Here is a 57,671-nt window from a genome sequence, read left to right as displayed (position 1 = left end):
TTTTGTTTCAGCTGCGTCTGAGTGTATAAAAGGCAATGCGATTGTACCGATGAATAAAATGAGCAGAAAAACGGACCTAATCATTTTAGACATTATGTTCTCACCTCTCTCTACTGCCTATTATACTTACTATTTACGTTTGAAGAAGCAATTGGTTTCATTTAATTACAATTAAATAAATTTTTTTCTTTCGTTGCGTCATGGCTTGTTAGTATATGGATTATATATGGATATTCATGAGCGTAATAGTTGAAGTCGTCTTAGAAAGTTATAGAGATCAATGCTCGGGATTATGGGTTAGTGTTTATCAGGGTTCAAGTTCAAGTACAGGTGGCTGATGTGAGTGGTTCGGGATGGAAGCTCCAGTTGGGGGACGCTTTCCCATGGGCTCGGCTTGAGCCGCTTCCTACGCTAAGTGCAAAGATGTGCTCCTAACGCTTCGCTTTTACTCGCAAAAGCCGTACTTCGCAACGGCTCTCGCTCCGTCCAGGGTCTCAAGGCTTTCGCTGATCCATCGGGAGTCGCCCCCAACTTCCGCTTCCATCCTACGTTGTGAGTGCGGGTACTTGGATCACTTACTGTACATAGTAAGTGATTTATTGTTTTGTCTTCACTTATTTAAATTCACGTACTGAAGTTTAAAATCGATTACAACACTTACTTCAATTAGCAACAATGATTATCCCCACACACATTGCAAGGGATTGATGCGTAGCAAGGCGACTCCAGGAGGATAAGCGTGCGCTTTGTGACTTTGGACAGGTTCCTTAATTTCTGCATACGGCCAAGCACTAATCCTCTATACTAGCCTTATCTAAATAATTTATTCAGAACTACTTTGAAATTCCAGACACTAAAATAAACCGAAGATCCAGTGAAGGATCTTCGGTTTATAAGAAATTACATTAGTAGTTATTGTCAAAATTCAATGTAGGCAGAAATTAGAACTTGCGCTTACGAGCAGCTTCTGATTTCTTTTTACGTTTCACACTTGGCTTATCATAGAATTCGCGCTTTCTACTCTCTTGCATTGTACCACTCTTGGATACGGTCTTTTTGAAGCGGCGAAGAGCGTCTTCAAGTGATTCATTTTTGCGAACGACTGTTTTAGTCATATCTCTTGTCCCTCCCTCCAAACACACACTTCGAACATAGCACTTTGCTATGTACTAGAAAATTATAACGCATATTTTCTGATTGGTCAATAAAAACTATTAGAATATCATGAAAAACTCCAGATTTTTTTCTAGAGATAATCAATAGTCAGCAGATGATGACAGACCTTGCACGATGGAAACACCTGAACTTGCCCCGATGCGTGTAGCACCTGATTTGATCATGCGATCCACGTCTTCTGCGCTACGTACCCCACCACTCGCTTTTACCCCAATTGCCGGCCCCACAACAGAACGCATCAACTTTACGTCCTCAGGTGTTGCGCCGCCAGTGGAGAATCCAGTAGATGTTTTGACGTAATCTGCTCCTGCGAGTACAGCAAGTTCACATGCTGAACGCTTTTGAATATCATCAAGCAATGATGTTTCGATAATGACTTTAACAAGTGCTTGATCTTTTGACACTTCTACAACCGCTTCAATATCTTTTTGCACCTGTTCAAGTAACCCACTTTGAAGCGCACCGATATTGATGACCATATCTACTTCTGTTGCACCGTTAGCAATCGCGTCTTTCGCCTCGAAAGCTTTTACTTCAGGCGTGTTTGCACCTAGCGGGAAACCGATGACCGTACACACTTTTACTTCGGTACCTTGTAAAGCTTCTGCAGCTGTCTTAACCCACGTCGGATTAATGCACACTGAAGCAAATGAATACTTTTTCGCTTCTTCACATAAATCCAGTATTTGCTGTTTCGTAGCTTCTGCCTTTAACAACGTATGATCAATATAAGCGGCATAATTTGTAGTCAATGAAAGCGCTCCTTTTGCACATCGTTTTTTTCAGTATATCAAAGCTTTCATTTCGTTGCACGAAAAAGACCACCCATTACAGGTGATCTTTTTACATCGTTATTTTTTCTTCTGTAAGGACACGTACAGGTTGACCTTCATTGTAAGGATAGCCGGCTTTCATGATTTTCACTTTAATGATTTTTCCAATCATCGTTTCATCTGCTGGCATCACTACTTTTAAGTAATTATCTGTATAGCCCACATAGAGATTGTCGTCGCCATCTAGCTTATAGCGCTCTTCAGGAATGACTTCTAGTACTTCACCTTCAAAACGAGCGGCATAATTTTTCGCTAATTGGTCGTTCAATGTAATTAAGCGATGAACGCGCTCATTTTTCACGTTCTCGTCTACCTGATCTTCCATACGTGCAGCAGGCGTGCCTGTTCTCTTCGAATAAGGGAACACGTGGAGTTCAGAAAACTTATGGTCGCGAATAAAGTTATACGTTTCCATAAATTCTTCTTCCGTCTCCCCTGGGAAACCTACGATGACATCTGAAGTAATTGCAAGGTCAGGCAGTGCTTCATTCAAACGCTTTAAACGATCTGAGAAGAATTCCATCGTATATTTACGACGCATGCGTTTCAGTACAGTGTCCGAACCCGATTGAATCGGAATATGCAAGTGACGTACGACAATGTTGGAATTACGCAACACATCGATGACTTCATCTGTTAATTGGCTCGCTTCAATCGAACTGATACGAAGGCGTTTCAATCCTTTTACCTGCGTTTCCAAATCACGTAACAGACGGGCTAGATTATAGTCTTTTAAATCTTCACCGTAACCGCCTGTGTGAATACCTGTTAACACAATTTCCAGGTAACCCGCATCGACAAGTTGCTGTGCTTGATGGATAACTTCTTCCGGATCACGTGAGCGCATTAATCCTCTAGCCCACGGAATGATACAGAACGTACAGAAGTTATTACACCCTTCCTGAATTTTCAAGGAAGCCCGCGTACGGTCTGTAAACGAAGGCACGTCAAGTTCTTCATAGACTCGGTTTTTCATAATATTACGTACCGCGTTGATCGGCTGGCGCTCTTCACGGAACTGTTCGATCAATCCAAGCAATTTAGAACGATCTTGAGTACCTACGACAATATCCACACCGGGAATTGCCATAATTTCTGCCGGTGACGTTTGCGCGTAACACCCTGTTACACAAATGACCGCGTCCGGATTTTTCCGGATAGCGCGACGAATTACTTGCCGGCTCTTCTTATCACCGGTGTTTGTAACGGTACATGTATTAATAACATAGACATCAGAATTCTTATCAAACTCTACTCTTTCATAGCCTGCTTCTTGAAACAGTTGCCAAATAGCTTCTGTTTCGTAGTGATTCACTTTGCAGCCTAGTGTATGAAAAGCAACTGAAGACATAAGTTGTTCACTTCTTTCATTCAAATTCATAAGACATAGCGGACAATACATACAAAGGAGCTGTTTCCGTACGCAGGATTCTAGGTCCAAGCGACACCGGAAGGAAGCCGGCTTGTTGTAGTAAATCGGCTTCTTCACGCGCCAATCCGCCTTCCGGACCAAAAACAACTACTATCGATTGTCCATGATACACGTTTTTGAGACGGTCCGCAATCTTATGCGGCACATCACTTTTCGCATCTTCTTCATCCGCAAACATTTTGACATCAAAAGAATCCGTATACGTGATCAGTTGCTTGATGCTTTGGACAGATAAAATCTCTGGCACATGGTTACGATGACATTGCTCAGCAGCTTCCTTGGCAATTTTTTGCAAACGGTCTATGCGCTTGTCAACTTTTTTTGCATCCCATTTAACGATAGATCGGCTTGCAGCAAAAGGAATCAATTGGCTCATTCCGAGCTCAGTGCTCTTTTGTGTAATTAAGTCGAGCTTATCACCTTTAGGTAAACCGCAAACAATCGTTACGGAAATCGGCAATTCATTGTCTTTGTCTAGTTGTTTCTTTTGAGAAACGATCACCGCATCTTCACTCATGCTATCTATGATGGCAATAGAAGCAACGCCTTCATAAACCGTCACTACTTCCTGACCTGGCGTCATACGCATGACTTTGACAATATGCTTATAATCATCTCCGCTAATCTCAACTTGACCTTGCTCATCAAATGGATGATTTAGAAAATAGCGTTGCATGATTATTCACAACCTTTGCGCGCGATGATGACTACCCAGTCTTCCATAAGAACCGTTTCCAAAATCTCAAAACCTTGTGCGATTAGATCATTACGCACTTCATCGCGTTTGGCTCCAATGATCCCCGACGTAATGAATAAGCCACCTGGTTTGACAAGTTGGTAAGCATCTTGAGAAAACGACATGATAACGTCCGCTAAAATATTCGCAATAATCAAGTCCGGGGGTTCTTCGATGGAATCGAGAAGATTGCCTTTCAAGACCGTAATGCGATCATCCACATGGTTATACGTAACATTTTCCTCTGCAGCGCGAACAGCTACTTCATCTAGGTCAAGTGCGGTAATGTGTTTGGCACCAAGTAAAGCAGCACCAATCGCAAGCACGCCTGAACCGGTTCCTACATCGACAATCGTTTGGTTAGGTTCAAGATACTTCTCGAGAGCCTGCAAACAAAGGACTGTAGTAGGATGTGTACCCGTTCCAAAAGCCATACCGGGATCCAGTTCAATGATCAATTCATCCGTTTCCACTGGGGTATACTCTTCCCATGTAGGGACAATCGTGAACCGCTTCGATATTTTCACCGGATGGAAGTACTGTTTCCATGAGTTGGCCCAATCTTCTTCATCTACTTCTGTAATGCCAATAGTAAAGCGACCAGGATTTAATGAAAACTGACGAAGGCCTTCTATTTCCAGTTCAAGGTTTTCAACTGTTTCGTTGATGAAACTAGTGACAGGCAAATACGCTTTGATGATGACTCCTTCGTTCGGAAAATCATCTTTATCGAGTGCATATATTTCGCCAAATTGATCCACTCGCTCTTTATCAAATTCTTCAGAGTCCTCAATAACAACTCCGCTCGCTCCTGCTTCATGCAAGATATTTGCTACTGCCTCAGTCGCTTCATGCGTCGTGTGGACGGAAACTTCAGACCATTTCACAGTTAGTCATCCTTTCATTCACCTTTAAAAGTGCGTTTGATTTTATCGAAGAACGAGCTGGAATACTCATCTGGTGATTCCCCTTCGATTGATGCGAACTCACGCAATAATTCTTTTTGTCGCTCTGTCATCTTTTTCGGTGTTGTCACTTTGATAATGACATGTTGATCACCTGTACCGTGACCGTGTACGTTCGGAACTCCTTTGCCTCGAAGGCGGAAAGTTGTGCCGTTTTGTGTACCAGCCGGAATTTTTAACTTCACTTTGCCGTGTACTGTTTGAACTTCGAGCTCGTCTCCGAGTGATGCTTGTGGGAACGTCAAGTTCAATTCAAGGATAATGTCATCTTCTTCGCGAATGAAACGTTTATGTGGACGTACATTAAAGACGATATACAAGTCTCCAGGAGGTCCTCCGTTTATACCCGCTTCACCTTGACCGCCTACACGCAGACGTTGGCCTTGGTCTACACCGGCAGGAATGGTTACTTTAATAACTTTGTTTTTCGTTACGCGGCCTTTACCTCGGCATGTTTCACATTTTTCAGGAATGATTTTACCTGTTCCCTGACATGTAGGACATGTTCTGCGATTGACCACTTGACCGAATGGCGTGTTTTGAGCAAACGAAACCTCGCCCGATCCATTACATTCCGTACATGTTTTGACGCTTGTGCCTTTTTTAGCACCTGTACCGTCACATGTATCACATTCTTCTTCACGAGGAATATCAATTTCAGTTTCTTTACCAAAAATAGCATCCATGAAGTCGACTGTCATCGTGTATTGCAAGTCATTACCTTTTTGTGGAGCGTTTGGATCTCTTCTTCTTGCACTACCTCCGAAGAATGTGCTGAAAATATCTTCGAAACCGAAGCCATCTCCACCACCGCCACCGAATCCACCAAATCCAGCACCTGGTCCATTATGTCCGAATTGATCGTATTCGGCTTTCTTATTCTCGTCGCTTAATACTTCAAATGCTTCTGTTACCTCTTTGAATTTCATTTCCGCATCCGCTTCTTTGTTCAAGTCCGGATGGAACTTTTTAGAAAGTGTACGATATGCTTTGCGGATTTCTTCCTTCGTTGCAGATTTAGAAACGCCTAGCACATCATAGTAATCTCGTTTACTCATTCATTGCACCCCTCATCGCATTTTACCTGTTGTCCATTGTAACACGTTGAAATCGAATTTTGTTAAGTTAACAAACGAAAAAGTCAAAGCCGGAATTTCGGACTTTGACTTTTCCGTCAATAGCTATTTCAAATTACTTATTTAGTGTCTTTGTCATCTTCTACTTCTTCGAAATCTGCGTCCACTACACCATCATCTTCTTGGCCTGGTTGTGCATCACCTTGTGCAGCTTGTGCTTCTGCAGCAGCTTGCTCATATAGTTTTACAGATAGAGCTTGTACTAATTCGTCAAGTTTTTCTTTCTTCGTACGAATTTCTTCAAGATCTCCAGATTCATTAGCAGCTTTCAATTCTTCCAATGCCGCTTCAGCTTCTTTCACTTCCGCTTCATCCACTTTACCTTCTAGGTCTTTAAGTGTCTTTTCAGCCATGAATACTAGCTGATCTGCTTCGTTGCGAAGTTCCGCTTCTTCTTTACGCTTCTTATCATCTTCAGCGTGAGCTTCTGCGTCTTTAACCATTTGATCGATCTCTTCATCAGAAAGGCCTGAACTAGACTGGATCGTGATGTTCTGTTCTTTTTGTGTACCCATATCTTTCGCCTTAACGTTTACAATACCGTTTTTGTCGATATCGAATGTTACTTCGATTTGTGGAACGCCACGTGGTGCTGGTGGAATGTCCGTCAATTGGAAACGGCCTAATGTTTTATTGTCAGTCGCCATCGGACGCTCACCTTGCAATACGTGGATATCTACTGCTGGCTGGTTGTCTGCCGCTGTAGAGAACACTTGTGATTTGCTTGTCGGGATTGTCGTGTTGCGGTCGATTAGCTTAGTGAAAACAGAGCCCATCGTTTCGATACCTAGTGATAGAGGTGTTACGTCAAGAAGTACTACGTCTTTAACGTCTCCAGTAAGGATAGAACCTTGAACTGCTGCACCCATTGCTACTACTTCATCAGGGTTTACGCCTTTGAATGGCTCTTTACCTGTTACTTTTTTGATTGCTTCTTGTACTGCTGGAATACGTGTAGATCCACCAACTAAGATTACGCGATCGATTTCAGATGCAGAAAGATCTGCGTCTTTAAGCGCTTGGCGAGTCGGGATCATAGAACGTTCAACTAGGCTAGCAGTCAACTCATCGAATTTACCGCGAGTTAAAGTGATTTCCATGTGTAATGGTCCTGCTTCTCCAGCTGTAATGAACGGAAGTGAGATTGAAGTAGATGTTACACCTGACAAATCTTTCTTCGCTTTTTCAGCTGCATCTTTTAGACGTTGCATAGCCATTTTATCTTTAGAAAGATCAATGGAATTTTCTTTACGGAATTCTTGTACTAAGTAATCCATAATAATATCATCAAAGTCGTCTCCACCAAGTTTATTGTCACCTGCTGTTGAACGTACTTGGAATACTCCGTCACCTAGTTCAAGGATAGATACGTCAAACGTACCGCCACCTAGGTCATATACTAGAATGGTTTGATCTTCTTCTGTCTTATCCAAACCGTAAGCAAGTGCAGCTGCTGTTGGCTCGTTGATGATACGCTCTACTTCAAGACCCGCAATTGTACCAGCATCTTTTGTCGCTTGACGCTGTGCATCGTTAAAGTACGCAGGCACTGTAACAACAGCCTTCGTTACTTTTTCGCCTAAGTATTCTTCAGCGTAGCCCTTCATGTATTGAAGGATCATAGCTGAAACTTCTTGAGGAGAATATTCTTTGCCGTCAACTTCTACTTTAAAGTCCGTACCCATATGTCTTTTAACAGACATAATTGTGTTCGGGTTTGTGATCGATTGACGTTTAGCTACTTCTCCAACTTGTCTTTCGCCGTTTTTGAATGCGACAACGGATGGTGATGTTCTGTTACCTTCAGGATTCGGAATTACTTTCGCTTCTCCGCCTTCATATACTGCTACTACTGAGTTTGTTGTTCCTAAGTCAATACCAATAATTTTACTCATTTTTGATTTTCCTCCTATAATGTGAAAAAATTAGTTTTTATTCGTTTACTTTAACCATGGATGGTCGAAGTACACGCTCTTTAAGTTTATATCCTTTTTGCAGTTCTTCCAAAACAATTCCAGAATCTTTCTCTTCTTCATTGCCTGTCATCACTGCCTGATGGAAGTTCGGATCGAATTCTTGATCAAGTGCTTCAATTTCTTCAAGTCCGTCCGATTTTAACGCTTCTACTAATGAACGATAGACCATTTCCATCCCTGTTAAGAGGGCCTTCGTCTCTTCTTCTTTTGCTTCAACCGCAAGTGCACGTTCGAAGTTATCCAGTACAGGCAAAATATTCACCATTACGTTTTGTGCACGGTATGTTTGCAACGTTTGATAGTCGAGTGCAGCCCGTCTTTTGACGTTTTCCATATCCGCCAATACGCGTAATTTCTTACCCTCTTCTTCTTCAAGAGCTTTCGTTAATTCATCTATTTTTTTCTCGAGTTCTTGTTCTGTAGTGAGTACTTCCACGACTTCTTCAACCTCTGGCTGATCTGCCGCTTCAGTAAGCTCTTGCTCATCTTCGGAAAGATTTTCATCTAGATGCTCTTCGAACTTTTCGTTTTCTTTCACGTGTCTTGCCTCCCGTTCCCGTCTTGTCCGATAGTTAACCGATGTAGTGCAGAAGATAGATCACTGCTAAGTATGTCGAGCAATGTAATGACTCTTCCGTAATCCATCCGCTTCGGACCGATAATTGCGATGGAACCTTCCATATTCTCTCCTGCCGAGTAAGTGGAAGTGATCACGCTGTAGTCTTCCATTTCAATCACGTTGTTTTCTGAACCGATACGAACTTGTATACCTTGCTCGTTATTTTTGAAAAGCCCCATGGCAGGATTGCCTTTCTCTATCAATTCAAAAAATGATTGCATCTTTTGGAAATCGTGAAATTCCGGTTGTTTCCACATATTCAATTTCCCGCCGAAATACAATTGTTCTTCAGGCTCTACTACCATTGCTTGCTGCAGCGAGCTGAATAGTTGTTCGGCTTGGTGAATATGCTGTTCAAATACATGTTTCGCCTCGAGCTGCAATTTTTTCTGCAACTGTACAAGCGATGTGCCTATTAGGCGTTCATTTAAAATATTTACCGTCTTCTCAATTTCCGAAGCAGTGAGGCCAGGTGGTACATCGAACATCCGATTTTCCACGTGTCCATTATCTGTTACGATAATCGCCACTGCCCGTTGTTGATCCAGTGGAACAATAGAGAATTTCTTGACGGCATGCGTAGAAGTATCAGGTCCGAGTAGAATGGACGTATAATTCGTCAAATCCGATAAAATTGTTGCGGACTTCCGTATCAATTCCTCGGACTCTCCGACTTTTTCCTGAAACACTGTACGCAACTGCAAGCTGTCTTCAAGACCTAAGGCTTGTGGCTGTAATAAATGATCCACAAAGAACCTATAGCCTTTTTCTGAAGGCACTCTTCCAGATGATGTGTGAGTCTTTTCTAGATAACCCATATCTTCCAGATCCGCCATGTCATTCCGAATGGTTGCCGAACTAAATGGCGCTTCCGGTTTCTTTGACAGTTGTCTGGAACCAACAGGTTGAGCAGACTCAATAAAATCTTTCACTGTCAATTGTAGTATGAGCAATTGTCTGTTTGTCAACATGATCATCACTCCTGTTAGCACTCATTAACTGCGAGTGCTAATACTACTTTATAATTTATCAAATTCTATTTTATATGTCAACGAATCAAACTCAATCACCTAATAAAAATTCTTGAAACACTGTATTCCCTAGAAAAACACCTTTACGTGTAAGGCGTAGAAGATCTCCATCGATGTGAAGCAGCCCTTGTTGTTGCAGTTTATCAATCGGTTTACCGAATACTTCCTTGATCGATCGGTTGAACTTCTTCTCAAATTCCTGCATAGACACTCCTTCAACTATTCGCAAACCAAGAAACATTTCTTCTTCCATTGATTCCGCCAGTGTCACTTCATGAACGTCCTTACGAGGTAACTTGCCTTCTTCTAAGTGATCGATATAGTGCATCAACGGTCCTACGTTTGCATAGCGTTCTTTGCCGAGATAGCCGTGCGCACCTGCACCAATACCTGCATATTGGGAGTTTTCCCAATAAATTAAGTTATGAAACGAAGGATATCCAGGTTTTGCGAAGTTGCTGATTTCATATTGTTCCCTGCCTGCTGCATTCATGCGTTCAATGACCATCTCAAACATTTCAGCTTCGGCATCTTCTCCAGGCAATGGCAATTTCCCTTTAACCATTCGATTGTAAAACACCGTTTTCGGTTCAACAATTAATGAATAAGCGGAGTAATGCGGCAAATCAAGCGCCAATGCCCGATCAAGCGTCTCTTGCCATTCGCTTACTGTCTGCGTCGGTAAGCTGTACATTAAATCGATACTGATATTCTCGAAACCGACACTACGTGCAGCCGCAATGACACGTTCCACGTCTTCGTTGGAATGCGTGCGTCCGATTTGTTTCAGTAATCGTTCATTGAAGGTTTGAACGCCGATTGATAAACGATTGACACCTTTTTCTTTCAAAATAGATAGTTGTCCTTCCGACAGATCGTCAGGATTTGCTTCGGTTGTGAATTCTTTTAACGTTGTCACATCAATGTACTGTGAAACAATCGTCAGTAACCGGTCAAGTTGTTCGACGCTAAGCGCTGTTGGCGTGCCACCACCTAAGAATACCGTTTCCACTTCTTCAAATGAATGGCCGGCTTCTTTCATATAATAAAACTCTTTACCAATCGCTTCGATATATCGATCGACCGGCTGGTTTTTCAAAAACACTTTATTAAAATCACAGTAATGACAAATTTGCTGGCAAAACGGTATATGGATATACACTCCCCGCATGCTGTCACATCCTTTATATGAGTATGTAAACGGCAAAAAGAGGGCGATTTGCCCCCTTTTTGCTGAGTTCAATTAATCTTCATCCATCTTCAAAACAGCCATGAACGCTTCTTGTGGAACTTCCACCGAGCCAACTTGTTTCATTTTTTTCTTACCTTCTTTTTGCTTATCAAGCAATTTACGTTTACGGGAAATATCTCCACCGTAACATTTTGCTAAAACGTTTTTACCCATTGATTTAATAGTTGAACGCGCAACGATTTTTTGACCAATCGCCGCTTGAACAGGAACTTCGAACTGTTGTCTTGGAATTAACGACTTCAGTTTTTCAACGATTGCTTTTCCGCGCTCATAGCTGAAGTCATTGTGCACAATAAAGCTCAGTGCATCGACCGTTTCACCGTTCAACAGAATATCCATCTTCACGAGTTTTGAACGCTTATAGCCAATTAATTCATAATCCAGCGAAGCATAGCCTTTTGTGCTGGATTTCAATTGGTCAAAGAAATCATAGACAATTTCCGCCAATGGTAACTCATAGATAATATTGACACGTGTGCTGTCTATATAATCCATCGTAATGAAATCTCCACGCTTACGTTGACATAGTTCCATAACAGCACCAACATAATCATTCGGCACCATGACAGACGCTTTAACATATGGTTCTTCTACGAAATCTACTTTTTGTGCAGTTGGCATCATCGATGGATTATCTACATTCATCGTTGAACCATCCGTTAAGTTTACTTTATATATAACACTCGGCGCTGTCGTGATCAAATCGATCTTGAATTCACGTTCGATCCGTTCTTGGATGATTTCCATGTGCAATAAGCCGAGGAAACCACAGCGATAACCAAACCCTAGTGCTTGGGATGTCTCCGGTTCATATTCAAGTGCGGAGTCATTTAACTCTAATTTTTCAAGAGCTTCACGCAAATCATTATATTTAGACGTATCGATTGGATACAATCCACAGAACACCATCGGATTCATACGACGATAACCAGGTAATGCTTCATCTGCAGGATCATTGACAAGTGTAATCGTATCTCCCACTTGTGTATCCCCTACCGTTTTAATAGAAGCAGACAAGAAACCTACGTCCCCTACAGTCAATTCTTCGCGAGGAGAAATTGTCGGAGTAAAGACTCCTGTCTCAAGCACTTCAAATTCTTTACCTGTTGCCATCATGCGAATTTTATCGCCCGGCTTTACTTTTCCTTGAACAATACGGATATTGACGATCACGCCTTTATACTGATCGTAATGGGAGTCGAAAATCAACGCTTTTAATGGCGCTTCAGGATCTCCTTGAGGTGCTGGCACTTTTTCTACGATTTGCTCCAGAATTTCTTCAATGCCAATTCCTGCTTTCGCTGAAGCTAAAACCGCTTCCGAAGCATCCAATCCGATAACTTCTTCAACTTCTTTTTTTACACGTTCTGGATCAGCTGCTGGTAAATCGATTTTATTAATGACAGGTAAGATTTCCAAATCATTATCTAGCGCCAAGTAGACGTTCGCCAATGTTTGGGCTTCGATACCTTGTGCAGCGTCTACAACTAAAATAGCGCCTTCACAAGCTGCCAAACTTCTCGATACTTCATATGTGAAATCGACGTGTCCTGGTGTATCGATCAAGTGAAACGTATAGTCTTCACCATTCTTTGCCGTATATACCAATTGAACGGCATTCAGTTTAATGGTGATCCCGCGTTCACGTTCCAGGTCCATCGAATCCAATGATTGCGATTTCATATTACGCGTTTTCACTATTTCCGTTTTTTCTAAAATCCTATCAGCCAGCGTGGACTTTCCATGGTCGATATGGGCGATGATAGAAAAATTTCGGATGTTTTTTTGACGTGCTGCTCTCTGCTCTTGATTCATCACTGTTCACTCCTACATGTACGTACCTATTTAAGCTACTTGAATTATAGCAGTGAACGGTTCAGACTTCAATATTTGAAAGATTATTGCACGATCATCATAGCGGAAATAGATTCACCAACGACAGATATTGTTTGATTGATTTCCATTTCAGTATTACCCACGCCACCCATTTCGATTAAAATGATGCTTGTATTTAAATCTTGATTGTATTTACCGTCTACTCCACGGCCACCTTTGATGATGATCTCTCGCGTGATACCCGGCACTATTTTTTCCATTTCACTTTTCAATTGCTTCGCTTTGGCCAAATTCCGTTCGTAATACGGGTGGTCTCTTCCAATGACAAATGCCACTTTTGCATAGCGTTGACCGGCGTGCGTTATGGTCGTTTTAGAAGGACCGAGCGAATCCCTGTGCATGTCGATGACTAAATCATAAGATTGTTCGTTAACCTTCTTTTCCACATACGGCCTGATCGCAGCATACGATCGATGATACGGTATCTTCTTTTGTTGCATGATTTTCACAATATCGATATCGAGCTGTTCTGCCCCAAGCCCATGTGATATTAAATTCTCTTTTAGTCGCGCGCCCACTTTTAAAATATTCTCCGAATGGTGAGATACCGCTACTTTTCCATCGACGGCTTTCGTAATCGGTTCATATGCTTCGTGTGAGTGTGTTGAATAGATCAACACATTCCCTTCTGTTTTTGGTCGAATATCCTCTTCCAATACATTGGATGCGTAGACTATTGTGCTTGGTTCCTTTAACGAGAGGGCAGTGGGAATGGTCGGCTGTTTAGGAATGTACTGCAGTACGACAGGGAAGATGAACAATACAAAAATAACGCTCATCCAGATTTGCAAAGTTTTTTTCATAGTAATCCCTCCATCTTCCACAATATGCAGAAGAAAAAAGGTCAATGACTAGTTCACGTATTTACTTTATGAATCCAACGAATTAATGAAGAAGACAATGCAGTGGCATAGTTCGCTACCCACGAATCAATTTCTTTTGGAGATATAAATGTCGACAACTCCTGATTGGTCAATACTTCTTCAAATAATTTAATTCGTTCTTCATGCGTCCATGACGACCAATCACCGAATATAGGTCCAAGTGCTGTGCGATCTGCCTCTTTTGCGATGCGTTGAGGAAAACGACCCGTTGAGAGTTTAGACGAAGGCATATTATCTTCTTCAATTTTCGTTGCGATATAGCCAAACATCGTGTCAATTGCATCCGCCACGAGTACTGGGCCGTCCACTACTGTTGGCACGCCTATCGCAATGACAGGGATGCCGAGACTTTTTTCCGATAACTCTTTGCGGCTGTTCCCTACACCTGAACCCGGATGAATACCCGTATCTGTCAGCTGAATCGTACGGCAAAGCCTTGCGCTACTTCTCGCAGCAAGCGCATCGACGACGACTAACAGGTCCGGCCTACTTTGATCCACGATTGCTTTGACGAATGAAGCAGTTTCTAAACCCGTCTGAATCGTTACCCCCGGCGCATAAACCATAACACCACTCTCATCCGCTTCGTAATAATCAGGGATCACTTCTTTCACATAATCCATTACAGCGGGCCCAACAGCATCAGGCGTAATTTCTCGGTTACCGAGACCGACATATAACACTTTCTTTACGTCTCCCGGTATCTTTTCTTTAATTAAGGTGTCCATTTTTTCGACCACAAGTTCACATAATGTTTGAATCTCATCGATTTCGTGAACAGCAAGTGTCGGAATCGTCAGCGTAATATATGTACCTTTCGCTTTCCCGATTTCTTCCTCACCTTCTGCTGTCACTTTTACCGTAGTTGCTTTAATTCGCCCAATTGTTTGTTCTTCGACACGTATTCCAGACATTTCCTTCAATTTCTTTTCTTCTTGATCCGTCTGATGCCTGACAAACTCATCACTTTCATCAATTAAATCCGTTCGATAGTAGTTGATTTCGCTCATTTTTTTCACCTCTACTAGCCAGTTTGTGCAATTAATCGGCGATTATTCTGGAATAGATTGCTGTAAAGATGAATCACTTTACTTTTTTTCTTGCAATCTGTCATGAGCTTTGTTAAAATTATGCTTGTTGTAAAGAGATGTCCGGATGATTGTGGAAACACTCTTGCCTTACCTGAAAGCTGGAGGTGAATGAAATGCCAAACATTAAAGGTGCTATCAAACGCGTGAAACAAAGTGCTGCTGCTAACGAAGCAAACTCGCACGTTAAAGCTTCTATGCGTACTGCAATCCGTAAAGCGGATGCGGCTCTTATGAATAAAGAAGAGAACGCTGAAGAACTTTTGAGAAATGCTGTGAAACAATTGGATACTGCTGCCCGTAAAGGTCTTATCCCAAAAAACACTGCTGCTCGTCAAAAATCACGTCTAACTAAAAAAGCTCAATAATGACATGTTAAAAGACTGCCTCCTCGTGACGGCAGTCTTTTTTTGCGTTTTTATAGACCATTCATTAAAAATAACTCTAGTTTACGCTGGCGATTGCCACTCGTAGTCTTCAATTGCAAATCAATCGTCGCCAAATCATCCAATGCCTTCAGTAAAACTGGTAAAGGTGGCAGTTTCCGTTGCATCATCAATTTGACGCGATACGGATGGATATGAAGGGTTGTGGCGATCTGTTGTTGCTGATAACCTTTTTTTCGGAGATTTGTCACATGGATCATCAAACGTACTTGGCTCGCGATGAGTGACGCCATCATAATCGGCTCTTCGCCATTACGTAATAAATCATGATAGACAGCGAGTGATTCCGCACGTTTGTTATTAACGAATGAATCCGTCAGGCGGAATACATCCATCTCGGGCGTTCTAGCAACCAATTGTTCGATCATATCGACGTCTACCGTGCCACTGAATGCCAAATAACCCGCTAGCTTGTCTACTTCAGTAGAAAGTGTCAGCAAATCAGTTCCTGACATCTCCATGAGGAATTCAGCTGTCTTTTTATCAAACATAATCCCTTTATCTTTCCCTTGTTGCATAATCCACGTAGATAAATCTTGTCCTTGCAAAGCCACAGCTTCCACAACAACTGCATGCTTTTTAATTTTCTTCGTGATTTTCTTTCGTGCATCTAATTTTTCATACGGCGCCACAAATACTACCGTTGCGGTAGGCGATGGATTTTCCAGCCACTTTTCCAACAATTCTAATTGATGGTTCTGTTTTTCTTTTGAATTATCGGTTGCTTTCAAAAATGAACAGTTTTTTGCGACGATTAATTTATGATCGACTAAAAATGGAAATTCATTCGCTACTTCAAGAACCGCCTGGATAGGTATCTCTTCCAAATCAAAACGATTCACTTCGGATGATGTCATGCCAGGCACTGCCTTAATCAATTTCTTTATCGTTTCATCCAATAAATGTTGCTCTGTACCAGTCAGTAAATAAACTGGTTGCACATCGCCTTTTTCAATTTGACTCCAAATTTTTGTAACCACTTTCTTCACCTCTGTTAACGAGTACTTGCATGTAAAAACCTGTGCTAACTATACATGAAAATCAATTATTTCTCCATACTAGCAAGTAAAGGAGGTTTATTGATGAAAAAATCTAAGCGTCTAGAAGCAAATCCACGCAAAAATTCAAAAGCTGAGGAGAAGGAAGAAATCTCTTTGGAATTGGCCGAACTCGGTCACTTGACACCGAAGCAAGAACCAATGACACCGAACCATCGAGAGACAGCAGAAAAGGACAGATACTATTAACTAGAATGGATGAAGCGGAAATGGCCATGAGCGTTTCCGCTCTTTTAACTTATAATTCACTTACTCTATGAACAAATTGTGTCAACATACATTGCAACACCTAAAAGCGTCGATTTATATGGATTTTTCTTTCACTTTCATCTATACTTAGTATGGAATTAGGAGGTGTAGCAATGAATGAATTTGAACATGATGTCCAATCCAAACGTAATGACGCGATTGATAGTGGCATCGGCTTTATAGTTGCGTTTATCGGTTTTTCGGCAATTTTTGTTGTTGCTACGATCATCGATATCGTCGCTCGCTAATCAACTGTTTTATAAAGTAGACACATCCACCTAATTGGCGGATGTGTCTATTTGTTTTAGCGACTAGATGTGGTCGTATACACACCATTCTTTACACGTAACTCAATAGTCCCTTGTTCTGCAGTCGACCAAAACGGAATGCCATGCTCAATGAAACGACTCACTACTTCTGCATGTGGATGTCCATAGCGACTATTTCTTCCTGCTGAAACAATGATCAACTCCGGCTGTAAGAAATTGATAAAAGGCTCTGTACTCGATGTTTTACTGCCATGATGGCCCGCTTTTAGCACAACACGTTGAAAATCTGCAGAACGATACCTTTGCAAAAATCGCTGTTCTCCTTCTTTCTCCAAATCTCCAGGAAAGATGAAATGAAGATCACCCTCCTTCATGACGAGTACCAGTGAACTGTCATTGCCGTCATATATACGTTCTTCAGGTGCTACATATTGAAACTGATAATCACCTATATTCCAATAAAAACCTTCCCTAACGAGTTTCACTGGAACTTTTTGTTCATTGGCCAGTCGTAACACGTCTTCCATCGCTTTCTCTTGTTCGCTTCCAGGCGGTATATGAATTTCCTTCACCCGTAACTCTTCCATTACTTCATCCGCACCTTCCATATGATCAAGATCGGCATGAGAAATCATCAATCGGTCAATTTTCGTGATACCTCTTGCTTTTAAGTACGGTACGACGATATTTCGTCCAATTTCAAAAGGCTGTTCAGGAGTTTTCCAATTCGCTTCACCAAAATGAACGACACCACCAGTATCTATCATGTACACTGCTTTTTTAAAAGGCATCTCGATAATCGTGCTGTCCCCTTGTCCCACGTCGACGTAAGAAACGATCACGTCCCGATGTAATATCGGTTTGATTTCCAGATAGAATGCCGGTAACAATAAGCCAGCGATACCTAGCGCAATAAACTTCTTTCGTTCTAGAGAAACTAGAAATACTAGGATCCCAAGAACCGCAAGCGCTGACCCTATTCCATCCGGCTGTCCCGGTGTCCACATTTGGTATGGAAATGAAGCAAACCAAGTAGTCATGCTACCTATCCATTGTCTGACTGGTTCATAAATAAAGAAGAGCAAACTGGCTAGCGGAGGGATTGTATACGTACAAACTAACAGTAGTAAATTAGCTGGCAGAATAATTATGGAATACAAAGGGACATAGAACAAATTCGCGATAAAAGAAGAAATCGATAACTCGTAGAAGTGATACAACAAGATAGGATAAAGCGCGACTTGCGTAATAACCGTGACAAGAAACGATACAACGAATCCATTTTTTGCCTTGCCTAAAATGGCCGACGAATACAATAAAGAGAATGCAGCTAAATATGATAGCTGAAATCCAGGCTGGAATACGATATGAGGTTGCATCACGATAAAAAACAATGCGCTCATAGCCAGTGCATCATCTAGGCGCAATCTCAAATTCCCTGAAACCGCAAGTAATACAATCATCGTGACAGTGGCCGCACGCCAGACAGAAGGTGCTCCGCCAGCAACACATGCGTAAATCGGCAAAAACACTAGTAACCCGTACGTCACCCATTCTTTTCGAAAACCAACTCGCATGAAGATCGCCCGTATAAAAAAGGTCAGTAATCCGACATGCAAACCAGAAATAGCAAACAAATGCGTTATGCCAAGCGTTTGATATTCTTTCTGCAAGAGTCGATCCATACCAGAACGGTCGCCGATCAATAATGCCTCTGCTTCCGTGACAAGTGAAGACGGAAACTGCTCGTGAATATGTTGTTTGATAGAAAAGCGGTAATGCGAGAGTCGCGTTCGAAGTGTTGTGAGGGGCTGACTAGATGTGATACGTGTGGCTTCTAGAATTCCCGCCGCACCGTTCATTCGTAAATAGCGTGCCATATCGAATGAATAGCCATGGGCTGCCGGTTCCAACTCTTTCGGCTCCACTTCAGCTGTGAACAAAAACGTAGATAATCGCGCAGCTTGGAAGCGTTTCTTTTCCTCTTCGGAAGTTAGTGTATACATCATATAGACAATTGTACCGTCGTGTAATGTAGCAAAGCCCTTCACTTTAGCTCCATCGATTTTCACTTGATCTTTCCACTGAAATGTCACGACGGAATCGTTAGGAAGCGCTGTAGAATGACTGGAGAAATAGAAAAAAGAGAGACTAGCGAGAAGCGAGCAAATAATTAGATGTAGATAATCTTTTCGCAAAAAGTAGAATGGTATGAGGAATACAACGTTTAAAAATAAAAGCGATCCTGAAAGCTCAGCTGCAAACGCAGAAATCGCTACAGGAATCGCTATATACATCCATCGTATCGATCGGATTAATTGCCAAATAAGTGATTCACCCTTTGTAAAAGGGCATCTAGTTCTTCAGGTTCAGCGCCAAGTTCTTGCATTTTCGTCAACATCTCGTTGAATAATGAAAATTTCTCTTCACTGGCGAAGTCGATAGAACGCTCGTCAAACGGCACTTTTTCAATCTCGACACCCGCTTGCGCAAACAACTCGAGTGCATACTCGCTGTTTCGGTAATCTTCCGCGTATTTAACGCGTTCAATACCTGCTTGAATCAATGCTTTACTACATTGTAAACACGGGAAGTGTGTGACATAAATGGTTGCCTTTGCGACTGGTATGCCGTATTTAGCACATTGTAGTAACGCATTCATTTCTGAGTGTATCGTTCGAACGCAATGATTGTCCACAACATAACAGCCATGTTCAATACAATGGTCTCCACCCGAAATCGAACCATTATAGCCGCCAGCAATAATACGCTGATCACGTACTAAAATGGACCCCACTGAAAGCCGTGTGCACGTGCTGCGCATCGCCAGCAAATGACTTTGCGCCATGAAGAACTGATCCCAAGTAATTCGCTCCATACGGTTGCCTCCATCAATTAAGAATAATAAGTGGTTCTAATTTTTCAAATGTCTTGTCACCAATGCCTGACACGTTTTTAATTCCATCCAATTGCGAAAAAGCTCCATGCTCTTCACGGTATTGTACAATCGCCGTAGCTTTTGCTGGGCCGATGCCAGGAAGCGTCTGAAAATCACTTTCATTCGCTACATTGATATTTACTTTCGAAGCGGAACTCTCAGACGCAGAAGATGACGTTGCGGCTGGTTGCTCGTATACCGGTGGTTCTTCTCCTGCGATCGGTACATAGACGACAGATTCATCCTGCAGTCTTTGCGCATGATTTAACAACCTAGTGTCAGCTGCCTCCGTGTAACCTCCTGCTTTGTCAACAGCATCAAGCAAGCGATCACCTTCTTGCATTGAATAGAGTCCGGGATGCTTGACTGCACCTTTTACATCTACAAGAATAGCAACAGAGACCGCTTCAGCCACTAACTCGATCGGTGCTTCCACTTCATTATTTTCTTCAGTAGTTTCAATTGGTTCAAATAGGGATTGTCCACGTTCTTCGGAAAGTTGATCCGACGGTTCTCGGGGAAAAAACCAAACAGTGGAAAGTACAGCGAACGCTGCAATAGGAATGATCAATGTACGCCATTTTTCGGTAAAGAATGAACGGATAATCAACAATCCTTTCTTTCAGCACCGTATGGAGTCCCCTTCACTATACCCGATTGTGAAATACTATGGAAGACTTATTTCCGGACTTGGAAGAATATTCTTTCACTTTCTTCTTCAGGCGCTTCATCTTCCCAATCTGCAAAAATACGCTCAATATGAAATCCAACTTCTTCAAGCATTTGAACATATTCAGGTATCGCAAATGTTCGCTGCATATGTACTTCGTCAAAACGCTGATAAGAACCATCTTCCTGTCTCACGAAAAACGCCAATTCAGAATAAATTGAGTGAATCTCGTCGCCAGGAGCTGTTTGCCAAATGTATGAAATGCGTTGATTATCGAAAACAAAAGGACCTTCAAGGAAAATTTCATCCATTTTCTCTAGCGAGTGCACATCAAATAGCAACACGCCACCTGTAGAAAGCGCTCCATATACGCGGCGGAATGTTTCTAAGACATCTGCCTGTTTCATTACATAGTTTAAGGAATCGATCGATATGACGGCTGCATCAAATGTACCTTCTACATCTAGTCGCTGCATCGGTTGCTCAATTAATGCAATATCAAGAGAAAGTGATTCCGCACGACGCGAAGCAACTTCGAGCATATCAGCGGAAAGATCGATACCGGTGACATGTGCTCCTTTTTTTGCAAGCATGGCGGAAAGCAAGCCAGTTCCGCAACCAATATCCAATACTTTTTTCCCTGAAACGCCAGCAGACGCCAAATCGAGTAACTCGACATAGGCGTCATACGGGATATCATTCATTAGTTCGTCATAAATGGATGCGAACGCTGAATAGGAAGAACTCATACTTCATCCTCAACGTTTAATAACTGTGCGTCTCCCCATAACTTTTCTAAGTTATAGAATCCACGTTCATCTCTGTGGAATACATGAACGACTACATCTAGAAGATCGACTAAAATCCAACGACCTGCGTCGAATCCTTCTAAACGCTTCACTGGATAGCCTTCTTTTGAAGCTGCATCTGCTACTTCACGTGCGATTGCTTGTACTTGTCTTTCAGAGTTTGCATGACAAATGATGAATTGATCAGCAATTAGTGAAATGCCCTCCATGTTTAATACTACGATATCTTCTGCTTTCTTACTATCTACTGCTTCATAAGCTAATTCTAATAATGTTGGCATACTTCACTGTTCCTTTCTTCTACGTACATGGTCATTATAACAATCAAATGAATGAGGAAAAATGACTGCGTATCGCTGAACTAAAAATTTAAATGTGTGCTGGATACATTCGGTCATTTGATCTTCCAGCGGTTCTCCGTCAATACGTTGGCGAAGTTCTTCGATCCCCGGAAACTTTCTTCCCGGTTCGATTAAATCTGCAATATAAATTACTTTCTCTAGCTCGCTCATCCCAGCACGTCCTGTCGTATGAAAACGGACTGCTTGCAAGATGTCGTGATCTTCTACTCCATAACGCTCTTTCGCGAGCATAGCTCCAACTGGCGCATGCCATAATTCAGAGTGATACTGTGCATAGAGCTCGTAGTCTTCGTCACGCTTTAATAATTCGAGTAACTCATTTTTATCCATAAATTTGGCATAGTCATGAAATAGGCCCGCAATTTCAGCCTTTTCTACTGATACCCCCACTTCTTCTGCTAACTTCTTTGCAGTTTCCGTGACACGCAACACATGTTCATAGCGTGCTTTTGGTAAGCGTTGTTCCAGATCATTTCGAACTTGTTGAAGATCCATATAATCTCTCCTCTCGAATATAAGCTTCGACAGCGGGAGGAACCAATAGTTGAACGGTTCCTCCTTCTGCAAAACGCTGGCGGATCAATGTGGATGACAAATCAAGTTGAGGTGTTTCCACCAGTTGTACCGGGATTGCAGAGGCGTTAGTAGCACCTGGGCGCTTGACACCGACAAACGTAATAATATCGAGTAACTCTTCAATTCGATACCATGTCGGCAACTGATCGATCATATCCCCACCAATGATGAAATGAAAGTGTACATCGGGTTCGTCTAAAACTAATTGGGACATCGTATCGTATGTAAATGATACTCCGCCACGCTCAATTTCATACGATGATGCACGCAAGCCTTCCACTTCATCTGCCGCGAGCTTCACCATTTCTAGACGTTGCTCTGCTGTTGCATCGCCCGTCGTAATCTTATGCGGCGGGACTGCAGTAGGCATCAGCCATACTTCGTCCAATTGCAGTGCATGACGCACTTCATTGGCGATCATTAAATGTCCGGTGTGCGGCGGATTGAAAGTTCCGCCCAAAATGCCAATTCGCTTCATCTGATTCTCCTTACGGTAATTGTATGCGTTTTTTCTCTGTCGATTCTCTATATAAAACGATAGTGCTGCCGATGATTTGAACTACGTGAATACCTTTATACGCACCAATCTTTTCAGCAATTTCCTTTTTGTCTTCGTCGCAGTTCTGAAGGACGCTTACTTTAAGTAATTCACGTGCTTCTAGCGCTTCATCGATTTGAGCGAGGATGGCATCTGTCAGACCACTTTTCCCAATTTGGAATAATGAATCTAAATGATGTGCTTCGCTTCTTAAAAAACTTTTTTGTTTACCTGTTAACATGTTTACCCGCCAACTTTCATTGTAATCGTATCTGTCATTCTTTTCGTGTCAGGATAGACACCTGTCCACTTGTCAAAAGCTAATGCACCTTGATGAACAAACATTCCTACACCGTTCATCGTCTTAGCACCTGCTTGTTTTGCTTGTCGTAAAAATTCGGTTTCAAGCGGATTATAAATAATATCTGCCACTACGACACCACTTGCGATATTCTTTGGATCAAGTGGAATCCCTTCTTGCGCAAAGTTCATACCGACTGAAGTAGTTTGAACGACCAGTCCGAACTCCCCAAGACGTTCTTCTGCCTCTTCAATAGATAGCGCATGACCTTCATCCATCGCTGTCGCCAGTTCTGCGGCCCGTGAAGCGGTCCTATTCGTGAAATAGAGTGGTCCATAACCAGCTGACTGCAAAGCAAAGGCGATACCTCTAGCCGCTCCGCCAGCTCCTATAAGTAATACAGGACCTGTAACTGATTCGGAAAACTCCTCCAAAGACTTCACGAAACCTGCACCATCTGTATTGGCACCGATTAGTTTACCTTGATCGGTTTGGTAGACTGTATTCACCGCATTCATGACCCTTGCCGATTCGTCCACTTCATCAAGGAAAGGAATAATTGCTTGTTTATGGGGTACTGTCACATTCCAACCGCTGCATCCGAGTGTACGCAAACTGTTGATCGTTTGTTCTAAGCTTCCCGCTGTTGCATGAATCGGTATATATGTCGCGTCCAAATCGTTTTCATCAAACCACTGATCGTGCATGACCGGTGACATCGATTGCGCGATCGGATCGCCTACTACCGCATACCATTTTTTCAATTGGTCATTCCTCCTAGCCTTTTAAATCAATGAAGGTCTGATTACGACATTAACACCTTTTGGTGCATGTACAGCCACTTTTACATTCGCATGCTGAATCGTAATCCAGCCAAGACCTGAAATAACTATGTCCGTCTTTGCTTCCTTAATCGAAAATTCATGGCGCACAAGTGGCGGCAGATTTTCGAGGGATGCAGGTCCAGGTGGAGAAAGCATGTCACCTAGATGATTTTTAAATAGCTCATCTGCATTTTCAAGCTTTGTCCGATGAACTGGTAATGCATTCGCTGCGTAAATATTGAATGAAGAACGTCCACCTTGAATGAAATCAAAACGTGCCAGTCCACCAATGAACAATGTCTGTTCCGCATTCAGTTGATAGACTTTCGGCTTCAACTCTTTTTTCGGTGTAATTAATTTTAAATCGTGCGCATCTAAGTGATGGGCCATTTGGTGATCATTGATGATCCCAGGTGTATCCATCAGCATTTTTCCATCATCCAATGGAATTTCTACTACATCAAGAGTCGTTCCAGGGAAATAAGACGTCGTAATGACATCCTCCATACCCGTCGCATCTTTAATGATCCGATTAATGAACGTAGATTTCCCTACATTCGTACAGCCGACTACATAGACGTCTTTACCTTTACGGTATTTCTCGATTGCGTCGAGTGCTTCACTCATGCCGTTCCCTTTTACAGCGGAAACGAGCAAGACGTCAATTGGTTTTAAGCCAAGCTTTGCCGCTTCTGCCTTCATCCAATTCTTCACTCGTTGCGGATTAATCGCTTTCGGCAAAATATCTGCCTTATTACCGATCAACAAGATGTCTTTCTTGCCTACAAAGCGATGCAAGCCATTAATCCAGCTACCGTTGAAATCAAAAATATCCACGACTTTGACGATTAACCCTTGTTTCTCGCCGATTCCATTTAGAATCGCTAAAAAATCGTCTCCTGATAAGGAAACTGGCTGTAGTTCATTATAGTTCCGTAATTTAAAACAACGCTGGCAAATAACATCTTCCTTCTCTAAAGAAGCAGGTGGTGCATAGCCTTCTGCAGTTTTATCGGTTGTTTGGATTGTAATACCGCATCCAATACATTTGATCAATTCCAAATTTAGTCCTCCCACGTAAGTAATCCTTTTCTTCTAAACCTTGCCATAATCCGTCGTTCAATCGCACGGTTGAACTTCGTGATTGGCGCATCGGAACTTGCCACAGGGACGACCAATATCGTCTGTAGGCCCACTCGATTCGCACCCAAGACATCTGTCAATAATTGATCACCAATCATAACGATTTCTTTTTTAGGCAATCCTAACGTAGCCATTGCTTGATAAAATGACCTCTTCAACGGCTTTCGCGCTTCGCAAATATACGGGATGCCTAACGGGTCACAAAAGTGGCTAACGCGCTCAATATGGTTATTGGAAACAACTGTAATTTGCAAACCGGCATCGCGCATTGATTTGAACCACGCCATAATATCTTCCGTGGCATCTGCACGATCCCATTCAACGAGTGTATTGTCTAAATCCGTAATGATGCCCTTAATACCATTTTCAATCAGGTCTTCCGGTTTGATCAAAAATACTGATTTAACATATGCGCTCGGTAAAAAACGATTTAACACATTATCCTCTCCGCCCTACAACAAATTCTTGTCTGATTATAACATAGTTGTGTACTATGCATGCACAACTATGTCTGATTTTATCGCTTTTCTTGTCAGTGATAGACCATCCGTTGTTTGCATAGAGTAAACTACCAATAATCGGAGGTGGTCACATGAGCGGGTTTTTCCTGGCCGTCATGCAATTATGGTTAGAGATCCCCGCGCTAATCGGATACATCAGAGGTCAAGCTTTCCTTCGTCCGTTATCCAAGAAGGAAGAAGCCGAATGCCTGAGACGATTAGCTGAAGGCGATGAAAGTGCACGAGATGAACTTATCGAACACAATATGCGTTTGGTCGCCCATATCGTCAAGAAGTTTCAACCGAAGCACGAACTGCTTGATGATTATATTTCAATCGGGGCGATTGGTCTGATGAAAGCCGTCAATAGCTTTACGCCAGACCGTAAAACAAAGCTTGCTACGTATGCTGCGCGCTGTATCGAAAATGAAATACTTATGTATTTGCGAACACAGAAAAAGGTACAAAAAGATGTCTCCCTCTACGAACCAATCGGTATGGATAAAGACGGTCAATCCTTGGAAATTGCAGACCTCCTTCAAACAAACGACATACCTCCACAAACAACCGTAGAACAAAACGAACAAAAAGAGCGTCTATACCGACATTTGAACAAGCTTGATTCACGGGAGCTCGAAATCATCCAAAGACGATACGGCTTGTTAGACGATCAGCCGATGACCCAAAAAGAAATCGCAGAGCAATTGAATATTTCCAGAAGCTATGTTTCACGAATCGAGAAGCGAGCAATCGTCAAATTGTATCAATCGTTCAAGCATGAATATCAATAATACAAAAAGCGTTTCCGATCGTGCAACCTTGGGCCACAGCCCCCGCACACCGGAAACGCTTTAATTTTATTCTTAGTCAGCTTTAACCTCGCGTAAAATAATTAGTGCCAATAGTGCAGTGACGATAAATACTCCGCCCATTAAGAATTCCATTGAATGTCCCTCCTCTCAACCAAACGAACTGCTAGTCTGTCTACTAAGTCATTTTATCATAGAACGATCAAAGTTTCGAGATGACACGCAAAACTATCTGTGACGAGTGTTTGGCAGCAAGCGGTAAAAACTCTTCGAAACTGACTGTGGATTCTTTTCCGGCAATATCAGATAGTGCACGAATTACGACACAACGTGTATTGAATTGATAACAAACTTGAGCAACAGCCGCAGCTTCCATTTCTACTGCGATGACTCGTGGAAATCTACTTTTAACTTGTAACACTTTTTCAGGATCATCCATGAAAGTATCAGCTGAAGCGATCGTACCTACACAATGTTCATATGTATCTAACTCAATGACAGCTTCTCTAGCGAAACCAATTAGTGTAGAATCTGAAGGGAAACTTGCAGGAAGTTGTGGTACTTGTCCTAGCTCGTATCCGAATGCGGTTACATCGACATCATGATGCAGGACATAATCCGATATGACAATCGTTCCTACTTCGAGTTCAGGATTTGTTCCACCCGCAGAACCTGTATTCAAGACTACGTCCGGTTTGTAGTTTTGTAGTAGGATTGTTGTTGCCATGGCAGCGTTTACTTTACCAATGCCACTCTTCGTCACAATCACTTGGTGCTTACCTACTTTACCTTCGATAAACTCACAGTTTCCGATCGTTGTAATCTTCCCAAGACCGATTTCTCTGCGCAATATTTCAACTTCTTCCTCCATTGCTCCTACGATTGCTATTTTCATTTATGCCCTCTCCTCTTTTTCACTTACTAGAATGTGCTGCAAAAAAGCAGCACATCGGTAGTTTGATATCCTTACTTCAATACATCCATTTTCACTGGTTTCCAGCCTTGACCGTCAACCCATTCAAGATATACTTTATATTTTTTGGAATTATCTTTACTTCTGACAATACCTTCTGATTTTTGAGGACTTCCTCCATTTTGAATGCGATCAAAATATAACTGATCTTCAGATAGTCCTGTCGCATAGGAGATGGCTTTCTTTTTTTCATTCCAATCGTCGGATTGACCATCATACTTCGAGACGTGCTCCCCTGTTTGCTTTGTACCAACAGGTTTCCAGTCAGGATTTACAATAGCTTTCTTACCGGAATCAGAAGAAGTTTCTTTCTTTGGCTGTTCTTTTTTAGGCTCTTCTTTTTTTGGTTGTTCTTTTTTTGGTTGTTCTTTTTTTGGCTCTTCTACTTTAGGTGCTTCTGGTTCTTCCACAACTTCATTTACCACTTCGTTAGTTTCTTCAGGAGCTTGAACTTCTGGCTCTTCCGTTTCAGTTGGTTCTTGCACTTCAGTTGGTTCAGATTTTTCCGTATCCGGCTTGTCCGTCTCATCTTCATCATCTAAAACAATCGGTTCAATTGGTGCTGTATCGGACTGCGTAGATTCTTCAGGCTTTTCAATTGCTACTTCATTTTTGTCGTCATCACCTGTTATAAAAATAATAGCAACCACTGCAATCAGAAAAACGACGACACCAATTGAAATATTTAATGCTCTATTCACTTTGTTCGCTTTACTACCTTGTTTTCTTGATGATCTTGAATACTTTGGACCTTCATCTGGCATTTTTGACGACTCCTTTACTATAAAATGAAACACAAATCCCGTAGTGGGAATTGATCAAAATAAGCAATACCGTCTTCTACAAATAAGAAGACGGTACGTGTGTCACTTTATCTCGAGTATCTCTACTGACATTTCACCGCCGGGAGTTTGAATCCTAACCTTTTCGTCTTTCTTGCGACCAATTAATGCTTTTGCAATGGGTGAGTCGTTTGAGATCATACCTTCTAGAGGATTCGCTTCTGCTGATCCTACAATCGTATATGTCTCTTTGTCACCGTCAGGAATTTCTCTGAATGTGACCGTCTTACCTAATTGAACTTCATCCGTATTTAATTCATCTTCAGTAATAATGACTGCATTGCGAATCATTCCTTCAATAGAAGAAATCTTTCCTTCGACAAATGCTTGGTCTTCTTTCGCTGAATCGTACTCGGAGTTTTCCGATAAATCACCGTAACTACGTGCGATTTTGATTCTTTCTACTACTTCCACACGTTTAACCGTTTTTAAATGTTCTAGTTCTTCTTCTAACTTTGCTTTACCTGCAGCTGTCATTGGAAACTTTTTTTCTGAAACCATTTCATAACACTCCTCAAATTTCTGTTCATAAAAAATACTATGCCACACTAACTTTAATTATGTGACATAGTGGAACTATTTTAGTTTTAACTATTCTTCTTTTCATTCCTTTTACTCGTCTGAACGAAAAAAAGCCCTTGCATGTCTTGCGAACATCCTAATTTACTTATATAAACAGGCGGATGTTGAATTGATTTAAAATTATGTCATCATCATATTATACTTCATCAACAGATGCAAGAATTGTTTTTATCTTCGTTACCATTAAATCAATCGCAACCGCGTTCTCGCCGCCTTCGGGAATGATTATATTAGCATACTTTTTTGTAGGTTCTATGAACTGATTGTGCATCGGACGAACAACCGTCATGTATTGTTCTACGACAGAATCTACCGTACGTCCACGATCATGGATGTCCCGTAAAATACGGCGAATAATCCGTATATCTGAATCGGTATCAACAAACAGCTTAATATCCATAAGATCGCGCAAACGTTCATCTTCTAAGACTAAAATTCCTTCAAGGATTATCACGTCTTGTGACTCTACCACTACTTTTTCAGTCGCGCGTGTGTGCAAAGTATAATCATATGTCGGCTTTTCGATTGACTGTCTGTTGATCAACTGATGGATATGTTGAATTAGTAAATCTGTATCGAACGCTAGCGGATGATCATAATTCGTTTGTAATCTTTCGTTAAATGCCAAATGTGATTGATCTTTATAGTAATCGTCTTGTTCAATGACAACGACTGAATGACCTTGGAATACTTCATGTATCTTTTTGGTGACACTAGTTTTTCCGGATCCTGAACCTCCGGTAATACCGATCACGACAGGTTTTTTCTTCACAACTATTCCCCTTTACGGTCTACTCTTTACTACTTTTTCACGGCTATCAAAATACCGTCACCTATTGGTAGCAATGACGTTTCATAGTGTTCATTTTGCATCGCCCAGCTCGTGAATTGTTGCAAATTCCGAATCATTGTCCGGTTACGTTTCGGTATGTCTGCATCTTCCAACAGCACCATACCATGCATAAACATATTATCACAATAGATTACACCTAACGAACCGACAAGCGGACTGTATTTGTCGAAAAACTTTCGATATTGTCCTTTTGCTGCATCAATGAACAGCGCATCAAATGGTTGCTGGTCTAATGTTGTTTCATCCAGTTCCAGTGCATCTCCATGAATGATTGTGATGCGCTCTTGTAATCCGCTACGCTCAATGTTCTCGACTGCTTTCTCATAACGTTCCGTGTCGCGCTCGACTGTATAAATGATTGCGTCCGGAATCGCTTTTGCTAATCGAATAGCCGAATAGCCGATCGCACTTCCGATTTCGAGTATACGTTTCGGTTGCTGGATTTTCAGCAACCCGATTAACGTATAAAGACCTGCATCATCCATGATTGGCACACGGTGTTCTTCAGCGTAGCGCTCCATTTCAAGGATGTGCGGCTCTTTTTCTTCTGCAAAGCGGCTAATGTACGCAGTGTAGTCCGTCATATACACTTCCCCTTTACAACGTATTATTTATACTGGCTATCAATAAATTCGGCTTTGTTTTTCAAGTGTTCTTCATACGTTTTGGCATAGTGATTTTTGCCGTCTTTATCTGCCAGGAAGAATAGATATCCTGTTTTAGACGGTTCAACTGTCGCCTGTAAGGAAGCTGTTCCAGCATTTGCAATCGGGCCGGGCGGTAATCCTTTATTTTTATACGTATTATAGACATTGTCCACTTTTAGATCTTCGTTCATCACGCGGGCTTTGTGTTCGCCTAGTGCATATAGAACGGTTGGATCCGTCTGCAATGGCATATCTTGTGCAATGCGGTTATTGAAGATACTCGCAATCGTTTGACGATCCGTATCGCCTGTTGCTTCTTTTTCCAACAATGAAGCAAATGTCAGCATTTTATGGACTGAACGACTTTTCTTCAATTTATCATCTTCTGGTGCCCAGTAGGATTTATACGGAATGACGTTCTGGACAGTCGCATCTACCATCGTATCCACAACTTCTTTTACAGTCGGTTTTTCTTCATAGAACGGATAGGTAGCTGGGAATAAATAACCTTCTAGAGCATAGCGGATATTTTCATTCAGAATTTCATCCGTTATAACTTCTGGATACTTCGTCATATATTCTGCAATGACTTGTTCGTCCGTCACGTACTCCATAAACTGTTCTGAAGTAATTGTCGTCTTTTCACTCGTTTTTTCTGCAATTTGATCAAGTGTTAAACCTTCCGGAATCACAAGCGTAAATGCTGGCGTGCGGTAGACTACACCTGTTTTTAGACTCTCGATTAATTCATCAGGCGTCATAGACTGTGACAATCCATATGTTCCTGCCTGGAAATCTGCTTCGTTATTTACTTTTGCGTAGTATTTAAAGATTCGTGCACTTTTAATAATACCCGACTTTTCCAGTTTCTCAGAAATTGTATCCAAACCTGAACCTATTGGAATTTCTACTTCTATTACTTTTTCCGAATCCGGATCAACGGGTTGCAACGCGCCTTTTATGTATGTATAGACTGAAAAGCCTCCTACGATCCCTACAACCAATACAATCGCAACAATCCAAAGTACTATTTTTCTAACGGTTCTCACTTCTTCCTTTTGCTCCAACATTCGTTCAAACATGACATCTTTTTTTCTTTGGGGCTCTTTTTCCACAAGCCTCACCTCTTCTTCCGCTATGGATCAATTAACTAAAAAAGACGGAACGGTCAGCACCATTCCGCCCGTCACATACTATTATCGTTTACTCGTCTTCTTCTTCAAGGAATGTGTTCAAAACTTCTTCGATCATATCCCATTCTTCGTCAGATTCAATTTCAAGAAGTGAACCACCATCTTGTCCTTCTTCAGTCGGAATGAATGCAGACGCGTGGATTTCAACTTCCTCGTCATCATCTCTCTCTTCGCCGTCTAAAATATGATACAGGACGTATGATCTTTCATATTCTTTTGAATCAAATGTTAAAATTACTTCACATACGTGCTCTTCGCCGTTCTCATCTACGATTGTCATGTTCTCTTGTCCGTGTTCCATTGTGTAATCACCTCTAAATTTTTTGTGAATCTAAATATCCTTGCAAAATCATAACTGCTGCCATTTTGTCTATGACTGCCTTACGTTTTTTTCGACTAACATCGGCATCGATTAAAACGCGTTCTGCAGCCATAGTCGTTAATCTTTCATCCCACAAAACAACAGGTAAACCGAACTTTTCTCGCAATTTCTCTGCGTACTGTTCGGATGCTTCTCCACGGGGCCCAATTGTATTATTCATATTTTTCGGGTACCCGACGACAAATTCTGTCACTTCGAATTCTTCTATTAGCTGTTTGACTCGTTTCATCCCGAAAGAACCTACCGCTTCATCAATTTTGATAGTTTCGATTCCTTGGGCTGTCCAACCGAGACTGTCGCTTATCGCAATGCCGACTGTTTTTGAGCCGACATCCAATCCCATAATTCTCATTCGGATTTGCCTCTATTCTCCCGAATGTAGAACTTGACTAATTCTTCTAGAATTTCATCTCGTTCCAGTTTCCGAATCAGACTACGAGCGTCTTCGTGGCGTGGAATATAGGCTGGATCTCCAGATAGTAAATAGCCGACCATCTGATTAATAGGATTGTACCCTTTTTCTTCTAATGATTTGTAAACGTGGAGCATGACTGATTTGACTTCTTCCTCCATTGACTCCTCAGGAAAGTTGAACTTCATCGTTTCTTCTGATGAACTCATACTCGACACCCCGCTTTCCGATTTCCATTTATGTGAATAACGATCTAACGTTTTACTATATAAAGAGAACACTTAGATTAAGCACTGTTCCTCTCATCTATTTCCTCAACATAATCGCACTACATAATGGTTAAACAGATTTTACATAATCATACACGGATTGAAGCGCATCATCAAGTTTTGACGCATCTTTTGCTCCAGCCATTGCCATGTCTGGGCGACCGCCACCTTTTCCGCCACAGAGAGATGCAACGTGGTTGACGATTTTTCCTGCGTGGTAGTTGCTACCTTTTAAATCATCGGTAACTCCCGCTGCCAGCATAACTTTCCCATCCGTTACTGTACCAAGTACAATGACGCCTTTGGAAGTTTTTTGTTTCATTTCATCGATTAATTGACGTAAACCGTTGTTGTCTTTCACTTCTACACTTGCAGAAATGACTGTAACGTCTTCGATCTGCTGAGCTGTTTCCATGACGCTTGTCAATTGACTGTTGCCCATCTTCGCTTGCAGTGATTCGTTTTCTCGCTGAAGTTCTTTAAAGTCTGCGAGAATCGATTCAACTTTTGTGACGACCGTTTTCGGAGTTGCTTTAGCTGTTGTCGCTATTTGATCGATAACCGCTTGATCTTCTTTGAATGAACGGAAAGCTTGTCCACCCGTAAATGCTTCGATGCGTCGAGTACCTGCACCGATTCCGCCTTCAGAAACGATTTTGAATACGTTAATATCGGACGTATTGCGAACGTGGCATCCTCCACATAGCTCGATTGAGTAATCTCCAACTTTAACGACGCGTACGATATCACCGTATTTCTCGCCGAACAATGCCATCGCGCCCATTTCTTTTGCTTCCGCTATCGGTGATACCAATGTGTTGACTGGCGTACCTGCCCAAATTTGTTCATTGACTTGGAATTCGATGCGCTCTAGTTCTTCTTTTGTAACTTGTCCAAAATGGGAGAAGTCAAAGCGAAGACGATCCGGGCCAACATATGATCCTGCTTGATTGACGTGTTCACCAAGAACATCTTTTAACGCACGATGTAATAAGTGTGTAGCTGTATGATTCTTCACTGTCAGATTGCGAGAGAACTCGTCTACTTTGGCAACGACTGCTACTCCTTCATTCAATTCACCTGAACTGATGAAGACAGTGTGCAAGTTCTGTCCATTAGGTGCTTTTTTGACATCACGAACTTCCGCTGTGAACGTCTCGTTTGAGATCGTGCCTTTATCCGCCACTTGACCGCCACTTTCTGCATAAAACGGTGTCTGATCCAAAATAATTTGTACCGTTTCACCTTCAGATGCATGTGCAATACGTTGACCGTCTTGCACAAGTACACTGACGATCGCATTCGTTTCTAGTTGACCATAGCCAATGAACTCACTTGCTTCATGCACTTCACCAAGAACGCCGGATTGAACATGCATCGAGTCAGACGTTGCACGCGCAGCACGTGCACGATTTCGTTGTGCAGCCATTTCTTCGTCAAACCCGATACGGTCAACTGCCACATTTTCTTCTAGAGCAAATTCCTCTGTTAGTTCAAATGGGAAGCCATATGTGTCATAAAGTTTGAACGCGTCGCTACCTGAAACGATTGGCAAGTCAGAAGCTTTTGCCTTTTCAATGATTGTCGTTAAGATCGCCATTCCGTCATGCAATGTTTCGTGGAAACGATCTTCTTCGTTTTTCACGACTTTCATAATGAACGCTTGTTTATCATGAACTTCCGGGTAGAAGTCTTTCATGATATCTCCGACAATCGGTACGAGCATATACATGAATGGTTTATCGATGCCTAATTGTTTTGCGAAACGAACCGCTCTTCTCAATAGACGACGCAGCACATATCCGCGACCTTCATTGGACGGAAGTGCACCGTCACCGATTGCGAAGGCTACGGTACGGATGTGATCTGAGATGACTTTAAACGCAATATCCGCTTGCGTCGTTTCCCCATATTTTCTGCCTGAAACATTTTCAACCGCTTCAATAATCGGTAAGAACAAATCTGTATCGAAGTTTGTAGGTACATCTTGAATTACGGATGCCATACGCTCGAGACCCATCCCTGTATCGATATTTTTCTTCGGAAGCGGTGTGTACGTGTGATCAGGATTATGATTGAACTCAGAGAATACTAAGTTCCAGATTTCTAAATAGCGTTCATTTTCTCCACCTGGATATAATTCCGGATCTGAGAAATCGTCACCGTAACTAGGTCCGCGATCATAGAAAATTTCAGAGTTCGGACCACTTGGACCTTCGCCAATATCCCAGAAGTTTCCTTCAAGACGAATGATACGCTCTACTGGAATGCCAATTTGATCCTTCCAAATAGTGTAAGCTTCTTCATCTTCTGGATGGATAGTTACAGATAAGAGTTCCGGATCAAAACCGATCCATTGTTCATTAGTCAGGAAGTCCCACGCACGAATGATGGCTTCTTCTTTGAAATAATCACCTATTGAAAAGTTGCCAAGCATTTCAAAGAACGTATGATGGCGCGCTGTGTAGCCGACGTTTTCAATGTCGTTTGTACGAATCGATTTTTGCGCATTTGCAATCCGTGGGTTCTCAGGAATTACTCTTCCATCAAAATACTTTTTCAATGTTGCGACTCCACTGTTGATCCATAATAGTGATGCGTCATCAACTGGTACTAATGCAGCTGATGGTTCTACATTATGTCCGTGCTCTTTAAAATAGTCTAAAAACATTTGGCGAATTTCAGCTGCCGTAAGTTTCTTCATCGTTTTACTCCTCCTAAAATTAAAAAAACTCCCCCCCTTGTATAAAGGGGCGAAGGTTTCATTGATCGCGGTACCACCCTAATTACCGCATAAAGCGGTATCTCGAGTTGCCTTAACGCGGCAAGACGGCAGGGATTAGCCTGCAACTTCGGAATAGCGTTCGCCGTAGATCTGAGAGAGCCTTTTCAGCCAAGAAGCTCTTTTCTTTTGCACAGAATGTACAGGTACTTGTTCCTTCAACGTTTTTCATTATTTCTAAACGAATTATAGGAAAGTTCTCTCGCTTTGTCAATCAGTCACTTCAAGAAAGTCGAGTGGTGATACATTGTTCATACCAATGAGCGGATCAATTGCAGTGAAATTGTCCATCGTCAGCTTTGCTTGCGACATATCTTGTGGTTCAGCCGTCACTTTTACAGGTGCCGCATCGAGCGAGATCGTTTCCACTGTTTGTGTAGTCTGAACTTCTTGTGTTTCACCAGTTATGCGTTCTTGAAGTGTCGTCTGCCGCTCAGTTTCGTCAGTGCGCGCAATGCCTGCTTTAAATTCTTCTGCTTCACCGCAAAGTATTAAGAAGTTCTTTGCACGCGTAATCCCTGTATACAGCAGATTACGACGTAACATTTTCCGCTGACTTCTAACGATCGGCATGACAACGATTGGAAATTCACTACCTTGGGATTTATGGATAGAACAACAATACGCAAGTGTCAGCTGATTCAAATCGCTTCGCTCATATTGCACTTCATTGCCATCGTATGAAACGACCATGATCGCTTTTTTGTCAGTCGTTTCTTTCGCTAGCATGATTGCAACGACTTCTCCCATATCTCCATTGAAAACATTACTTTCCGGTTGATTGACGAGTTGCAGCACTTTATCCCTGACTCGATACGTCGTTTCACCGAAAACCATTTCTTTTCTTCCCTCGGCAGGTGGATTCGTAACTTCTTGTATCATCTTATTCAAACCATCTATGCCTGCCGGACCTTTGTACATCGGTGCCAGCACTTGAATGTCTTTAATGGAATGTCCTTTGGATGTAGCGTTTTGAATAATTTGTTTAACAGCAGGCAAAATTTGATCACTCGACGCTTTAATAAACGACCGATCTGACGTCTTCTTCGTAACATCCATCGTCCATTCTTTTTGCTTGATCATATGGGCCATTTCGATGATGGTTGAGCCTTCACTTTGCCGGAAAATATCGGTCAGTTCAACGACCGGGATTTTTCCTGACTGCATGAAGTCATGCAACACTTGACCGGGTCCTACAGAAGGTAGTTGGTCTTGGTCTCCAACGAATAATAACTGCGCATCGTTGCGGACAGCTTTCAACAGCTGATGCATGAGCCACGTATCGACCATGGACGTTTCATCAATGATAATGAGATTACCATCTACTTCCCGCTCCGTCTCTTCTTCGGCGTCTTGACCCGTAAATCCGAGTAGGCGGTGGATCGTCATGGCAGGTAATCCAGTTGACTCCGACATCCGTTTCGCCGCGCGTCCGGTAGGGGCTGCTAAGATGATCGGAAACGGCTCTTTTTTACGTGCATACTCTTCAATGTCGAGCGAGATTCCATGCAGTTCTGCGTACGCCTCAACTAAACCTCTTATGACGGTAGTCTTACCTGTCCCGGGTCCACCTGTTAGCACGAGCAATGAAGAATGAAGGGCGCGTTCGATCGCTTCGACTTGTGTTTCAGCATATTGTACTTCCAAACGTTCTTCAATTTCACCGATAGCTTTTCGTATTTCAGAAGCAGGAAATTGTTCCGCGACTTCATTTTCGAGAATTTTATTGACCTTAGTGGCAATCCCTATTTCAGAAAAATAAAGAGAAGGTAAGTAGAGACGCTGCATTTCAGCAGACAGTGTACCTTCTTCGACGAGTTCAATCACGGCTTGGGTGATCGATTCGTATGAGATGATATGTGCCTGACTTGATTCAAGTAGCTGCTTCGCTTGCGGCAAGATCACCTCTGACTCTACGTAGACATGTCCTGCTGACTGTACTTCACTATGTACGCTGTAATAAACAGCTGCTTTAATACGCGCAGGATGATCTCCTACGAGCCCGAGTTGCTTCGCGAGATCATCTGCACGTTGAAAGCCGATCCCTTCAATTTCTTTAATTAAACGGTATGGATTTTCCGTCAGAATCGTGATGGCATCATCTTGATATGCTTGGTATATACGCATAGCCACTTGCGGACCGAAGCCCCATTCATTGAGTTGGACCATAGTACGTTCAAGACCTAGATTCTCCTGCAAGACTGAAACGAGCGTATCTTTCCGTTCTTCACTCAAACGCGGGATCTGATCCAGCACACTGCGGTCTTCAAGAACTTTCTGAATGACGTTATTGCCGAGTGTCTTCACGATATCACTAGCTGTTTTCTTCCCGATTCCAGGAAATAAATCACCAGATAAGTAGAGGATCAGACCCGCCTCTGTCGCAGGCAACTCTTTTGAAAACGTCTGCACGTCGAACTGCTGTCCATGTACTGGATGGTTAACGAGTCGTCCTGTGAATTTATACTCTTCTTCCGCGACGAGAGGAGGGAAAGAGCCTTTGATCACTATTTCACTGTCGCGGTAATCGGTATTGGTGGAAGTGACTTTCAACTTGACAATGGAAAATAGATTCGTCGTATTGTGGAAAATCGTCACGACCGGCCTACCGATTAGATATGGTGCTGTTTCACTCATCGAAGGGTTCCCTCCTTTTTCTACAAATATATTACTCGCCTTGTTCTCCAAGCTTGATCATATCGAATAAATAACGCGCTTGTGTATGGTCTGGTTCAGCAGTGAAAGCTTGTTCCAAATGAGACAATGCAGTCGCTTGATCTTCCGTGGAAACTGCGTACAATACACCTAAATTATAGTGCGTATCCGCATGATCTGGTGTGACTGCTAAAATAGCTTCGAATACAGGCTTTGCTTCTTTAAATAACTCTAATTTCGCTAATAAAATCCCGTAGGACAATGCGATTTCTTGATCGTCTGGATTCAACTCTACTGCACGCTGTAAATAAGGCAATGCCAAACGGTCATTACCTGCTTGCTCCATACTTTTACCGAGCATGAAATAAGCATCAGCAGAGTCCAATCCTGTATTGATCGCTTTTTCATATAATTTTGCTGCCTCTTCAAAGCGTTCTTGATTGTAATATAAATTCGCTAGTCCATAAAAAGCCGTTCCTGCATTCTCGTCAAGCGTTAATGCTTTTTGGAAAAATGGTTCCGCCTGCTCAGCATCTCCAAGTGACGCAAAAATATTTCCGATATTGATATAGCCTGTAGGCTCTTCCGGATTTTCTTCTACTGCTTTCATGAAAAGCTCGATCGCTTTCTCATAATTACCTTCTTGCATTTCTTTAATCGCATTTTGATGAATCGACATGCTATTGCCTCCTTATCCTACGTATGTCAGTTTCTTGTCGTCTTTAAACACTTCGTTGATTGTTCCGCCACCTAGGCACTCATCACCGTCATACAGCACGACAGCTTGTCCAGGCGTGACTGCACGAACAGGTTCATCAAACGTCACGATGGCTTCGTCACCAGATAACTGCACCGTTACTTTAGTATCCGGCTGACGATAACGGAACTTAGCTGTACAAGTGAATGTTTCCGGTAATTCTTTCGGTGAACAAATATTCATATCCGTTGCTTGTAGACTCGTTGAAAACAGTGTGTCGTGATAGAAGCCTTGTTCAACTAGTAACACATTGCGCTCTAAGTCTTTACCGACCGCAAACCAAGGTTCTCCAGCTCCGCCAATTCCTAGACCATGACGTTGCCCAATTGTGTGGTACATGAGTCCGTCGTGCTTGCCCATCTTCACTCCGTCCATCGTCTGCATCTCGCCTGGACGTGCAGGTAAGTACTCTCCGAGGAATTCTTTGAAATTGCGCTCACCAATGAAGCAGATTCCTGTTGAATCTTTTTTCTTCGCTGTTGCGAGTCCTGCTTGTTCTGCGATTTCACGGACTTCACTTTTCTCCATATGACCTAGTGGGAACATTACTTGCTGAAGTTGTTCTTGTGTCAATTGATTCAAGAAGTAGGTTTGATCTTTATTATTGTCTACACCACGGAGCATCGCTACACCGTTTTCGCGTTCTACGACTTGTGCATAATGTCCAGTCGCCAAATAATCGGCACCTAGACTTTTTGCGTGTTCGAGGAATGCTTTAAATTTGATTTCTTTATTACACATAACGTCCGGATTCGGTGTGCGACCTTTTTTATATTCATCTAAGAAATACGTAAATACTTTATCCCAATATTGCTTTTCAAAATTCACAGAGTAATACGGAATGCCGATTTGATCACAGACACTGCGTACATCTTCAAAGTCTTCTGTCGCGGTACAATGTCCGGATTCGTCGGTGTCATCCCAGTTTTTCATAAAGATTCCGATCACTTCATAGCCTTGCTGTTTTAAGAGTAATGCCGCAACCGAAGAGTCCACTCCGCCTGACATTCCAATGACTACACGTGTATCGGCAGGTGCTTTTTTCGTTGTCATATTGTTCATCCTTTACTGAATTCATTTCACTAGTCGTTTGACTACTTTTGCGATTCGATTGGCTGCTTCTTCTATAATAGATTCATCTAAGTCATAGCCGAAACTAATGCGGATCGAGTTTCTAGCTTTATCTGATTCCGTACCAAACATAGCCGTTACGACATGTGACGGTTCAAATGATCCTGCAGTACACGCAGAGCCACTTGATACGGCTACCCCTTCTAAATCCAAGCTCATCAAAAACGTCTCCACATCGGTACCCGGAAACGATACATGATAAATATGTGCTAAAGATTCTACTGCGTGGGGAATAGTCGGTTGGAAATCGATTTGATTTGTTTCAAAGACATCCGCCATTTTTTGTTTATACATAGAATAAGCTGTTTGCTTTTCTAGCTTGGTTTGCTCGGCAATCGAGACTGCTTCTGCAAATGCAATGATAGCTGGCACATTTTCAGTACCTGCGCGGCGTTTTTTCTCTTGTGAACCGCCGAGTACTTGACTCGACAATAACTTGCCATTTCGCTGATAAAGGAAACCGATCCCTTTAGGTCCATTCACTTTATGAGCTGAAACCGATAAGAAATCGACTTGCAGTTTTTCGACGTCTAGTTGGCATGTACCATAAGCTTGCACTGCGTCTGTGTGAAAAGCAGCTGAATGTGTAGAGAGCAACTGGCCGATTTCTGCAATCGGTTGGATCGTTCCTACTTCATTGTTACCGAACATGATGGACACTAAAATAGTTTCATCTGTTAACGCTTCCTGCACTTGTTGTGCTGTAATAACCCCATTACAGTCTGGCGATAGATACGTCACTTGATAGCCATGTGACTCCAATTGTTTACAAGGGTTTAATACCGCGTGATGTTCAATTTCGGTCGTAATAATATGTTTGCCTTCTGTATTCAACGACTGTACGTAGCCAAAAATCGCTAAGTTATCCGCTTCTGTTCCTCCAGAAGTAATAATGATTTCATTGGGGGATGCATGGATTGAAAAAGCTAGCGTTTTACGTGCTTCTTCTAGCATTTTCTTAGCGTGACGGCCAAATTGATGCGTACTTGAAGGATTACCATATGTATCATGTAGCGCAGTAGTAAATCTCTCCAATACAGCTGGATGCATCGGTGTCGTAGCGGCATAGTCTAAATATATAGCTGGTTTCATAACTAAACTCCTTTAAATATAGAACATGTATTCATCAGCAGTCGACGTATCTTCAAATTCAATCAAGTCTCTGATCGTCGTATGATCTAATACCCCTCGGATTGCGTCTCCGATTCGTTTCCATAGTTCCCGTTGCGGAATGTCATCGTCATCGAGCCCTTCGACTAATTGGATCGGCCCTTCAAGCAAACGAATGACGTCCCCTGCCATAATCTCGGAAGGATCTTTTGCGAGTTTATAGCCACCGTAGGCACCGCGAACACTTTTCACCATTCCGCTGTTGCGTAAAGGCGGGATCAGTTGTTCTAAATATGCTTCAGAGAGATTTTGCTCTTCTGCGATTTTACGCAAAGGCACAGGACCCTCTCCATATTTTCGTCCTAATTCTACTATTACTGTAAGTCCGTATCGTCCTTTAGTGGATATTTTCATTGGGCATCGTCCTTTACTAAAATTGCTGAAATCAGTATAGCATAATTGTATCACTGGTTCTTGCAAATGACTTCACTAATGTTTTACGGTATAATGAAAGAACAAACGTACGCTAGGAGGATGTACATGCATAATGAACCTTTGGCTTTTCGTATGCGGCCTGAGACGATTGATGATGTGATCGGACAAGACCACGTCATCGGCAAAAATACTCCCTTATATCGGATGATCAAGAACGGGCATGTCCCTTCTCTTTTATTATATGGCGAACCAGGTATTGGAAAAACGTCGTTAGCCTACGCAATCGCGGGTACTTCGAAACTTCCTTTCATAGCGTTGAACGCGACTGTGGCGGGCAAGAAAGATGTAGAAGATGTAGTGAAAGAAGCACGGATGACAGGTAAAGTATTGTTATTCTTAGATGAAATTCATCGTTTCAATAAATTGCAACAAGATACGCTGCTTCCTCATGTAGAAAGCGGTTCGATCGTCTTGATCGGCGCGACAACGGAAAATCCTTTTCACGATGTCAATCCCGCTATTCGGTCGCGCTGCGGTGAAATCGTCCAATTGAAACGATTGCAGCCAAAAGATTTACTGGAATTACTCGAGCGCACATTGAAAGACGAGAAAAAAGGACTCGGTAAGGAAACGATCGAAATCACTACAGAACAACTCGAGAAAATCTCAGAAGGCGTGAATGGGGATGCACGAAAAGCTTTAACGTTTCTCGAATCATTACTTGCTGCTAGTGACGAAGAAGATGGGAAAATTATTATAGAAGATGCATTGCTCGCTCAATTACTAACTAGGATTAGTTTACTAGGTGATAAAAAAGGCTCGCATCATTTTAACTTATTATCTGCTTTACAAAAAAGTGTACGCGGAAGTGATGTCGATGCGGCGCTTTATTATTTGGCGCAATTACTTGAAATCGGCGACTTGACTGCGGTTACTAGACGCATGCTCGTCATGAGTTATGAAGATATTGGATTGGCAGCGCCGGATGTTGGGAGCCGAGTTCTCGCGGCTACAGATGCCGCACAGCGTCTCGGCATGCCTGAAGCACGCATTCCACTTGCTACAGCCATTATAGAGATGTGTTTAGCTTCCAAGTCAAACTCTGCTTATAAAGCGATCGATGCCGCCACGAAAACATTGCATGAAAAACCAACCGGTGAAATCCCGATGCATTTACGTGATACACACTACAGCGGATCGGCTGCACTCGGTCACGGTGGCTATGTTTATCCACATGCAACACCCGTAGGCACATTCGGTGGGTGGACAGACCAACAATACTTGCCTGACAGCTTAGTACATTCTAAGTTCTACACCCCTGTAGAAGCAGGTGAGGAAACGAGAATGGCGGCCATTCACCAACGTCTTCAATCATTCAAAGGGAAAAAGAATCCACGTTAGAAATATAGCTAGAAACGACAAAAATCCACGCTCACCTTTAGTAGGTCAGCGTGGATTTTTTACGTATTACTCGAACATCGCTGCATCTTTCGGTGTGGAAATCGCATCGATATCATTAAAATAACTATACTTTGCATCGAGTTTTTGTTTATATCGGATATAATCTCGCTCGAAATAACTCGTGACATTTGCTGACATCTTCATCCCTGTGACAAACATCGTCTTTTCATTAACCGTTAGCTCTACATCGAGCTTCTCCACTACAGGAAACCCTCCATGCGTATGGACAAATTTCTCAGGTTGTGGACTATTCACGGATACGATTTCCATCAACTGACGATAATCAGCAGGCGATAAAGAAAACTGTATAGCATAACCGTAATCAATCTTTTCTAGTTCTGCGTCATGCAGAAACGGTTCTAATAGCGAGAAGTCCATTACTGGAGAGACGAACGGCACCCATACACCGAGCAATTCTGCACGCTGCGCTTCTGTTAACTCTAGCCATTCGCTCTTCTCTTCTTCAAATGTCTCTTGCATAGCCAATTGAGTACCTTGGCGGAATAATTGAATATTTTTCGCGCCTTGTTTTGGAATTTTCCAGACGACTTCCTCTGAACTCTTCAGTGGATTCTGTTCAATATCCGCCTGAATTTGTACATTTTTGCTTGTACGTTTTGCAGGATCGGATGTGACGCTACTTTCATCATACGCGATATTAGCATGGACCGATTGCAATTCTTCCATCGCTTGTTCTGCTTTCTTCATTAAATCTTCCGCACTCGACGGGGCAGAAGACGTTTTTCCGCATCCTGTCACTGTAAATAGCAGTACTGCCAGGAATAGAACGATCAAACTTTTGTTCATCAGGAAACTCCCCTTCAATCAAAACTATTAACAGTGTACTTCACAGCAACGCAGTTGTCACGGACCATTCCACCTTATTTGTGAGGAAACTTAGTCTACTGGCACGACCCAGTTAAACGAATCTTCCACTTTGCCTGTCTGAATGCCTGTAATCGTCTCATATAACTTCAATGAAAGCTCACCGATTTCATTATGATTGATCTCGCATTTTTCACCTTCAAAGAATAGTTCACCTATTGGAGAAATAACAGCGGCTGTTCCTGTACCGAATGCTTCTTCCAATGTACCTGCTCGATTAGCTTCCATAATTTCCTCGATCGACACTTTGCGTTCTGTTACTGGAATATCCCAATCTATCAATAATTCGATAACTGACTTACGCGTAATACCTTCTAAAATACTACCGTTAAGGCTTGGTGTAATGATTTCTCCATTGATCTTGAAGAATACGTTCATCGCTCCTACTTCTTCGATATAACGATGTTCTTTCGCATCTAGCCATAGCACTTGCGAATATCCTTCTGCTTCTGCTACTTCCTGCGCTTTCATCGCACCCGCATAGTTACCAGCCGTTTTTGCAGAGCCTGTACCACCAACTGCCGCACGAACATACTGTGACTCCACGGCAATTTTAACAGGATTGACTCCTTCTTTATAATACGGTCCTACTGGAGATAAAATAATCATGAGACGATACGTTTTAGACGGTGCTACTCCTAAATACGGCTGTGTCGCGAAAATGAATGGTCGCACATACAGTGAGGTTCCGGGTCTGTCCGGAATCCAATCTTTATCAAGGGAAATTAACTCTTTCAGTGCACTTAACACAAATTTCTCGTCGAACATCGGCATGCATAATCTATCATTTGAACGATTCAAGCGTTTCATGTTTTCCTCAGGACGGAATAAAACTACTTCTTTGTCTTCATTCAAATAGGCTTTCAATCCTTCGAAAACAGTTTGTCCATAATGCAACACGATAGCAGCTGGATCAAGTAGAAACGGCTTGTACGGCTCAATACGTGGATCATGCCATCCCGTTCCATCTGTATAATCCATCACAAACATGTGATCAGTGAAAATTGTTCCGAAAGCAAGTGGATCATCTGCTGCCGGCTTGTCTTTTGGTGCGGTCGTTTCATAGTGTAAAATGTTTTTTTCAGTTGACATAAATAAACCCTCCTACATATTATCTAATTTGTCCGGTCCCTCGAATCACAAATTTGGAAGAAGTCAATGCTTCTAATCCCATCGGTCCTCTTGCATGAAGTTTTTGTGTACTAATACCGATTTCTGCACCATAACCGAATTCAAAACCATCCGTAAAGCGAGTGGAGGCATTGACGTAAACAGCTGCCGCATCTACGCTATTCAAAAACTGCTCAGCATGTGCATCCGTCTGTGTAATAATGCACTCCGAATGCTTCGTGCTATATGCGGCAATATGATCAAGTGCTTGCTGTACATTTTCCACGCTCTTTACGCGTACTGTCAAGTCCAAGTATTCACTTGACCAATCATTTTGTTCAACCGCTTCGATAGCCGAGTCAAATGCCTGTAGTTGATCGTCACCTTGTATTTGAACATCTTGGTCCTGTAATGCTTTGATCAAACTCTTCCCATGTTGCGTCAACCAGTTGGAATCAATCAAAACCGTTTCGATCGCATTACAAACTGACGGGCGTTGTGTTTTAGCATTAACGACTATATCGATGGCCATTTTCTCGTCAGCGGATTCATCGATAAATACATGGCAATTCCCTGCTCCCGTTTCGATTACGGGTACTGTAGATTCTCGAATTACAGTCTGAATCAATTTGGCACCGCCACGAGGGATCAACACATCTAAATAGTCATTCAGTGTGAACAATTCTTTCGCTGTTTCTCGGCTTGTGTCTTCAATTAATTGAACAGAATCCACTGGCAATGAACTTTTTTCAAGCCCGCGTTGAATGACACGCCATAGTGCTAAATTGGAATGTTTAGCAGAAGAGCTTCCGCGCAAGACGACCGCGTTTCCTGTTTTCAATGCTAGGGATGCCGCATCAATTGTCACATTTGGACGCGCTTCATATATCATAGCGATGACACCGATCGGCACGCGCTTCTTGACAATATGTAAACCGTTTTCCTTGTGGATTTCTTCGAGTGTTTCTCCAATTGGATCTTTAAGATCTACTAACAGACGAACACCTTCCGCCATAGCTTCAATGCGTTCAGGCGTCAATAAAATACGGTCGAGAACCGCTGAATCGATTCCTTTTTCGCGGCCTTCTTCAATATCTTTTTTATTTTCCGCGAGTAATTGATCTTGTTCTTGCAATAGTTGATCGGCAATCAATTGCAATGCCTGATTTTTCTCTTCAGTCGTTGCCACGTTCAATACAACACTTGCTTGTTTTGCGGCTTTTCCTTTATCTCTAATCTCACTCATCATATATTCTCCCCTTTGATTACACTTGTACCCAGCGGTCACGGTGAATGACTTCTAGCATAGGCTTGAATTCTTCCAGTTGATCTTTATTGGAAATCGTTTGTTTTAGTTGTTCAGACGAATAAGTGACTTCCCCTTTACCGATTAAACCATTTAAACCGAACACTTCTACTACTTGTCCAATCTCAAAGTCACCTTGTACTTTAAAGACCCCGGCCGGTAATAAACTGCGCCCATTATGCACAATCGCTTCTTCGGCACCTTGATCGACGTACAGACGTCCAGTAGATTCGGAATGAAGGGCAATCCATTGGCGGTTTGTATTGATCGTGTTGGCAACGGGGCTAGAAATATATGTGCCGTCTCCATGACCTTTTAAAATATCCAGCAATTTTGACTGGCCGTGTCCTGTTCCGATGAACACGGGAACGGCCAATGTGTGAGCCGTTCGTGCAGCTAGTAACTTCGAACGCATACCGCCCGTACCGACTTTCGAGCCGGTATCATCAGCGCCACCAAGCAATTCATCTGAAATTTCATCTAACTTAGTCAAACGTACAGCATCTGGGTCTGTTCGTGGATTGCTTGTGTAGATCCCGTTGACATCGGTTAAAATAATCAATTGATCCGCATGTAGGAAACCACTGACTAATGCGGATAGCATATCATTATCACCAAACGTTAGCTCGTCAATAGATACCGTATCGTTTTCATTGATGATTGGCATGATGCCACGGTCAAGTAATTCGGACATGGCCGCAAATGCGTTGCGGTATCGATCACGATCCGCAAAGTCATGGCGCGTCAATAAGATCTGTGCCGGTATGACTTTATGTGCGCTAAACCTTTCGATATAGGACTGTATTAATAAGCTCTGGCCTACTGCCGCCGCAGCTTGTTTACCTTTAATCGTCTGTGGACGGGAGGAATAGCCGAGACGCGCAAAGCCTGCCGCCACCGCTCCTGACGAGACGACAATGACTTCATGCCCGATGTTTTTCAACATCGCCAACGCATCGACATGATCATTGAATTTCACCTGATCGATTTCTCCATGATCATTTGTTAACGAACTGCTACCGATTTTCACAACGATTCGTTGTCTTTTCATATGGATTCGCCTACCATTTCTACATATCATCTACTTATATACAATAAAAAAGCCCAATCGTCCCGATATAATCAGGACGAAAGGACGTAACTTCCGCGGTGCCACCATCATTGGATTCATTTTCACGAATCCCGCTTTCCTTCTAACGCCAAGGTGCGCGCCTGTATTTTCACAGGACTCAAAAGGCAGGTTCGACAAGGCATTGCGACGGAAACTTCCAGCCGATGGATTCCGCTCTCTAACACATGCTATTTATCTACTGGTCCTTCTTCAACGTTCCATATCATTTCTCCAATCATACAATATTCAGAGTAATTGTCAAGCACTGCTACATTACTTTCGCTGCAGCATACGGTCTAGCGCATCGATCGCATCTGCAGAAGTAGTTGCATCCACTTTGATGATGTTTTGCTCTTTCCCTTCCACAATACTTTCAAGACTCCATAATAAATGCGGTAGATCGATACGGTTCATTGTCAAACAAGGACACATTAACGGATTTAATGAAATGATATCTTGATCCGGGTGATTTTCTATCAGACGGTTGACTAAATTCATTTCCGTGCCGATCGCCCATTTCGTTCCAGGAGCTGCGGCTTGAATTTGATCAATGATATACTTTGTGGAACCGTCGTCATCGGACTTCATCACGACTTCATGTGAACACTCAGGATGAACGATAATTCGGCGCTCGGGATCATTTTCACGTAACTGACGAATATTTTCTACCGTGAAGTTTTCATGAACGGAGCAATGTCCTTTCCATAAAATCACTTGACACTCTGCGTCTTCACCCGCGTATTCTAAAGTATCTGTAATGGGGTTCCATACCGCCATATGATCGAGTGGCACGCCAAGTCCGTATGCAGTATTCCGCCCTAGATGTTGATCAGGTAAGAAGAGTATCCGCTTTTTCTGTGTGAAAGCCCATTGGACGATTTCTTTGGCGTTTGACGAAGTCACCGTCGCCCCACCATGCCGACCGACGAATGCTTTGATCGCTGCCGTGGAATTTACGTATGTCAATGGAAGAATTGTATCTCCAAAACGCGCTTGCAAGTCTTGCCACGCTCTTTCCGTCTGGTAGATATCTGCCATATCTGCCATCGAACAACCTGCACGCATATCGGGTAAATAGACGTGTTGATTTTCCGTCGTTAAGATATCTGCAGTTTCTGCCATGAAGTGTACCCCGCAAAACACAATATGTTCTGCCTCCTCGTTCGCTGCGCAAATTTGTGCTAATTGTAAAGAATCTCCTGTCGCATCCGCAAATTGAATCACTTCATTTTTCTGGTAGTGATGGCCAGGGATAAATAATTTGTTCCCTAACGTCTGCTTAATCGAACGAATTTTTTCTTCCATTTCAGTCACCGTGTAGTGTTTATACCGTTCCGGCAACATAGCGTTTGCCTGTTCTTTTACAAGATCCATCATCGACATGTTCTTCAGTCCTCCTGTGTAGTAAGTTGTATAGTTGCGCTAATGTCCGTTGCAATAACGGAATGCGTCAACGCGCCAACCGATATGTAGTCAATCCCCGTCTTGCCGTAAGAAGCAATCGTCTCTTCTGTAATCATGCCCGAAGCTTCGGTTACGATATGTGGAGGTACGAGTGGTAACCAGTCCGTAATTTCTTTCGGTGTGCGGTTATCAAACATAATAATATCCACATTGGCTTCAATAGCTTCTTGTAGTTGCGCTAGCGATTCTATTTCTACTTCTATTTTTACCGTATGACCTAACTGTGATCTAAGTAGCTGCACGGCATGTGTAATAGAACCTGCATATGCCAAGTGATTATCTTTTAGCATCACTGCGTCGTATAAACCGTTGCGATGATTAAATCCGCCACCGGTTCGAACTGCATATTTATCTAGCATACGAAGTCCAGGGGCAGTTTTTCGTGTATCACAAACTCTTGTGTTTGTTCCCGACAATAATGTGGTTAGATCCGCAGTTTTCGTTGCAATCGCACTCATTCGCTGGATGCAATTTAGTACTACTCGCTCCGCCGTCAATAGACTTCTGACCGGTCCTCTGACACGTGCTAGTATTTGCTTCTCTTCCATTCTTTCACCGTCTTGTAGAAGACACGTCACTTCAATAGAAGGATTCATGAGTTGAAAACCTGTTGTAATAATATCGGAACCGCAAAATATGCCTGAAGTTTTGGCGATAATTTGCATTTCACCCATTACATCAGCTGGAAATAATGTATTTGCGGATAGATCACCATCCCCTACGTCCTCTATGAAAAACTGCTCTAACATTGATTTCAATTTGATTGTATTCATCTGTTTTTCTTACCACCTTTATTTATTCTGGGTGTCTTTACATCTATCTTTACATAAGCGAGGATATATGACAAGATGAATATATTATTTATTGCAGGAGGTCTTTTCTTTGCATTACTTTGATTACGCTGCAACTACTCCTCTTCGCGAGGAAGCCGCTTCGGTATTCGTGTCGGTCTCACAGCAACATTTCGGCAACACGACGAGTCTCCATGACGCAGGAGGTGCTGCGCAAAATATTTTGGCATACAGCAGAACTAATTTATCGAAATTGCTCGGTGTCCGTCCAGAAGGATTGTATTTCACTTCAGGTGGAACAGAAAGTAACTCTCTCGCTTTATTATCGCTAGCACAATCTGCCAAGAAAAAAGGTCAACACATCATTCTTTCAGCAGCAGAACACCCTTCCCTTCATTCAGCGGCAGCCTATCTTGAAGGACAAGGCTTTCGAATTTCACTCATACCTTTCACAGCCAATGGCATAGTTGATCTACATGCACTTGAGGAAGCGATTACTGAAGACACGACTGTAGTATCTATTCAGCATTGCAACCCGGAAATCGGCACTATTCAACCGATTCGTGCGATATCTGAACTGGTGAAGCCTAAAGGAATTTATCTACATAGTGACTGTGTCCAATCTTTTGGCAAGCTATCCATACGCGATATCAGTCCATTCGTAGATAGCTTGTCGATTTCTAGCCATAAAGTGTACGGACCAAAAGGTGTCGGTGCCGTGTATATAGATCCACGCATTCGCGTCGTTCCTTTATTTCCAGGCGCTACACAAGAGAAAGGTTTCCGGGGAGGAACAGTCAATGTGCCAGGCATCGCTTCATTCGTAACAGCAGCCGAACTGGCAGATCCGAGTGAAGTAGATTACGTGGAATTACGCTCTATTTTTCTTAAGAAATTGAATGAAAATAAAGAGCTATTTACTATTTACGGTAGCCAGCAAGAATCGGAACAACTTCCACAAATCGTCGGGCTATGCGTCAAACACTCGGAAGGGCAGCTCATTATGTTAGAATTAAATAGAAGAGGATTTGCAGTGTCGACAGGTAGCGCATGCCAAGTAGGTCAACAACAATCTTCCACGACGATGAGTGCGATGAATATACCTGCACATTTGGCGAAAGGGCTCGTTCGAGTTTCATTTGGAAAGACATCGACTAGTGAAAATGTTACGGAGCTAGCAAACGTATTGCTTGAGGTCGCCGTTTCAACTCAAACTAAAGGCATTCTCTTAGATATTATATAGATAGCAGGTGAGAACTTTGCGACATAAATCAAAAGTGTTAGGTGAACAACGTCGGGATTTGATACTACGGACGCTACAAGAAGCACATCATCCTGTAACAGGTGGAGAGCTCGGGGATTTGACCAATGTCAGCAGACAAGTCATCGTCAGTGATATTAATCTTTTGAAAGCGAAAAACGAACCTATTATGGCAACGAATCAAGGGTATTTATATACTCGGGCCAACGAAAGGGTACGCGCTATTGAAAAAATCATTGTCTGCAAACACGCTCCTGAACAAACCGCAGAGGAGCTAAATATTTTAGTCGATCATGGCGTGACGGTGAAAGATGTCCGTGTAGAACACCCTGTGTACGGCGATGTACGTGCATCGATCATGGTGTCCAATAGGCAAGAAGTAAAAGCGTTTATAGAACAGATCGAGCAAGCACAAGCCCCCTATTTATTAAATTTGGACGATAGTGGAATTCACTTGCATGCTATTTCCGCTCCTAAACCAGAACAATTACATGATGCAGAAGAAGCATTAAAAAAAGCGGGATTCCTAGTTGAATAGGAATCTCGCTTTTCTATGGAAATAACCAAATACCGAATAACGGACCCGCTAGCGCACCGATAATCGCAGATAGTGTCATCGCTACCGAGCTCATGGAAGCTGTTTGTTCTCCGTATTCGAGCGCTTTAGAAGTTCCGATCGCATGCGCCCCCACTCCGAGACCAATACCTTGGCCAATCGCTGTATCAATCTTGAACCAGCGATTGATCCATGGACCCATGAGGATTCCAGCGAGTCCGGCGATAATGACCAATACCGTTGCTAGCGAAGGAATGCCACCGAGTTCTTCTGCTATTTGCATGGCGATGGGTGAAGTAATGGATTTCGGTAAAATACTCGCTAACAGATCATTCGAAAATCCAACAAGTCGCGCTGCTAAGACACCTGTCAACATCCCGACAATTCCTCCGACAACAACGCCACCGAAGATCGGCAACAGGTTTTTCTTGATAATATCTCGTTGCTTATAAAGGGGAATACAGAGTGAGACAATGGCAGGACCAAGCAATGCATCGATCCATTTCCCACCTACCATATACGTTTCGTAGGAAACATTGAATAACGATAACACGACGATAACTGCAATAGTCGTTGTCAGAATAGGTACTAGAAATGGCGAACGCAGCCTAACGTAGACCGCGTTCATCAAAAAGTAGAGCATAACTGTCAACACTATCATCGTGAAGGCAAGTGCTAGTGTATTCATGAAAGAGTCCCCTCCTCTTTCACTTGACGCTTGGCCATAGATTGGCTAACTAGACTAGCGACGACCATCGTGATGAATGTACTGCCGATTGTAATCACGATCAGTAAGCTACCTTTGCCGGCGAAAACACGGCCATAATCCATGACACCAACCGTAGCGGGAATCAGATAAAGCGGCAAAGTCGATAGAAATACATACGCGCCTTTTTCTACCCAGCGAAGCGGGATGACTTTGAGCGATAACAATCCCCACAACAACAGCAAACCAATAATGCTTCCTGGCAAAGGAATAGATAGTTTCGCACGTAAAAACTCTCCTGCTAGAAATAGTATGTACAAAAATCCTACTTGCAAAAGTGCGATGGCAATTTTCACTTCAACACTTCCTTACCTCATTCTTATAAATAAAATGAATACTTCCTCATTATAGGGAATAGTCAGATAAAAACCAATACTTTCCTCATTATTAGTAAATAGTAATCAGAATATTCTCCATATCATTGACACCGTTGTCCTACTCATGTATAGTATAAGAAGCCGTATTGGGCAAGTTTACAGTAATAGACTTGCACGTTACGTGTGGAGATGGATTTCTAATTGCCGAGGAGGAATTATTATGCACCAAGGTAAAGTGAAGTGGTTCAGCAGTGACAAAGGATATGGATTTATCGAAGCGGATGATGGTGAAGATGTATTTGTACATTTCACAGGAATTGCAACCGATGGATTTAAGACACTGACTGAAGGTCAAACAGTTTCTTTTGAAGTAATTGAAGGAAATCGTGGTCCACAGGCGGCTAACGTATCGACTCTTGAGGATGAAGTATAACCTCATCTCGGCGCAAACAGCTGAATTTATAACATAAACAAAGCATCCACGCAGTTGCGGGATGCTTTTTCAATATTTATTTGGAGGCCGTACTGATCTTGTTGATTTCTCTTCCAAGGAATTGCAGTTGGTCTCCTACAGTACAGTCGGAAATACAAAATTGGTGAGCGCCCGTCTTACCGCGTTCGTTTGTTAGTTGTTTTTTGACGTAACAACCTTCACAATATATATCGAGCAATTGATTAATTTCTTTCATGACAACTACTTTATCCATTAGAAAAGAACTCCCACCTTTCTTCCTTCTATTTTAAGTTGACTGACGGGATGTTGCAAGTGTTTCCACGTTTTTTACAATTCATTACCAGATTGGAGCGAAAATTTCATGTTGGAAGTGTACATAGATGGTGCTAGCGCAGGAAATCCTGGATTAAGCGGAATTGGTGTGTATATAAAAGGAGAAGGACAAGATGTGCGGATTAGTGAGCCGATTGAGCCAACGAATAATCATCACGCGGAATTTCAAGCGCTTGTAAGAGGTCTTGAGGAGGCGTCTAAGCTGACAACAGGTATGGTGTCGGTGAGGTCTGATTCGACGGTAGTCGTGCAGTCGATGGAGAAGGAGTTTGTCAAGAACGAGCAGTATGCACCTTATCTGAAACAGGCATTGCGACTGGCGGCGACGTTTGACTTTTTCTTTATAAAGTGGATTGCCGACAGCACAAACAAGACGGCAGATACACTTGCCCGGCAGGCGATTTTGATGCAAAAGAAGCAAAAGGAATAGACTGAGTGAACTGTTTTGTTGGCTATTATTACAGTCGCTAAAAGAGTGTACTGCTACTGCGTTATTTTTATTCGGAAAAGGTCGTGCTTCATGACGACCTTTCTCGCACGAGGTTAAGTAGTTGCAATTTGTCGCTCCAGCCGGACGTGTATGTTACACCGTCATTCGTTCCGATCAACTAAGTGAGTGCGTTATGGTGTATGCCAAAATAAATACATGACTACGAAGAACAATAAGTAGATGACAATAATTATCGGGAAAGTGTAAAGTGATACTCTCCCGAATTTGTCTTTTCTGCTGAACAAGGACAAAACGAATGAGAATACAAGAAGGATAAATCCAAGTGGCATTGTGATGAATAATCTACCCGAAAAAATAAAAAGGCAAAGAAAAGTCAGTCCCATAAGTAGACTAATAAAAGAAATCATGCCTAATCTCCGTGTACTTTGCAAGTATATGACCTCCTAATTCTCGACAAGAGGATAGCCCGTTACATGTTTTTCATTCCACATATCAACCTTAGTAAACGCGATATTCCATTGCCGAGGATTTGATTAGCTTCAATATACGATCTTCATACTTTTCGTATCGATTACTTTCCACTCTAGTCGGTTGATTCATTCCCCGAAAGCTTCAGCTTCTCGCCATTTTCCATATCGGTAATACATAAACGCAGCGATACTACTAATAACGAAACTGACGCCCATCCCGAGTGCAATTCCTTTCTCTCCCATGATGCCTGACAATATATACGTAATTGGAAAACGAAGAATCCAAAAAGAAATGATGTTTAACACAAGCACTTGGAACATAGCTCCAGCTGCACGGACAGCCCCATTTAACACAAAATTAATGCCTAGGAACGGATAAAATAATGCAATTGCCATTAAATAGTTTATACCAAAATCAGCAGCTTCCGGTTCTGTTATGAATAGCTTTATCCCATAATCTGCAAATAGGATGATCAGAATGGCGATCGCAAACATGACTATCAAATTATATACAAACCCGTACAACGTAATTTTATGAACTCGGTCCCATCTACCTGCACCAATATTTTGACCCGCCATACTATTGACCGCAGTTCCGAGTGCTTGGGCCGGCAGCATAATCAAACTATCCAATCGTTGTGCCGCCCCGTATCCCGCGACAACTGCTGGGCCGAATGATGCGACTACACTCATGATTGCCATCACACCAGCCGAAATGACGCTCATCTGTAAACCCGCGGGAATTCCCAACTTTAATATATCGAGTACTTCTCGGCGCGCTGGAATATGTGGTTTCGAGAATGGAACGAGGCTTTTACGCACCGAATAAATAGCGCCAGCGGCAAATGCAATTCCTTGTGATAATATCGTTGCATAAGCAGCGCCTTGAACTCCCCAACCAAAGACGTAAATAAATAAAGGATCCAGTACTGTGTTCAAAATAACTGCAGCTAACACAAAATAAAGCGGCGTCTTCGAGTCGCCTACCGACCTGAATACGGTACCCATAAAATTATAGCCGAATAAGAAAAGGATGCCGATGAAATTAATTCGCAAATACGAAACACCCATCGCCAACATTTCTTCGGGAGTTCCAAGTAAGCGCAAGAGTGGTTCCGCAAATATAAGTCCTGCAATACCGAGTACGATCGACATACCGGAAAGCAGAACGACAAATGCATTCAAATAACGCCGAAGTCCTGACTCGCTACCTCTGCCTTTTTGCTGGGATAAAATCGTCAGTGCGGCATTGTTCAAGCCGATGACGAATGACAAAACCGTAAAGACAACCGTCCCGGAAATAGCTACAGCACCAAGTGCATCCGCACCAATTAAATTCCCAACCCACAAGCTATCGATAAATTGATAGGATGCTTGTAGTAAATTTGTTATCATAATGGGTCCTGAAAAAAGCATGAGTTGTTTGATTATATTTCCTTCTGTGAAATCCTGCTGCCTTACCATCCTTTTCCTCCCCGTATTTAATAAAAACTTACCATTTTATCTATCCAAAATTTCAGCGTCCTAATTACGTAAAAACTTTTTAATATCTTACTTAAAAATTATGCCTAGTTGTATCCTTCTTCTAAAAACTCTAGCCTTAATTTCTTTCTAGTTTGCATAACTTCAACATCTATTATATTTTATCCTGAACTATTCATTGCCACGTCCGAAGATTCCCTTCAAAAGACACTACAAATAGTCTGATGAATAGTAAACTTCTACTATGAAATACGGGCACTAATCTGTGTGAAAGATCAGTGCCCGTTATATTATTCAACGTATTGAATCGTTTCCAAGAATACTTCTCTTAATGACTTTAAATCAGTGACAGATTGAATCATAGCATGCAAATACTTTTCACTTTCGAGCGTTTCATACGACCATTCAATTCCTCTACTACTTGCGTAAGCATGTAGAAAAATCCGGATAGTTCTCCCATTCCCTTCACGAAAAGGATGCAACATATTTAATTCTGCTTTAAAGTAAGCTAAACGATCCGCAGCTTCATTCAGTGAATTCCAAGGTGGTTCCTCATTTAACTCCATAAACAAGTTACTTGCATAGCTATTCAAGAATTGAACTTGACAGAAACGAGTAGCACCTTTCATGAGTTGAACATTTCTAAAGTCTCCGGCAAACGGGTAGATATCTTGAAATAGATAATGATGCAACTCTTGAAACTTTTTCAAGGTAAATGATTCGAATATGAAATCGTTTTGTTCTAGTGCCATTGCACGAAGAGAAAACGCCAATGCTTCTGCTCTTTCAAGTTCTTTATGAGAATTAATCTCCAATAAATTGTGTTTTATTAGGTAATCATCATTTTCTTTATCATTATACTTTCCCATGTCGCAATATATCCTTAATTAAAGTAGGGGTAATTGAAGTCTTTGTATTTATGAGTTCTAAGACTTTTTCCTGCATATCAGAAGAAATATTTAAATTTTCGAGATGAAGATTATGCATCACTCGTTTAAATTCTTTTGAGTCAAGATCCAATGCCTTCATATAAACAACCCCTTTATCAGTATAACCTTACCTTATATTATACAGATCTAATTGGGTAATTACTAATTAGTCGTCTGATCAAATCCTTCTTATGGAGTCGTATCTGATTGCCGGTTGAACAACCCATTATCTAGAAAACACTATCAATCTCTAGTAAGTTCCATACTTCCTTTATTTGTTTCCCATCAAGAATAACTTTTCGAAGTAAATCCTTGCTGTCTTCTTCTATAATTTCACTTGCAGAATCATAAAACCTCCAAAACATAAATTTACCTGTTCCAGCACCTATATAGTAATTTTCATTTCTATAAATAAAATGAATCTCTCTTCCTGTATCTAAGTCTTCAAGAAATTCCTCGTAGCTATAATTCATTCGTTTGAACTCCTTTACATAGCCCACTATAGGGATTGGGTGCAAAACTCTTATACAAGAATCGCACCCTTTTGTTAAATAAACCACTATTCTGTTGTCTTTGTTATGTCTATACTAGGGTTCGATTCTATTGTAAAAAAGTAAAACCTCAATACATTATTTTTAAAAATTTATTCCTCAAGCGACTGATACTCTGCTGCAAGACCTTTTTGAACGCCTGGTCGTTTCGCAATGCGATGAGACCATTCCAATAGATGAATATATTCATCCATGTTTAAAAATTCATAAGAGCCTTCATACAATTTCCCTAAAGCTAAACGTCCGTACCAAGACCAGATCGCAATATCTGCAATAGTATAAGTGTCGCCAGCAATATAAGAACGCTGAGCTAATATTTTATCCAGTAAGTCTAATTGACGTTTCGTTTCCATAGTAAAACGATCAATTGGGTATTTCATTGGCTCTGGCGCATAAGCGAAAAAGTGACCAAACCCTCCACCAACATAAGGACC

The 57,671-nt window shown here is 42.1% G+C and carries 64 protein-coding genes (1 of these 64 running past the window's edge); 9 read left to right on the top strand and 55 right to left on the bottom strand.

What is annotated here, in order from left to right:
• From Q7P97_RS14335 to gpr, 14 genes are all read right to left on the bottom strand, one after another.
• Positions 1 to 93 carry the 5' end (the start) of an NfeD family protein gene (locus tag Q7P97_RS14335; RefSeq protein WP_303970108.1) on the bottom strand. Its footprint begins 1,242 nt before the window's first position, so only the first 93 of its 1,335 coding nucleotides appear in the window; the start codon lies at positions 91 to 93; its stop codon lies beyond the left edge, outside the window.
• Between the two features lie 848 nt (positions 94 to 941).
• On the bottom strand, positions 942 to 1,115 hold the full coding sequence (rpsU, locus tag Q7P97_RS14330; RefSeq protein WP_085428916.1) for a 30S ribosomal protein S21: 174 nt from the start codon (positions 1,113 to 1,115) through the stop codon (positions 942 to 944).
• A 141-nt stretch (positions 1,116 to 1,256) separates the two neighbouring features.
• Positions 1,257 to 1,928, bottom strand: a complete 672-nt coding sequence (gene deoC, locus Q7P97_RS14325; RefSeq protein ID WP_303970105.1) for a deoxyribose-phosphate aldolase — start codon at positions 1,926 to 1,928, stop codon at positions 1,257 to 1,259.
• 91 nt (positions 1,929 to 2,019) lie between these two features.
• On the bottom strand, positions 2,020 to 3,360 hold the full coding sequence (gene mtaB, locus Q7P97_RS14320) for a tRNA (N(6)-L-threonylcarbamoyladenosine(37)-C(2))-methylthiotransferase MtaB (protein WP_303970104.1): 1,341 nt from the start codon (positions 3,358 to 3,360) through the stop codon (positions 2,020 to 2,022).
• Between the two features lie 16 nt (positions 3,361 to 3,376).
• Complete coding sequence (locus Q7P97_RS14315) at positions 3,377 to 4,117, bottom strand: 16S rRNA (uracil(1498)-N(3))-methyltransferase (RefSeq protein WP_303970103.1); 741 nt, start codon at positions 4,115 to 4,117, stop codon at positions 3,377 to 3,379.
• A gap of 2 nt (positions 4,118 to 4,119) precedes the next feature.
• Complete coding sequence (prmA, locus tag Q7P97_RS14310; protein WP_303970102.1) at positions 4,120 to 5,064, bottom strand: 50S ribosomal protein L11 methyltransferase; 945 nt, start codon at positions 5,062 to 5,064, stop codon at positions 4,120 to 4,122.
• A 14-nt stretch (positions 5,065 to 5,078) separates the two neighbouring features.
• The gene (gene dnaJ, locus Q7P97_RS14305) at positions 5,079 to 6,200 is read right to left on the bottom strand and encodes a molecular chaperone DnaJ (RefSeq protein ID WP_303970101.1); all 1,122 of its coding nucleotides are present in this window, start codon (positions 6,198 to 6,200) and stop codon (positions 5,079 to 5,081) included.
• Positions 6,201 to 6,337: 137 nt separating this feature from the next.
• Positions 6,338 to 8,173 carry a molecular chaperone DnaK gene (dnaK, locus tag Q7P97_RS14300; protein ID WP_303970098.1) on the bottom strand — a complete coding sequence of 612 codons (1,836 nt, stop codon included), beginning with the start codon at positions 8,171 to 8,173 and terminating at the stop codon, positions 6,338 to 6,340.
• Positions 8,174 to 8,210: 37 nt separating this feature from the next.
• Positions 8,211 to 8,792: a nucleotide exchange factor GrpE gene (gene grpE, locus Q7P97_RS14295; protein WP_303970096.1), complete on the bottom strand. Its 582-nt coding sequence runs from the start codon at positions 8,790 to 8,792 to the stop codon at positions 8,211 to 8,213.
• On the bottom strand, positions 8,789 to 9,844 hold the full coding sequence (gene hrcA / locus Q7P97_RS14290; RefSeq protein WP_303970094.1) for a heat-inducible transcriptional repressor HrcA: 1,056 nt from the start codon (positions 9,842 to 9,844) through the stop codon (positions 8,789 to 8,791). The genes grpE and hrcA overlap by 4 nt, the downstream gene beginning before the upstream one ends.
• A gap of 91 nt (positions 9,845 to 9,935) precedes the next feature.
• A complete protein-coding gene (gene hemW, locus Q7P97_RS14285) occupies positions 9,936 to 11,075 on the bottom strand; it encodes a radical SAM family heme chaperone HemW (RefSeq protein WP_303970092.1) in 1,140 nt (379 codons plus the stop codon).
• A 72-nt stretch (positions 11,076 to 11,147) separates the two neighbouring features.
• Entirely contained in the window at positions 11,148 to 12,971 is a 1,824-nt protein-coding gene (gene lepA, locus Q7P97_RS14280; protein WP_303970090.1) for a translation elongation factor 4, read from the bottom strand.
• 83 nt (positions 12,972 to 13,054) lie between these two features.
• A complete protein-coding gene (spoIIP, locus tag Q7P97_RS14275; protein ID WP_303970088.1) occupies positions 13,055 to 13,855 on the bottom strand; it encodes a stage II sporulation protein P in 801 nt (266 codons plus the stop codon).
• A 53-nt stretch (positions 13,856 to 13,908) separates the two neighbouring features.
• Positions 13,909 to 14,946, bottom strand: a complete 1,038-nt coding sequence (gpr, locus tag Q7P97_RS14270) for a GPR endopeptidase (protein ID WP_303970086.1) — start codon at positions 14,944 to 14,946, stop codon at positions 13,909 to 13,911.
• 194 nt (positions 14,947 to 15,140) lie between these two features.
• On the opposite strand from gpr, the gene rpsT reads away from it, so the two are divergent.
• Positions 15,141 to 15,392: a 30S ribosomal protein S20 gene (gene rpsT / locus Q7P97_RS14265; protein WP_303970084.1), complete on the top strand. Its 252-nt coding sequence runs from the start codon at positions 15,141 to 15,143 to the stop codon at positions 15,390 to 15,392.
• A gap of 50 nt (positions 15,393 to 15,442) precedes the next feature.
• Here the strand turns inward: rpsT and holA are convergent, their stop codons facing one another.
• A complete protein-coding gene (gene holA, locus Q7P97_RS14260; RefSeq protein ID WP_303970083.1) occupies positions 15,443 to 16,450 on the bottom strand; it encodes a DNA polymerase III subunit delta in 1,008 nt (335 codons plus the stop codon).
• Positions 16,451 to 16,552: 102 nt separating this feature from the next.
• Between holA and Q7P97_RS14255 the strand changes: the two genes are divergently transcribed.
• Both Q7P97_RS14255 and Q7P97_RS14250 read left to right on the top strand, forming a co-directional pair.
• Positions 16,553 to 16,717, top strand: a complete 165-nt coding sequence (locus Q7P97_RS14255; RefSeq protein ID WP_303970081.1) for a hypothetical protein — start codon at positions 16,553 to 16,555, stop codon at positions 16,715 to 16,717.
• 173 nt (positions 16,718 to 16,890) lie between these two features.
• Positions 16,891 to 17,025, top strand: coding sequence for a YqzM family protein (locus Q7P97_RS14250; RefSeq protein ID WP_085428902.1), 135 nt, complete (start codon positions 16,891 to 16,893; stop codon positions 17,023 to 17,025).
• 56 nt (positions 17,026 to 17,081) lie between these two features.
• Here Q7P97_RS14250 and Q7P97_RS14245 read toward each other — a convergent pair whose 3' ends face one another.
• The 11 genes from Q7P97_RS14245 to Q7P97_RS14195 all read right to left on the bottom strand — a co-directional run bounded on the left by Q7P97_RS14245 (position 17,082) and on the right by Q7P97_RS14195 (position 25,644).
• On the bottom strand, positions 17,082 to 19,142 hold the full coding sequence (locus tag Q7P97_RS14245; protein WP_303970079.1) for a DNA internalization-related competence protein ComEC/Rec2: 2,061 nt from the start codon (positions 19,140 to 19,142) through the stop codon (positions 17,082 to 17,084).
• A gap of 218 nt (positions 19,143 to 19,360) precedes the next feature.
• On the bottom strand, positions 19,361 to 19,924 hold the full coding sequence (locus tag Q7P97_RS14240; protein WP_085428900.1) for a ComE operon protein 2: 564 nt from the start codon (positions 19,922 to 19,924) through the stop codon (positions 19,361 to 19,363).
• A gap of 13 nt (positions 19,925 to 19,937) precedes the next feature.
• Positions 19,938 to 20,594: a helix-hairpin-helix domain-containing protein gene (locus Q7P97_RS14235; RefSeq protein ID WP_303970076.1), complete on the bottom strand. Its 657-nt coding sequence runs from the start codon at positions 20,592 to 20,594 to the stop codon at positions 19,938 to 19,940.
• 68 nt (positions 20,595 to 20,662) lie between these two features.
• Positions 20,663 to 21,403, bottom strand: coding sequence for a class I SAM-dependent DNA methyltransferase (locus Q7P97_RS14230; RefSeq protein WP_303970074.1), 741 nt, complete (start codon positions 21,401 to 21,403; stop codon positions 20,663 to 20,665).
• The gene (gene rsfS, locus Q7P97_RS14225; RefSeq protein ID WP_085428898.1) at positions 21,400 to 21,744 is read right to left on the bottom strand and encodes a ribosome silencing factor; all 345 of its coding nucleotides are present in this window, start codon (positions 21,742 to 21,744) and stop codon (positions 21,400 to 21,402) included. The genes Q7P97_RS14230 and rsfS overlap by 4 nt, the downstream gene beginning before the upstream one ends.
• A 3-nt stretch (positions 21,745 to 21,747) precedes the next feature.
• On the bottom strand, positions 21,748 to 22,320 hold the full coding sequence (gene yqeK / locus Q7P97_RS14220; RefSeq protein WP_303970071.1) for a bis(5'-nucleosyl)-tetraphosphatase (symmetrical) YqeK: 573 nt from the start codon (positions 22,318 to 22,320) through the stop codon (positions 21,748 to 21,750).
• Positions 22,295 to 22,879, bottom strand: coding sequence for a nicotinate-nucleotide adenylyltransferase (locus tag Q7P97_RS14215; RefSeq protein WP_303970070.1), 585 nt, complete (start codon positions 22,877 to 22,879; stop codon positions 22,295 to 22,297). The genes yqeK and Q7P97_RS14215 overlap by 26 nt, the downstream gene beginning before the upstream one ends.
• 10 nt (positions 22,880 to 22,889) lie before the next feature.
• Positions 22,890 to 23,180 (bottom strand): ribosome assembly RNA-binding protein YhbY, encoded by a 291-nt coding sequence (yhbY, locus tag Q7P97_RS14210; protein WP_085428895.1) that lies wholly within the window; start codon positions 23,178 to 23,180, stop codon positions 22,890 to 22,892.
• 2 nt (positions 23,181 to 23,182) lie between these two features.
• Positions 23,183 to 24,004: a shikimate dehydrogenase gene (gene aroE / locus Q7P97_RS14205; protein WP_303970066.1), complete on the bottom strand. Its 822-nt coding sequence runs from the start codon at positions 24,002 to 24,004 to the stop codon at positions 23,183 to 23,185.
• Between the two features lie 21 nt (positions 24,005 to 24,025).
• On the bottom strand, positions 24,026 to 25,126 hold the full coding sequence (yqeH, locus tag Q7P97_RS14200; protein ID WP_199170406.1) for a ribosome biogenesis GTPase YqeH: 1,101 nt from the start codon (positions 25,124 to 25,126) through the stop codon (positions 24,026 to 24,028).
• Positions 25,127 to 25,128: 2 nt separating this feature from the next.
• Complete coding sequence (locus Q7P97_RS14195; protein ID WP_099625668.1) at positions 25,129 to 25,644, bottom strand: YqeG family HAD IIIA-type phosphatase; 516 nt, start codon at positions 25,642 to 25,644, stop codon at positions 25,129 to 25,131.
• Positions 25,645 to 25,799: 155 nt separating this feature from the next.
• Between Q7P97_RS14195 and sigK the strand changes: the two genes are divergently transcribed.
• Positions 25,800 to 26,498, top strand: coding sequence for an RNA polymerase sporulation sigma factor SigK (gene sigK / locus Q7P97_RS14190; RefSeq protein ID WP_085428891.1), 699 nt, complete (start codon positions 25,800 to 25,802; stop codon positions 26,496 to 26,498).
• A gap of 220 nt (positions 26,499 to 26,718) precedes the next feature.
• Here the strand turns inward: sigK and mtnN are convergent, their stop codons facing one another.
• From mtnN to cymR, 15 genes are all read right to left on the bottom strand, one after another.
• A complete protein-coding gene (mtnN, locus tag Q7P97_RS14185) occupies positions 26,719 to 27,411 on the bottom strand; it encodes a 5'-methylthioadenosine/S-adenosylhomocysteine nucleosidase (RefSeq protein WP_085428890.1) in 693 nt (230 codons plus the stop codon).
• Between the two features lie 71 nt (positions 27,412 to 27,482).
• A complete protein-coding gene (locus Q7P97_RS14180) occupies positions 27,483 to 28,253 on the bottom strand; it encodes a DUF1510 family protein (RefSeq protein ID WP_303970060.1) in 771 nt (256 codons plus the stop codon).
• 102 nt (positions 28,254 to 28,355) lie between these two features.
• A complete protein-coding gene (gene greA / locus Q7P97_RS14175; protein ID WP_303970058.1) occupies positions 28,356 to 28,832 on the bottom strand; it encodes a transcription elongation factor GreA in 477 nt (158 codons plus the stop codon).
• A gap of 217 nt (positions 28,833 to 29,049) precedes the next feature.
• On the bottom strand, positions 29,050 to 29,685 hold the full coding sequence (udk, locus tag Q7P97_RS14170; protein WP_303970057.1) for a uridine kinase: 636 nt from the start codon (positions 29,683 to 29,685) through the stop codon (positions 29,050 to 29,052).
• 29 nt (positions 29,686 to 29,714) lie between these two features.
• Complete coding sequence (locus Q7P97_RS14165; protein ID WP_303970056.1) at positions 29,715 to 30,350, bottom strand: O-methyltransferase; 636 nt, start codon at positions 30,348 to 30,350, stop codon at positions 29,715 to 29,717.
• A gap of 23 nt (positions 30,351 to 30,373) precedes the next feature.
• Entirely contained in the window at positions 30,374 to 31,495 is a 1,122-nt protein-coding gene (gene mltG, locus Q7P97_RS14160; RefSeq protein ID WP_303970177.1) for an endolytic transglycosylase MltG, read from the bottom strand.
• A 121-nt stretch (positions 31,496 to 31,616) separates the two neighbouring features.
• On the bottom strand, positions 31,617 to 31,907 hold the full coding sequence (locus Q7P97_RS14155; protein WP_085428885.1) for a DUF1292 domain-containing protein: 291 nt from the start codon (positions 31,905 to 31,907) through the stop codon (positions 31,617 to 31,619).
• A gap of 13 nt (positions 31,908 to 31,920) precedes the next feature.
• Positions 31,921 to 32,340, bottom strand: a complete 420-nt coding sequence (gene ruvX, locus Q7P97_RS14150) for a Holliday junction resolvase RuvX (RefSeq protein WP_303970054.1) — start codon at positions 32,338 to 32,340, stop codon at positions 31,921 to 31,923.
• Positions 32,337 to 32,609 (bottom strand): IreB family regulatory phosphoprotein, encoded by a 273-nt coding sequence (locus Q7P97_RS14145; RefSeq protein ID WP_303970052.1) that lies wholly within the window; start codon positions 32,607 to 32,609, stop codon positions 32,337 to 32,339. Before Q7P97_RS14145 ends, ruvX begins: the two co-directional genes overlap by 4 nt.
• A gap of 130 nt (positions 32,610 to 32,739) precedes the next feature.
• Positions 32,740 to 35,373, bottom strand: a complete 2,634-nt coding sequence (gene alaS, locus Q7P97_RS14140) for an alanine--tRNA ligase (protein ID WP_303970050.1) — start codon at positions 35,371 to 35,373, stop codon at positions 32,740 to 32,742.
• Between the two features lie 288 nt (positions 35,374 to 35,661).
• A complete protein-coding gene (recD2, locus tag Q7P97_RS14135) occupies positions 35,662 to 38,088 on the bottom strand; it encodes an SF1B family DNA helicase RecD2 (protein WP_303970047.1) in 2,427 nt (808 codons plus the stop codon).
• A gap of 31 nt (positions 38,089 to 38,119) precedes the next feature.
• Positions 38,120 to 38,785, bottom strand: a complete 666-nt coding sequence (locus Q7P97_RS14130) for a tetratricopeptide repeat protein (RefSeq protein WP_303970045.1) — start codon at positions 38,783 to 38,785, stop codon at positions 38,120 to 38,122.
• A gap of 12 nt (positions 38,786 to 38,797) precedes the next feature.
• On the bottom strand, positions 38,798 to 39,916 hold the full coding sequence (gene mnmA / locus Q7P97_RS14125) for a tRNA 2-thiouridine(34) synthase MnmA (RefSeq protein WP_303970044.1): 1,119 nt from the start codon (positions 39,914 to 39,916) through the stop codon (positions 38,798 to 38,800).
• 21 nt (positions 39,917 to 39,937) lie between these two features.
• Positions 39,938 to 41,086, bottom strand: coding sequence for a cysteine desulfurase family protein (locus Q7P97_RS14120; RefSeq protein ID WP_303970043.1), 1,149 nt, complete (start codon positions 41,084 to 41,086; stop codon positions 39,938 to 39,940).
• Between the two features lie 12 nt (positions 41,087 to 41,098).
• Positions 41,099 to 41,518, bottom strand: coding sequence for a cysteine metabolism transcriptional regulator CymR (gene cymR, locus Q7P97_RS14115; protein ID WP_085428877.1), 420 nt, complete (start codon positions 41,516 to 41,518; stop codon positions 41,099 to 41,101).
• A 126-nt stretch (positions 41,519 to 41,644) separates the two neighbouring features.
• On the opposite strand from cymR, the gene Q7P97_RS14110 reads away from it, so the two are divergent.
• Complete coding sequence (locus Q7P97_RS14110; RefSeq protein ID WP_303970042.1) at positions 41,645 to 42,940, top strand: replication-associated recombination protein A; 1,296 nt, start codon at positions 41,645 to 41,647, stop codon at positions 42,938 to 42,940.
• A gap of 66 nt (positions 42,941 to 43,006) precedes the next feature.
• Here Q7P97_RS14110 and Q7P97_RS14105 read toward each other — a convergent pair whose 3' ends face one another.
• The 6 genes from Q7P97_RS14105 to nadC form a co-directional block, all read right to left on the bottom strand.
• Positions 43,007 to 43,807, bottom strand: a complete 801-nt coding sequence (locus Q7P97_RS14105; protein ID WP_085428875.1) for a DUF6612 family protein — start codon at positions 43,805 to 43,807, stop codon at positions 43,007 to 43,009.
• 90 nt (positions 43,808 to 43,897) lie between these two features.
• The gene (locus tag Q7P97_RS14100) at positions 43,898 to 44,977 is read right to left on the bottom strand and encodes a branched-chain amino acid aminotransferase (RefSeq protein WP_303970040.1); all 1,080 of its coding nucleotides are present in this window, start codon (positions 44,975 to 44,977) and stop codon (positions 43,898 to 43,900) included.
• Between the two features lie 19 nt (positions 44,978 to 44,996).
• Positions 44,997 to 46,241 carry a glutamate-5-semialdehyde dehydrogenase gene (locus tag Q7P97_RS14095; RefSeq protein WP_303970038.1) on the bottom strand — a complete coding sequence of 415 codons (1,245 nt, stop codon included), beginning with the start codon at positions 46,239 to 46,241 and terminating at the stop codon, positions 44,997 to 44,999.
• A 19-nt stretch (positions 46,242 to 46,260) separates the two neighbouring features.
• A complete protein-coding gene (gene proB / locus Q7P97_RS14090; protein ID WP_303970037.1) occupies positions 46,261 to 47,352 on the bottom strand; it encodes a glutamate 5-kinase in 1,092 nt (363 codons plus the stop codon).
• A 333-nt stretch (positions 47,353 to 47,685) separates the two neighbouring features.
• The gene (nadA, locus tag Q7P97_RS14085) at positions 47,686 to 48,795 is read right to left on the bottom strand and encodes a quinolinate synthase NadA (protein WP_303970022.1); all 1,110 of its coding nucleotides are present in this window, start codon (positions 48,793 to 48,795) and stop codon (positions 47,686 to 47,688) included.
• A 5-nt stretch (positions 48,796 to 48,800) separates the two neighbouring features.
• On the bottom strand, positions 48,801 to 49,649 hold the full coding sequence (nadC, locus tag Q7P97_RS14080) for a carboxylating nicotinate-nucleotide diphosphorylase (protein ID WP_303970020.1): 849 nt from the start codon (positions 49,647 to 49,649) through the stop codon (positions 48,801 to 48,803).
• A 109-nt stretch (positions 49,650 to 49,758) separates the two neighbouring features.
• Here nadC and Q7P97_RS14075 point away from each other — a divergent pair, with 109 nt between their 5' ends.
• Entirely contained in the window at positions 49,759 to 50,910 is a 1,152-nt protein-coding gene (locus Q7P97_RS14075) for an IscS subfamily cysteine desulfurase (protein ID WP_303970019.1), read from the top strand.
• 16 nt (positions 50,911 to 50,926) lie between these two features.
• Positions 50,927 to 51,466 carry a transcription repressor NadR gene (locus Q7P97_RS14070; protein WP_303970017.1) on the top strand — a complete coding sequence of 180 codons (540 nt, stop codon included), beginning with the start codon at positions 50,927 to 50,929 and terminating at the stop codon, positions 51,464 to 51,466.
• A 13-nt stretch (positions 51,467 to 51,479) separates the two neighbouring features.
• On the opposite strand, the gene Q7P97_RS14065 is transcribed toward Q7P97_RS14070, so the two are convergent.
• Both Q7P97_RS14065 and Q7P97_RS14060 read right to left on the bottom strand, forming a co-directional pair.
• Positions 51,480 to 52,172 carry an LrgB family protein gene (locus Q7P97_RS14065; protein WP_303970015.1) on the bottom strand — a complete coding sequence of 231 codons (693 nt, stop codon included), beginning with the start codon at positions 52,170 to 52,172 and terminating at the stop codon, positions 51,480 to 51,482.
• On the bottom strand, positions 52,169 to 52,546 hold the full coding sequence (locus Q7P97_RS14060) for a CidA/LrgA family holin-like protein (protein WP_303970014.1): 378 nt from the start codon (positions 52,544 to 52,546) through the stop codon (positions 52,169 to 52,171). Before Q7P97_RS14060 ends, Q7P97_RS14065 begins: the two co-directional genes overlap by 4 nt.
• Before the next feature lie 241 nt (positions 52,547 to 52,787).
• Here Q7P97_RS14060 and Q7P97_RS14055 point away from each other — a divergent pair, with 241 nt between their 5' ends.
• On the top strand, positions 52,788 to 53,000 hold the full coding sequence (locus Q7P97_RS14055; protein ID WP_303970012.1) for a cold-shock protein: 213 nt from the start codon (positions 52,788 to 52,790) through the stop codon (positions 52,998 to 53,000).
• Between the two features lie 76 nt (positions 53,001 to 53,076).
• Here Q7P97_RS14055 and Q7P97_RS14050 read toward each other — a convergent pair whose 3' ends face one another.
• Positions 53,077 to 53,274: a zinc-finger domain-containing protein gene (locus Q7P97_RS14050; RefSeq protein ID WP_029054626.1), complete on the bottom strand. Its 198-nt coding sequence runs from the start codon at positions 53,272 to 53,274 to the stop codon at positions 53,077 to 53,079.
• 108 nt (positions 53,275 to 53,382) lie between these two features.
• Between Q7P97_RS14050 and Q7P97_RS14045 the strand changes: the two genes are divergently transcribed.
• The gene (locus Q7P97_RS14045; protein WP_099625655.1) at positions 53,383 to 53,784 is read left to right on the top strand and encodes a ribonuclease HI family protein; all 402 of its coding nucleotides are present in this window, start codon (positions 53,383 to 53,385) and stop codon (positions 53,782 to 53,784) included.
• Positions 53,785 to 54,401: 617 nt separating this feature from the next.
• Here Q7P97_RS14045 and Q7P97_RS14040 read toward each other — a convergent pair.
• The 5 genes from Q7P97_RS14040 to Q7P97_RS14020 all read right to left on the bottom strand — a co-directional run.
• Positions 54,402 to 55,739: an MATE family efflux transporter gene (locus Q7P97_RS14040; protein ID WP_303970008.1), complete on the bottom strand. Its 1,338-nt coding sequence runs from the start codon at positions 55,737 to 55,739 to the stop codon at positions 54,402 to 54,404.
• A gap of 308 nt (positions 55,740 to 56,047) precedes the next feature.
• A complete protein-coding gene (locus Q7P97_RS14035; RefSeq protein ID WP_303970007.1) occupies positions 56,048 to 56,626 on the bottom strand; it encodes a Fic/DOC family protein in 579 nt (192 codons plus the stop codon).
• Complete coding sequence (locus Q7P97_RS14030) at positions 56,613 to 56,786, bottom strand: Zn-dependent hydrolase (RefSeq protein WP_085428861.1); 174 nt, start codon at positions 56,784 to 56,786, stop codon at positions 56,613 to 56,615. The genes Q7P97_RS14035 and Q7P97_RS14030 overlap by 14 nt, the downstream gene beginning before the upstream one ends.
• Positions 56,787 to 56,916: 130 nt before the next feature.
• Positions 56,917 to 57,159 carry a hypothetical protein gene (locus Q7P97_RS14025; RefSeq protein ID WP_303970004.1) on the bottom strand — a complete coding sequence of 81 codons (243 nt, stop codon included), beginning with the start codon at positions 57,157 to 57,159 and terminating at the stop codon, positions 56,917 to 56,919.
• 170 nt (positions 57,160 to 57,329) lie between these two features.
• The coding region (locus tag Q7P97_RS14020) for a glutathione S-transferase C-terminal domain-containing protein (RefSeq protein ID WP_303970002.1) at positions 57,330 to 57,671 on the bottom strand (342 nt) is incomplete at its 5' end.

This window comes from Sporosarcina ureae, from assembly GCF_029267015.1.
Lineage (GTDB): Bacteria > Bacillota > Bacilli > Bacillales_A > Planococcaceae > Sporosarcina > Sporosarcina ureae_D.
The sequence above is the reverse complement of the archived record's forward strand: the minus strand, read 5'-3'. Positions and strand labels throughout refer to the sequence as shown.

Coding starts and splice junctions, on each gene's coding strand:
- rpsU (WP_085428916.1), bottom strand. CDS start 1,115: ATGACTAAAACAGTCGTTCGCAAAAATGAATCACTTGAAGACGCTCTT.
- mtaB (WP_303970104.1), bottom strand. CDS start 3,360: ATGTCTTCAGTTGCTTTTCATACACTAGGCTGCAAAGTGAATCACTAC.
- Q7P97_RS14315 (WP_303970103.1), bottom strand. CDS start 4,117: ATGCAACGCTATTTTCTAAATCATCCATTTGATGAGCAAGGTCAAGTT.
- dnaJ (WP_303970101.1), bottom strand. CDS start 6,200: ATGAGTAAACGAGATTACTATGATGTGCTAGGCGTTTCTAAATCTGCA.
- dnaK (WP_303970098.1), bottom strand. CDS start 8,173: ATGAGTAAAATTATTGGTATTGACTTAGGAACAACAAACTCAGTAGTA.
- hrcA (WP_303970094.1), bottom strand. CDS start 9,844: ATGTTGACAAACAGACAATTGCTCATACTACAATTGACAGTGAAAGAT.
- hemW (WP_303970092.1), bottom strand. CDS start 11,075: ATGCGGGGAGTGTATATCCATATACCGTTTTGCCAGCAAATTTGTCAT.
- lepA (WP_303970090.1), bottom strand. CDS start 12,971: ATGAATCAAGAGCAGAGAGCAGCACGTCAAAAAAACATCCGAAATTTT.
- spoIIP (WP_303970088.1), bottom strand. CDS start 13,855: ATGAAAAAAACTTTGCAAATCTGGATGAGCGTTATTTTTGTATTGTTC.
- gpr (WP_303970086.1), bottom strand. CDS start 14,946: ATGAGCGAAATCAACTACTATCGAACGGATTTAATTGATGAAAGTGAT.
- rpsT (WP_303970084.1), top strand. CDS start 15,141: ATGCCAAACATTAAAGGTGCTATCAAACGCGTGAAACAAAGTGCTGCT.
- Q7P97_RS14255 (WP_303970081.1), top strand. CDS start 16,553: ATGAAAAAATCTAAGCGTCTAGAAGCAAATCCACGCAAAAATTCAAAA.
- Q7P97_RS14250 (WP_085428902.1), top strand. CDS start 16,891: ATGAATGAATTTGAACATGATGTCCAATCCAAACGTAATGACGCGATT.
- Q7P97_RS14240 (WP_085428900.1), bottom strand. CDS start 19,924: ATGGAGCGAATTACTTGGGATCAGTTCTTCATGGCGCAAAGTCATTTG.
- Q7P97_RS14230 (WP_303970074.1), bottom strand. CDS start 21,403: ATGAGTTCTTCCTATTCAGCGTTCGCATCCATTTATGACGAACTAATG.
- rsfS (WP_085428898.1), bottom strand. CDS start 21,744: ATGCCAACATTATTAGAATTAGCTTATGAAGCAGTAGATAGTAAGAAA.
- yqeK (WP_303970071.1), bottom strand. CDS start 22,320: ATGGATCTTCAACAAGTTCGAAATGATCTGGAACAACGCTTACCAAAA.
- Q7P97_RS14215 (WP_303970070.1), bottom strand. CDS start 22,879: ATGAAGCGAATTGGCATTTTGGGCGGAACTTTCAATCCGCCGCACACC.
- yhbY (WP_085428895.1), bottom strand. CDS start 23,180: ATGTTAACAGGTAAACAAAAAAGTTTTTTAAGAAGCGAAGCACATCAT.
- sigK (WP_085428891.1), top strand. CDS start 25,800: ATGAGCGGGTTTTTCCTGGCCGTCATGCAATTATGGTTAGAGATCCCC.
- mtnN (WP_085428890.1), bottom strand. CDS start 27,411: ATGAAAATAGCAATCGTAGGAGCAATGGAGGAAGAAGTTGAAATATTG.
- Q7P97_RS14180 (WP_303970060.1), bottom strand. CDS start 28,253: ATGCCAGATGAAGGTCCAAAGTATTCAAGATCATCAAGAAAACAAGGT.
- greA (WP_303970058.1), bottom strand. CDS start 28,832: ATGGTTTCAGAAAAAAAGTTTCCAATGACAGCTGCAGGTAAAGCAAAG.
- Q7P97_RS14165 (WP_303970056.1), bottom strand. CDS start 30,350: ATGACGGACTACACTGCGTACATTAGCCGCTTTGCAGAAGAAAAAGAG.
- mltG (WP_303970177.1), bottom strand. CDS start 31,495: ATGTTTGAACGAATGTTGGAGCAAAAGGAAGAAGTGAGAACCGTTAGA.
- Q7P97_RS14155 (WP_085428885.1), bottom strand. CDS start 31,907: ATGGAACACGGACAAGAGAACATGACAATCGTAGATGAGAACGGCGAA.
- ruvX (WP_303970054.1), bottom strand. CDS start 32,340: ATGAGAATTATGGGATTGGATGTCGGCTCAAAAACAGTCGGCATTGCG.
- Q7P97_RS14145 (WP_303970052.1), bottom strand. CDS start 32,609: ATGAGTTCATCAGAAGAAACGATGAAGTTCAACTTTCCTGAGGAGTCA.
- alaS (WP_303970050.1), bottom strand. CDS start 35,373: ATGAAGAAACTTACGGCAGCTGAAATTCGCCAAATGTTTTTAGACTAT.
- recD2 (WP_303970047.1), bottom strand. CDS start 38,088: ATGAGTGAAACAGCACCATATCTAATCGGTAGGCCGGTCGTGACGATT.
- Q7P97_RS14130 (WP_303970045.1), bottom strand. CDS start 38,785: ATGTCGATTCATCAAAATGCGATTAAAGAAATGCAAGAAGGTAATTAT.
- mnmA (WP_303970044.1), bottom strand. CDS start 39,916: ATGACAACGAAAAAAGCACCTGCCGATACACGTGTAGTCATTGGAATG.
- Q7P97_RS14120 (WP_303970043.1), bottom strand. CDS start 41,086: ATGAAACCAGCTATATATTTAGACTATGCCGCTACGACACCGATGCAT.
- cymR (WP_085428877.1), bottom strand. CDS start 41,518: ATGAAAATATCCACTAAAGGACGATACGGACTTACAGTAATAGTAGAA.
- Q7P97_RS14110 (WP_303970042.1), top strand. CDS start 41,645: ATGCATAATGAACCTTTGGCTTTTCGTATGCGGCCTGAGACGATTGAT.
- Q7P97_RS14105 (WP_085428875.1), bottom strand. CDS start 43,807: ATGAACAAAAGTTTGATCGTTCTATTCCTGGCAGTACTGCTATTTACA.
- Q7P97_RS14100 (WP_303970040.1), bottom strand. CDS start 44,977: ATGTCAACTGAAAAAAACATTTTACACTATGAAACGACCGCACCAAAA.
- Q7P97_RS14095 (WP_303970038.1), bottom strand. CDS start 46,241: ATGAGTGAGATTAGAGATAAAGGAAAAGCCGCAAAACAAGCAAGTGTT.
- proB (WP_303970037.1), bottom strand. CDS start 47,352: ATGAAAAGACAACGAATCGTTGTGAAAATCGGTAGCAGTTCGTTAACA.
- nadA (WP_303970022.1), bottom strand. CDS start 48,795: ATGTCGATGATGGATCTTGTAAAAGAACAGGCAAACGCTATGTTGCCG.
- nadC (WP_303970020.1), bottom strand. CDS start 49,649: ATGAATACAATCAAATTGAAATCAATGTTAGAGCAGTTTTTCATAGAG.
- Q7P97_RS14065 (WP_303970015.1), bottom strand. CDS start 52,172: ATGAATACACTAGCACTTGCCTTCACGATGATAGTGTTGACAGTTATG.
- Q7P97_RS14055 (WP_303970012.1), top strand. CDS start 52,788: ATGCACCAAGGTAAAGTGAAGTGGTTCAGCAGTGACAAAGGATATGGA.
- Q7P97_RS14050 (WP_029054626.1), bottom strand. CDS start 53,274: ATGGATAAAGTAGTTGTCATGAAAGAAATTAATCAATTGCTCGATATA.
- Q7P97_RS14045 (WP_099625655.1), top strand. CDS start 53,383: ATGTTGGAAGTGTACATAGATGGTGCTAGCGCAGGAAATCCTGGATTA.
- Q7P97_RS14040 (WP_303970008.1), bottom strand. CDS start 55,739: ATGGTAAGGCAGCAGGATTTCACAGAAGGAAATATAATCAAACAACTC.
- Q7P97_RS14035 (WP_303970007.1), bottom strand. CDS start 56,626: ATGGGAAAGTATAATGATAAAGAAAATGATGATTACCTAATAAAACAC.
- Q7P97_RS14030 (WP_085428861.1), bottom strand. CDS start 56,786: ATGAAGGCATTGGATCTTGACTCAAAAGAATTTAAACGAGTGATGCAT.
- Q7P97_RS14025 (WP_303970004.1), bottom strand. CDS start 57,159: ATGAATTATAGCTACGAGGAATTTCTTGAAGACTTAGATACAGGAAGA.